Origin of the sequence: Aeromonas sp. Y318-1, from assembly GCF_027706125.1 — a bacterium.
Classification (GTDB): Bacteria; Pseudomonadota; Gammaproteobacteria; order Enterobacterales; family Aeromonadaceae; genus Aeromonas; species Aeromonas hydrophila.
Genome location: NZ_JAPDCM010000005.1, coordinates 112,826 through 170,496 on the forward strand (window position 1 = coordinate 112,826; position 57,671 = coordinate 170,496).

Here is a 57,671-nt window from a genome sequence, read left to right on the forward strand (position 1 = left end):
GCGCTAATCGAACCGACGATATTGCGTCAGCCTGGATGTGCTGTCAGAGGAGCCCAGATGTTTAGTCAAGACGATTACCAATGGATGAGCCGGGCCCTCGAACTGGCCCGCCGCGGCCGTTATACCACGGCCCCCAACCCTTGCGTCGGCGCCGTGCTGGTGAAGGCCGGCGTGGTGGTGGGAGAGGGCTGGCACCAGCGCACGGGCGAGCCCCATGCCGAGGTGTACGCCCTGCATGCCGCCGGTGACAACGCCCGTGGCGCCACCGCCTACGTGACCCTCGAACCCTGCTCCCATCACGGCCGCACCCCGCCCTGCGCCGAGGCGCTGATCAAGGCCGGGGTGACCCGGGTGGTCGCCGCCATGGTGGATCCCAACCCTCAGGTGGGCGGGCGCGGCCTGCGCATGCTCTCCGAGGCCGGCATCAAGACCGATTTCGGCCTGTTGGCCGCCGAGGCCGAGGCGCTCAACCCGGGCTTTTTCAAGCGGATGCGTACCGCGTTTCCGCAGGTGACGGTCAAGCTCGGCGCCAGCCTGGATGGCCGCACCGCCATGGCGAGCGGCGAGAGCCAGTGGATCACCTCCCCGGAGGCGCGTCGCGACGTGCAGCGGCTGCGGGCTCGCCACGATGCGGTGCTCTCCAGCGCCGAAACCGTGCTGGCGGATAACGCCTCCCTCACCGTGCGCTGGGACGAGCTGCCGGCCTCGGTCAAAGCCGCCTATCCCAAAGAGACCCTGCGCCAGCCGCTGCGGGTCATCGTCGATTCGCAAAACCGGCTCACCCCGGATCTGCCGCTGTTCCAGAGCGAGGGCCCGGTACTGCTGGCTCGCCACAAGGCATCCGGTGAGTGGCCCGCCTGGGTGCAGCAGCTGGAAGTGCCACTGCTGGATGGCAAGCTGGATCTGGTCAGCCTGTTCATGCTGCTGGCCAAGCAGAACGTCAACTCGGTGCTGGTGGAGGCGGGACCGCGGCTGTGCGGCGCCCTGCTGGACAAGGGGCTGGTGGATGAGCTGGTACTCTATCAGGCGCCCAAACTGATGGGGGATGAGGGGCGCGGCCTGTTCCACCTGCCGGGGCTGACCCGGCTGTTCCAGGCGCCCAAGCTCAACATCAAGGATGTGCGCATGGTGGGGCCGGATATCCGCATTACGGCCAGACTGGCCTGACTTATCAATGTTAAAGGGGGCGGTGCCGCCCCCGTCATCAGCAAGGTGATCTGCATGTTTACCGGAATTATCGAAGCGGTGGGAACCCTGGCCGAGCTGCGCCGCCAGGGTGAGGACATGGCCCTCACCGTGCACGCACCGACCCTGGACTTTGGCGACGTCAAGCTGGGCGACTCCATCGCCACCAACGGCGTCTGCCTCACCGTGATCGCGCTCGGCGACAAGAGCTATACCGCCGACGTGTCGCTGGAAACCCTCTCCCGCACCGGTTTCGCCACCGCCAGGGTGGGCGATCGGGTCAACCTCGAGAAGGCGTTGATGCCCACTTCCCGCCTCGGCGGCCACCTGGTCTCCGGTCATGTGGACGGCATCGGCGAGGTGAAGAGCAAGTCCGCCAGCGGCCGCGCCATCGAGTACTGGATCAAGGCGCCGGGCGAGCTCTCCCGCTACATCGCCGAGAAGGGCTCGATCGCGGTGGACGGCATCAGCCTCACCGTCAATGCGGTGCAGGGGGATCTGTTCCGGCTGACCATAGTGCCCCACACCGCCCAGGAGACCACCATCGCCCAGTGGAAACCTGGCTACAGGGTCAATCTCGAGGTGGATCAGATTGCCCGCTATCTGGAGCGGCTGATGACGGGCAAGCGTGAGGAGAGCAGCGCCTCCACCCTGACCCTGGAAAAGCTGGCCCAGTCCGGTTTCCTGTGATGGCCCCTCGGCGGGAAAAACGCTTTTCTGTGATCCCGCGCCGATTGAAATGGGGCCTCCTGTGCCCCATCTAGAGCACAATAGGCAGTATCAAGCCGAGCCGACTGGCTCAATCCCCGCAGCATGTTGATGGAGTAGCCCATGGCGCTAAGCACGACCCAGGAAATCATTGCCGATATCAAGGCTGGCAAGATGGTGATCCTGATGGATGACGAAGACAGGGAGAACGAAGGGGACCTCATCATGGCCGCCTCCTGTGTCCGCCCGGAAGATATCAACTTCATGGCCCGTTACGGCCGGGGGCTCATCTGTCTGACCCTGACCCGGGATCGCTGCAAGCAGCTGGCGCTGCCGCTGATGGTCGATCGCAACAATGCCCAGTTTTCCACCGCCTTTACCGTGACCATCGAAGCGGCCGAAGGGGTGACCACCGGCATCTCCGCCGCCGACCGCGCCGTCACCGTGCAGGCAGCTGTCGCACCGAACGCCAAGGCCGCCGATCTGGTGCAGCCCGGCCACATCTTCCCGCTGATGGCGCAGGACGGTGGCGTGTTGACCCGCGCCGGCCACACCGAGGCCGGTTGCGATCTGGCCCGGCTGGCGGGTTACGAGCCGGCGTCCGTCATCGTCGAGATCCTCAACGAAGACGGCACCATGGCGCGCCGCCCTGATCTGGAGCTGTTCGCCGAGCAGCACGGCATCAAGCTCGGTACCATCGCCGACCTCATCGAATACCGCAATCAGCACGAGACCACGGTAGAGAAGGTGGCCGAGTGCAAGCTGCCCACCGAGTTTGGCGAGTTCGACCTCATCACCTTCCGCGACACCATCGACAACCAGGTGCACTTCGCCCTGAAAAAGGGTGAGGTACAGGCCGAGCAGCCGACCCTGGTGCGGGTCCATCTGCACGACGTGCTGAGCGATCTGCTGCTGACCGATCGCCATAGCGCCCGCAGCTGGCCGCTGCCCAAATCCATGGCCCGCATCGCCGATGAAGGCGGGGTGCTGGTGATCCTGGGAGCGGAAGCTCACGGCGCCGAGCTGCTGGCCCGGGTCAAGGGGTTCGAGGCGGCGGACAAGGGGCTGGCACCGGAAGGGGCCAAGTGGCAGGGCACCTCGCGCCGGGTCGGGGTCGGTTCCCAGATCCTCAAGGCGCTGGGTGTGGGCAAGATGCGCCTGTTGAGCTCGCCGAAGAAGTACCATGCCCTCGGCGGTTTCGGCCTGGAAGTGGTGGAGTACATCGGCGAATAAGCCTGATGTGATGAAATGAATATGAAGCAAGGGATGACCTCGGTCATCCCTTGCTGTTTTGCCTTAGCGGCGCCGGCGCAACCAGGCCAGCGGCAGCAGCAACAGGGCTGCGAAACCGGTGGCGCCACCACCGCCACTGCTTGAAGTGGTCGTCGTTGTGGTGGTCGTGGTGGTATCCGGAGTCTTGGTGGGCTCGCTGGTGAGACTGATCAAGGCCCCTTCAAGGCGCTGGCTCGCCCCCTGTTCATTGGTGGCGGTGAGTTCAACGCCCTGCACGCGCAAGGTACCGACTGTATTGTTGCCATCGGCGCGAAGCCGCAGGGTGCAGGTTTGACCCGCTTCCAGACGGGCGGCGCAGCCGTTGCTCATGGCGGGAGCATCGCTGTAGAAGCCGCTCAGGGTGACCGCCTGGTTGCTGCGGTTGGCCAGCAGGTAGTCGGCCCAGCCACTGGTGCCTGAAGGCAGGATCAGGCCGCGGACCGTGGTCAGGGTGACGCCTTGCTGCTGCTCGGCGATCCAGTCACTGAAGGCGGGGGCGTAGACATAGCCACCGGCGCTGCCGGTGGCGCAGGGGAAGGCCCCGTAGCTGGTCACGCCGACCAGTTGTCCATCATAAGTGAGCGGACCACCGCTGTCCCCTTTGCAGGTGTCCTGACCGGCCAGCTTGCCGGCGAAGATATGGGTCGTGGTCGGGTCACCGTACCAGAAGTCCCGGTCTCCCCGATAGGCGAGATCCACCGCCAGCAGCTGCGGGCTGGCTTTGGTCGCGCTGGGGTCGATGCCACCGTACCCCAGGGCATGCAGCATGGTCGTGTTCTGCTGCCAGGTATCCTTGATGACGGGGTCGGCGATGGCGATCGGTGCCTGGGTAACGGGCGTGGCAAGGTGCAGCAGGGCCACGTCCGAGGCGTTCGGGGTGTCGCGATAACCCAGATTGGTCAGCAGGTTGACGTAATACTCCGGGTGCATCAGCACCTGGTCTACCTTGCTGCGAAGGTGAGGGCGGCTGAGATCACTCACTCCGATGGCCACTTCCATGGGGCCGGACTGGGCCTCGGCGACGCAGTGCGCTGCGGTGAGTACCCACTGCTTGTCGATGAGGGTGCCGCCGCAGAAATTGCTCCAATTGCCGTTGACGACTTCGCCGACGGCCACCATCCAGCTGGGGGCTGTCACGGCGCTGCCGCCGATGATGCGCGGGCTGCCAGCATCGGCCTGAGCAGCCAGCGGCAGCAGGCAGGCGAGTGCGACGCCGCTGCGTTTGAAATCCAACATACTGAACTCCTTGGTGTTATTATTTTAACCCGTAGTAGGGTGACGTATTATTATCAGGTCGGATCAGTTAAGCAAAAAGTCAATTGCGCTCTCGTTGCCAGAATTGTGATGCATGTTTTTGTCCGATTCCCCTTTGTGCTAGAATGTGCGCACTTTTGACTCCGGCCCCTTTTGATTGCACAGAGACAGGATTTCCCATGAAGGTTATCGAAGGAAATATCGCCGCTCCTGAGGCGCGCGTTGCTATTGTCGTTGCCCGTTTCAACAGCTTCATCAACGAAAGCCTGGTGGACGGTGCGGTAGACGTACTGAAGCGTCAAGGTCAAGTCCAGGACAGCAACCTGACCCTGGTGCGAGTGCCGGGCGCAGTCGAAATCCCCCTGGCCATCAAGAAGCTGGCCAAGAGTGGTCAATATGACGCCATCGTGGCGCTGGGCACCGTCATCCGTGGCGGCACCTATCACTTCGATCTGGTGGCAAACGAGAACAGCAAGGGTATGGCCCAGGTAATGATGGAATATGAAATTCCGGTTGCCTTCGGCGTACTGACCACTGAAAACATTGAACAAGCCATCGAGCGTGCCGGTACCAAGGCGGGTAACAAGGGTGCAGAGGCAGCATTGAGCGCGCTCGAAATGATCAACGTCCTGAAACAGCTGGACGTGTAACGAGGAGAAATGCATTGAAACCGTCCGAGCGCCGCAAGGCCCGCCATTGTGCCACCCAGGCCATCTACCAGTGGCAGATGACCAAGGCCAACGTGGGCGACATCGAAGAGCAGTTCAAGATCGATCAGGACACCAAGGGTGTGGACCTGAACTACTTCCGCGATCTGCTGTTCGGAGTAGCCCTCCACTGCAACGAGCTGGACAAGGTCTTCGCACCTTTCCTCTCCCGTCCGCTGGAAGAAGTGGACATGGTGGACAAGGCGATCCTGCGTCTGGCGACCTATGAGCTGACCCGTCGTGATGATGTGCCGCCGCGCGTGGCCATCAACGAAGCGATCGAGCTGGCCAAATCCTTTGCTGCCGATGACAGCCACAAGTTTGTCAACGGTGTACTGGACAAGGTGATCAAGTCGCTGAACAAGCGTTGATCCTGCTGTCCGTCAACAGCATCTAAGAGAGGAGCCAGCTTATTGCTGGCTTTTTACTGTATGGGTGAATTCGAGCTGATTGATAAGTACTTCAAGGTCCCCCACGCCCGCAAGGACGTGGTGATGGGTCCTGGAGATGATTGTGCCCTGCTGACCCTGCCCCCCGACACCCAGCTGGCGGTGAGCACGGATACCCTGGTGAGCGGCGTCCACTTCTTTCCCGACATGGATCCGGTGGATCTGGGCTACAAGGCGCTGGCGGTCAATCTCTCCGATCTGGCTGCCATGGGTGCCGAGCCGCGCTGGGTCTCACTGGCGCTGACCCTGCCCACCATCAACGAGGCCTGGGTAGCCGGTTTTGCCGAAGGGTTCCTGGAGCTTGCCGAATACTACAATGTGGCGCTGGTGGGCGGCGACATGACCCGCGGCCCGCTCTCCATCACGGTATCGGTGAAAGGGTCTGTGCCGGCTGGCCGTGCCCTGCTGCGCAGCGGCGCCAAGGCAGGGGACGGAGTCTATGTGACCGGCACCCTGGGCGATGCCGCCCTGGCGCTCTCCCATCTGCTGGCCAAGCGAACCCTCAACGAGAACCAGCTGGCGGCCGTGCTGCCGCGCCTCGACCATCCCCATCCCCGCATTCTGGCCGGACAGGCCCTGCGCGGGCTGGCTGGCAGCGCGCTGGATCTCTCCGACGGGTTGGCCTCGGATCTCGGCCATATCCTCAAGGCCTCCGGCGTGCGGGCCCAGATCGATCTCGATCTGCTGCCGCTCTCGCCGGTGCTGCAGGATGCGGTGAGCGAACAGGATGGCTGGCAGCTGGCACTGGCCGGTGGCGATGACTACGAGCTCTGTTTCACCGTGCCGGAGGAGCATCGCGGCGCGCTGGACACGGCGCTGGCCAACTGCGGCGTCAAGTTTACCCGCATCGGCCGCATCGTTGCCGGCGAACCGGGTATCGACTATCTGCGGGGCGAACAAACGGTGGCGCTGGAACTGAAAGGGTGGGACCACTTCGCATGAGTCTGTTGATGATAAAGCCCGAGCTGAAGCGGCTGAACCTGAAGCATCCGCTGCACTTTCTGGCGGTGGGCTTTGGCTCCGGTCTCTCGCCCAAGGCGCCGGGCACCATGGGGACGCTCGCCGCCATCCCCCTTTACCTGCTGGTGAGCGGTCTGTCGACGCCCTGGTTCATCGGGCTGCTGATAGTGGGCTTCGTGGCGGGCATCCGGATCTGCCAGAGCGCCACCGATGCCATCGGCATGCCGGATCACGGCGCCATCGTCTGGGACGAGGTGATCGGTTTTGGGGTCACCATGATAGCGGCCCCGACCGGCTGGGAGTGGGTGCTGGCCGGCTTCGTGCTGTTCCGGTTGTTCGACATCCTCAAGCCCTGGCCCATCTCCTGGTTCGACCGCCGTATCCATGGCGGCCTCGGCATCATGCTGGACGATCTCATCGCCGGCCTGTTCGCCCTGTTTTGTATGCAATCGCTGGCATACTGGCTGGGTTGAGGGTGACAGCAAGGGGGAGCGCCATGCTGGCATCCCCCTATATATCTCTGTTTAGTTTTCATTCATCGGCATATGCTGCCGTTAAAAAATCATTTCACATAAATATTCACTACTCATTCGAAGCTTAAGACTATTGTGTCAATAGTGAATATTCCCGCCTGTTACGCCATTGTTGAAAGTAAAAGCACTAGTAATGCATTTTATCGGTCATATAGTCTGTATATGTGATGCTTGTCATGATTTATGACTACTGGCTTGGCTGCTAACTGAGCAAAGTATTGCGAAATTGTATAACCCGATCATTTACACTCGCCGCCAAACCGTCTAAGTTACTCGCGGGTTATTCCAAAAAAATGCAAAAAACCCGCCCGGATCGCTGGTTTCGTTGTCTCATGGATTGAGCGTTTTGCAGTCATATCAAGCACTCAAGATCACCCCAAGGCACGACCGGCATCTGCGGCCGATTGACGGACGAATTATTTGGGACGGATGTCCCCCGCAGAGGTAAACATGTCCTTGCTCGAAGTGAAAAACTTGCGGATCGAGTACCCCTCCCGCTACGGGGTGCTGGCCGCAGTGAAGGATCTCTCTTTTTCCGTTGAAAAGGGGGAGATAGTCGGTGTGGTAGGCGAATCCGGTGCCGGCAAGTCCACCATAGGCAACGCCGTCATCGACCTGCTGAGCCCCCCTGGCCGTATCGCCCGTGGCGACATCTATCTCAATGGCGAACTCATCTCCGGCAAGAGCCAGAACGAGATGCGGGCCATTCGAGGGTCGCGCATCGGCTTCATCTTCCAGGACCCCATGACCTCCCTCAACCCGCTGTTCACCGTCGAACGGCAGCTGGTTGAAACCATTCTGGCCAATACCGACCTCACCCGTGAGGCGGCCTTTGCCAAGGCGCTTTCCCTGATGGCTGCGGTGGGCATCCCGCAGCCTGAGCTGCGCATCAAGCAGTATCCCCATCAGTTCTCCGGCGGCATGCGCCAGCGGGTGGTCATTGCCATCGCCCTCTCCGGCGACCCCGAGCTCATCATCGCCGACGAGCCGACCACGGCGCTGGACGTCTCCATTCAGGATCAGATCCTTCAGCTCATCCGCAACCTCTGTAAAGAGCGGCAGGTGGGCTGCATGCTGGTGACTCACGATATGGGTGTGGTGTCCAACGTCACCGACAAGGTGGCGGTCATGTATCGCGGCGATCTGGTGGAGTTCGGTACCACCGAACAGGTGCTGGGTCGCCCCAACCACCCCTATACCCGAAGCCTCATCTCGGCGGTGCCCCGCTCGGATGTGAAGCTGGTGCGCTTCCCGCTGGTCTCCTATATCGAGGACGCCGGTGCGGCGGATACCAGCATCGATCTCAAGACCCACTGGCTCGGCCAGAGTCAGGACGAGCGCGCCTATGAAGGGGCGCTGCTGCGGGTGGAGAACGTGGATCTGAAGTTCGTCACCAAGGATTCCCTGTTCCCGAGCCGCCGCCAGTACGTGCGGGCCTGCAACAACATCAGCTTCGAGATCTTCGAGGGTGAAACCTTCGGCCTGGTGGGGGAGTCTGGCTCCGGCAAGTCGACCATCGCCCGTGCCATCACCGGCCTCTACCCGCCCGATACCGGCAAGATCTTCTTCGAGGGGATCGATCTGACCGCGCTCAAGGGCGAGCATGAGCGCCGCCCGCTGCGCCGCCAGATGCAGATGGTGTTCCAGAACCCCTACTCCTCGATGAACCCGCGCATGAAGGTGCGCGACATCATCGCAGAGCCGATCAGCTTTCATAAGCTGGCGGGCAGCGAGAGCCAGATCGAGGGGATCGTCGGGGATCTGCTGGATCACGTCGGCCTCGGCCGCGGTGCCGGGGTCAAGTATCCCCACGAATTCTCTGGCGGCCAGCGTCAGCGCATCTCCATTGCCCGCGCCCTGGCGACCCGGCCACGCTTCCTCATCTGCGACGAGCCCACCTCGGCGCTGGATGTCTCGGTGCAGGCCCAGATCCTCAACCTGCTCAAGGATCTGCAGCAGGAGCTTGGCCTCACCATGCTGTTCATCAGTCACGATCTGCCGGTCATCCGCCAGATGTGCGATCGCATCGGGGTGATGCAGCACGGTCATCTGGTGGAAGTGGCGGAGACCGAGAAACTCTTTACCAATGCCGAGCATGAGTACAGCCGCAAGCTGATCTCCCTCATGCCGGAGTTCAAGGGAATGTCCCGCGAGGGGCTGGAAATCGCAAGCTAGGAAAGGGGCGGCCCGCCGCTCTGCTTGTCAAAAAAAGTGTCAATAAAAAGCCAAAAGCATGGAGAAAGACATGAAGAAAGGATTATCCAAGATTGCCCTGGCGCTGTTTGCCGCCGGTTTCGCTTTTAATGTTTCCGCCGTCGACATCAAGGTCGCCGTCGCCTCCGACGCCACCTCGCTGGATCCGCAGGAGCAGCTCTCCGGTCAGACCCTGGAGATGTCCCACCTGGTGTTCGATCCGCTGATGCGTTACACCCAGGACCTGAAATTCGAGCCGCGTCTGGCCGAGAAGTATGAGCGTATCGACGACAAGACCGTGCGCTTCTTCCTGCGCAAGGGCGTCAAGTTCCACTCCGGCAACGACTTCACCGCCGATGACGTGGTGTGGACCGTCAACCGTCTGAAGTCCTCCGTCGACTTCAAGGCCATCTTCGATCCCATCGCCGAAGTGAAGAAGGTCGATGAGTACACCGTCGATCTCGTCACCGCCAAGCCGTTCCCGCTGGTGCTGCAGACCGTCACCTATATCTTCCCGATGGACTCCAAGTTCTATACCGGCAAGACCGAGGCGGGCAAAGACAAGGCCGAGATCGTCAAGAACGGCGACTCCTATGCCTCTACCCACGTCTCCGGTACCGGCCCGTTCAGCGTCAAGTTCCGCGAGCAGGGCGTGAAGCTGGAGTACACCCGCAACGCCAACTACTGGGACAAGGCCTCCAAGGGCAACGTCGACAACCTGACCGTGGTGCCCATCAAGGAAGACGCCACCCGCGTGGCGGCCCTGCTGGGTGGCGACGTGGACATGATCTACCCGGTTGCGCCGAACGATCTGGAGCGCGTGAAGAACGGCAAGGACACCCAGCTGGTGACCCTGTCCGGTACCCGCGCCATCATCATCGAGCTGAACCAGAACACCAACCCGGCGCTGAAAGACAAGCGCGTGCGTCAGGCGATCAACTACGCCATCAACCAGGTGGGCATCGTCGAGAAGATCAACAAAGGCTTCGGTACCCCTGCCGGCCAGCTGAGCCCGAAAGGCTATGCCGGTCACAACGAGGCGCTCAAGCCCCAGTATGATCTGGCCAAGGCCAAGCAGCTGATGAAGGAAGCCGGCTATGAGCAGGGCTTCAAGATGAGCTTCATCTCCCCGGCTGCCCGCTACGTCAACGACGTCAAGATTGCCCAGGCCGTCTCCGCCATGTTGGCCAAGATCAACATCAAAGTGGATCTGAAGACCATGCCGGTGGCCCAGTACTGGCCTGAGTTTGACAAATGCGCCGCGGACATGCAGCTGATCGGCTGGCACTCCGACACCGAAGACAGTGCGAACTTCTTCGAGTTCCTGACCTTCACCAAGGATGCCAAGACCGGCATGGGTCAGTACAACTGCGCCGGTTATGCCAACGCCGAGGCTGACAAGCTGGTCGAGCAGGCCAACGCCGAGACCGATCCGGCCAAGCGTGCCGAGATGCTGAAGAAGGTCGAAGCCATGCTGATCGACGACGCTGCCTATGTGCCGCTGCACTGGGAAGATCTGGCCTACGGCGCCAAGAAAAACGCCGACATCAAGCCGGTGGTCAACGTGATGAACTTCCCTTACCTGGGTGACCTGGTGGTCGGCAAGTAAGCGAAGGTTGCAAGGAAGGACGGGGCGGGGTGGTCAGCCGGCCACCCCGCCTGCTAACAGAAGCCTGTGCCATGACACAGGCCACGTAGAAGGACAAGCATGTTTACATTCCTGCTGAAACGGTTCTATCAGGCCGTGATAGTGATGTTCGTCATCAGCCTGGTCGCCTTCTCCATCCAGGACAACCTGGGGGATCCGTTGCGCGAGCTGGTGGGACAATCCGTCTCCGAAGCCCAGCGCCACGAATTGCGCGAGAAGATGGGCCTCAACGATCCTTTCCTCGTCAAATACAGCCGCTTCTTGAAGAACGCGGTACACGGGGACCTGGGTACTTCCTACTTCTTCAAGCGACCCGCCCTCGAGGTTATCCTCGACAAGCTGGTGGCTACTCTTGAGCTGGTGTTTGGCGCTGCGCTGATCATCGTGGTGGTCTCCATTCCGCTTGGGGTCTACTCGGCGATCCGCCCGCACAGCATACCGACCAAGATCATCATGGCGGGGAGCAGCATCGGCATCTCGATCCCGGTGTTCCTGACCGCCATCATGCTGATGTATCTGTTCTCCATCCAGCTGGGCTGGCTGCCGGCCTATGGCCGCGGCGAGACCTACAACCTGCTGGGCTGGGAGTCGGGCTTCTTCACCTGGGACGGCATCAAGCATTTGATCCTGCCCTGCGTGGCACTCTCCTCCATCATGCTGCCGCTGTTCATCCGGCTGGTGCGCTCCGAGATGCTGGAACAGCTCTCTTCCGAGTACGTCAAGTTCGCCCGTGCCAAGGGGCTGGACAACAACAAGGTCTACTATCAGCACGCTCTGAAGAACACCATGCTGCCGGTCATTACCGTCGGTGGTGTGCAGATCGGTACCATGGTGGCCTACACCATCCTGACCGAGAGCGTGTTCCAGTGGCCGGGGACCGGCTTCCTGTTCCTCGAGGCGATCCACCGGGTCGATACGCCCCTCATCACCGCCTACGTCATCTTCGTCGGGCTCATTTTCGTGGTGACCAATACCCTGGTCGACCTGCTCTACGGGTTGATCAACCCGACCGTCAACCTGACCGCCAAGGGGTAACAGATGACAAATGCTGTAACTGCAAGCCCAAGCCGTTGGGCACGTTTTAAAAATTCCGACATCGTCTACTACTTCCTGCGGGACAAGGTAGCCATGTTCAGCTTTGCGGTGTTCGTGGTGTTCGTACTGGCGGCGCTGCTGGCACCCTGGCTGGCCCCGTACAACGTCTACGACCAGACCAGCTTCGATCTGATGGATGCCGAATTGCCGCCCTCCTGGCTGGAAGGGGGCGAAGAACGCTTCTGGCTTGGTACCGACAACCAGGGGCGCGACATCTGGAGCACCATCCTCTATGGTGCCCGCATCTCTCTGACCATAGGTCTGTTCGCGGTGGCGCTGCAGCTGGTGCTCGGCATCGTCATCGGGCTGATCGCCGGTTACTTCGGTGGCCGCATCGACAGCCTGCTGATGCGCTTTGCCGACGTGCAGCTGTCGTTCTCCACCATGATGGTGGCGATCATCATCTCCGCCATCTTCCAGGCGACGTTTGGTTCCGAGTTCTACTCGAAGTTCGCCATTCTGATGCTGGTGGTGATCATCGGTATCGCCGAGTGGCCGCAGTACGCCCGCACCGTGCGCGCCTCGGTGCTGGCGGAGAAGAAGAAGGAGTATGTGGAAGCGGCCAAGGTGATGGGCTTTCGCGCCCCGCGCATCATGTTCCGCCACATTCTGCCCAACTGCCTGTCGCCGATCCTAGTCATCTCCACGGTGCAGGTGGCCAACGCCATCATGAGCGAGGCTGCCCTCTCCTTCCTCGGTCTGGGGATGCCGGTGGATCAGCCGTCGCTGGGCTCGCTCATCAGCGTGGGCTTCAACTACATCTTCTCCGGTTCCTGGTGGATCACCGCCTTCCCGGGCATCTGCCTGGTGGTGCTGGTGCTGGTCATCAACCTGTTGGGCGACTGGCTGCGGGATGTGTTCAATCCCAAGCTCTACAAGGGTTGATGGTCACAGATAAACCAACGAGACAGACAAACAAAAAGGGCGCCATAACGGCGCCCTTTTGCTGTGTGTGCTGAGGGGGTCAAGCCTGCAGCCACTGCTCGATGCTGCGCTGGATGCCGGCGCCATCGAGCCCCAGCAGAGCGTAGATCTCCTCCTGGCTACCCTGTTCGACGAAGCGATCCGGCAGGCCGAGGTTGAGCACCGGCTTGCACTGTTTGCTGCGCATCAGCAGCTCGTTCACCGCAGAGCCCGCGCCGCCCATGATGGCGTTGTCCTCGAGGGTGACGAACTGATCGTGAGTCGCGGCCAGGGAGAGCACCAGGGCCTCGTCCATCGGTTTGACGAAGCGCATGTCCACCAGGGTGGCATCGAGCGCCTCGGCTGCCGCTTTGGCCTGTTGCAGCAGGGTGCCGAACGCCAGGATGGCGGTGCCCTTGCCCTGACGCACGATCCGGCCCTTGCCGAGCGCCAGCGCCTGCATCTCGCTTTCGACCTGGATGCCGGTGCCGCTGCCGCGGGGGTAGCGTACCGCCGCCGGCCCGTTGCACTGGTAGCCGGTGTAGAGCATCTGACGGCATTCGTTCTCGTCGGACGGGGTCATGATCACCATGTTGGGCACGGTGCGCAGGAAGCTGATGTCGAACGCCCCCTGATGGGTGGGGCCGTCGGCCCCCACCAGACCGGCCCGGTCGATGGCGAACAGCACCGGTAGCTCTTGCAGCGCCACGTCGTGGATCAGCTGGTCGTAGGCCCGCTGCAGGAAGCTCGAGTAGATGGCGACCACCGGCTTCTGGTCGGCGATGGCGAGACCGGCGGCGAAGGTGACCGCGTGCTGTTCGGCGATGGCCACGTCGAAGTAGCGATCCGGATACTGCTGGCTGAACTTCACCAGGCCGGAGCCTTCGCGCATGGCCGGGGTGATGCCGACCAGCCGCTCATCCTTGGCCGCCATGTCGCACAGCCACTGGCCGAAGATGGCGGAGAAGCTCGGCTTGCCGCCGCTCGCCTTGGGCAGGGTGCACTCGTCCGGGTTGAACTTGGGCACGCCGTGATAACCGATGGGGTCCTTCTCGGCAGGCTCGTAACCCTTGCCCTTCTTGGTCTTGACGTGCAGCAGCTGCGGCCCCTTGAGGTTGCGCATGTTGCGCAGGGTCTCGACCAGGGCGTTGATGTCGTGGCCGTCGATGGGGCCTATGTAGTTGAAGCCAAACTCCTCGAACAGAGTGCCGGGTACCACCATTCCCTTGAGGTGCTCCTCGGCCCGCTTGGCCAGCTCCTTGACCGGCGGCAGGCCGGCCAGCACCTTCTTGCCACCCTCGCGGATGGTGGTGTAGAGCTTGCCAGACATGATGCGGGCCAGGTGGTTGTTCAGTGCCCCGACATTTTCTGAGATGGACATCTCGTTGTCGTTGAGCACCACCAGCATGTCCTTGTGGACATCGCCGGCGTGATTGAGGGCCTCGAACGCCATGCCGGCGGTGATGGCACCGTCGCCGATCACCGCTACCACCTTGCGCCCCAGCCCTTCGCTTTCGGCAGCAACTGCCATGCCGAGCGCCGCACCGATGGAGGTGCTGGAGTGGCCGACCGAAAGCACGTCATATTCGCTCTCGCCGCGCCAGGGGAAGGGGTGCAGACCGTCTTTCTGGCGGATGCTCTGCATCCGATCACGGCGACCGGTGAGGATCTTGTGGGGATAAGCCTGGTGGCCCACGTCCCACACCAGCCGATCGAACGGGGTGTTGTAGACGTAGTGCAGCGCCACCGTCAGTTCAACGGTGCCGAGCCCGGAGGCAAGATGGCCACTGGAGCGACTCACCGAACGCAGCAGATATTCACGCAGTTCGTTGCACAGTACGGGCAGTCGCTCGAAGGGCAGGGATCGCAACTCGACCGGCGTATCCGCGAGGGCCAGGTTGGGGAAATTACTTATATCAACGCTCATATTGTTACTGTTATCCAGCGTTTAGTGGGTTCGCTCGATGATGTAATCGGCAAACGCTTCCAGAATGTCGGTATTGTAGGGCAAAGATTGCAAGGCTGTTAAGGCTTTACCATGCAGTTCGCGAGCCAGCTCACGGGCATTGTCGAGCCCCAGCAGCGCCGGATAGGTACTCTTTTCCAGCGCCAGATCGGAACCTTGCCGCTTGCCGAGGGTGGCGGTATCGCCCGTGATGTCGAGGATGTCATCCTGCACCTGGAAGGCGAGACCGATGGCGGCGGCATAGGTTTGCAGCGCGCTCAGGGTGGTTTCATCCACGTCCGCCTTGCACAGGGCGCCAAGCGCCACGGCGCACTCGATGAGAGCCCCGGTCTTGTGGCGGTGTACCTGTTCCAGCTCGGCGAGGGAAATCTGGCGCCCTTCCGCCAGCAGATCCAGCGCCTGACCGCCGCACATGCCGAGATAACCCGAGGCGCGGGCCAGTCGGCTCAGCATCCGTACCCTGTTGGCCAGCAGCGAATCCGGCATCGGGTGATCGGCCAGAATGGTGAAGGCCAGGGTCTGCAGGGCGTCGCCGGCCAAAATGGCGGTGCCTTCATCGAATGCCTTGTGCACTGTCGGCTGGCCGCGACGCAGATCGTCGTTGTCCATGGCGGGCAGGTCGTCGTGCAGCAGGGAGTAGGCGTGGATGCACTCTACCGCGGCGGCCGGGCCATCCAGCAGTTCGTTCTTTATGCCCAGCATCTCGCCGACGGCGTAGACCAGGAAGGGGCGCACCCGTTTGCCGCCCAGCAGCAGGCCGTAGCGCATGGCATCGCGCAGGCGGGGGGCCATGGCGGGCAAGGATTCAAGTTGTGCAGACAGACAGTCGTCAATACGTTGCCGGTGCAGGCGGGAAAAATCGTCCAGCGTCACTCACTCCTCTCCTTGCTCTGGCTGGAAGGGGACGGCTTGCTCGCTGCCATCGGCCTGAGTCAGCAGGATCTGGATCTTCTGCTCGGCCTGCTCCAGCTTCTGCTGACCGCCCCGCACCAGATGAATGCCCTGCTCAAACTGCTTGAGGGCCTCTTCCAGCGGCAGGGAGCCCTGTTCCAGTTGATGAACTATGGTTTCCAGCTCTTCCAGAGTGGCATCAAAACTCAGGCGGTCGATTTTTTTACTGGCCATGTCCATCCTCGGGGATTGAAAAAAACGGCTTATCTTAACATCGACGACGGGCAGGGGGGAGGCAGAAAAATGCCGTCGGCTTAAACTCTCGGAAAAGTGGCCGATAATAAGCCATCTTCCGAACGTGGAAAATTGTGGCAACCCTTGCCGCTGATGAGCCAATAGCAGAAAATTCAACAAACTGCAGATACAACAAATTTCAGCTGACAGGAGTAGGGATGTGGATTTAGGCAGTCTGATAGGCATAGTGCTGGGGTTCGGAGTGGTGGTGTACGGCATGCTGCTGGGTGGCCCCATGAGCATGTATGTGGATATGCCCTCGGTCTATATCACCATTTTGGGTTCTCTGTTCATCTGCATGATGAAGTTCAACCTCGGCCAGTTTTTGATGGCGTTCAAGGTGGCCGGCAAGGCATTCATGTACAAGGGGGACAAGCTCGATGACCTGATTGCCAAGGCGGTGGAGCTGGCGGACGCGGCCCGCAAGGGGGGCTTCCTGGCCTTGGAGGCGGCGGAGATCCCCAATACCTTCATGAAGAAGGGTATCGACATGCTGGTGGACGGCCATGACGCCGACGTGGTGCGGGCGGTGATGGAGAAGGACATTGAGTTGACCTCGGAGCGCCACGTCATCGCCGTCAAGGTGTTCCGCTCCTTGGGGGATCTCGGCCCAGCCATGGGGATGATAGGTACCCTGGTGGGCCTGGTGGCCATGCTGGCCAACATGAGCGATCCCAAGTCCATCGGCCCGGCCATGGCGGTGGCCTTGCTCACCACCCTGTACGGGGCGATCGAGGCCAACATGATCGCCATCCCCATTGCCGACAAGCTGGAGCTGCGCAGCGGTGAGGAGCAGCTGAGCCGTACCCTGATCCTCGACGCCATCATGGGCATTCAGGATGGCCAGAACCCGAGAGTGATCCAGGCCATGCTGCAGAACTACCTGAACCAGTCCAAACGCAGCAACGGGACCGAATAGGAGCGCGCATGGCAAAGTGCAAATGCCCACCTCCCGGTCTGCCCGGCTATATGGGAACCTTCGCCGACCTGATGTCGCTGTTGATGTGCTTCTTCGTGCTGCTGCTCTCGTTTGCCGAGATGGACGTGCAGAAGTTCAAACAGATTGCCGGCTCCATGGAGAAGGCGTTCGGGGTGCAGAATATTCTCGAGGTGAAGGACATCCCCAAGGGAACCTCCGTCATCGCCCAGGAGTTCAGGCCGGGCCGCCCGGAGCCTACCCCCATCGATACCATCATGCAGCAGACCATGGACATGACCCAGACCGAGCTGGATTTCCAGCCCGGCGATGCCGATCAGGCTGGCGGTCATGACAAGAGCGAAGAGAAGCTGGTGGGGGGCGACACCCAACAGGAGGCGCAGAAACAACAGCAGCAGGAGCAGTCCAACGCACTGGCCAAGGCGCTGGCGGATCAGATGAAGGCACAGATCCAGGATGGCGCCATCGAAGTGGAGGCGCTGGGCCAGCAGATCATCATCCGGATCCGGGAAAAAGCGGCCTTCCCGGCGGGATCCGCCTTCCTGCAGCCCCAGTTCTGGCCAGTGGTACGCAAGGTGGCTGCCCTGCTCAAGGATGTGCCCGGCGAGATCACCGTCTCGGGTCACACCGATGATGCCGCCACCGAGGATGAGCTGTTCCAGTCCAATTGGGAGCTCTCTTCCCAGCGGGCGGTGGCGGTAGCCCACCAGATGATCAAGGTGCCGGGCTTCGATGGCGGCCGGCTGGTGGTACAGGGCATGGCCGATTCCCAGCCGCTGGTGCCCAACACCAGCCCGGAAAACCGGCGCATGAACCGGCGGGTGGAGATCTCCATCATGCAGGGCAAACCGACGGTGTCAGCCCCGATCAGCGCGCAGGAGCAGAAATAGTTCCGGCAAATTCTGATGAGAAAGCGCGATCCCGCTCGCAGGGACTGACATGGATTTTGTGCCGGCTTCATATTAAGATGCCTCATCCGAACCGACAGCTGCGGCTCTCTCTGATAGCCGCAGCTTCTCTTTTCAAGCAACCCAGGTTTCGACTATGAATCATACTCCGATGACTGTTCGCGGCGCTGAAAAGCTGCGTGAAGAGCTCGAATATCTCAAGACCGAGCTGCGTCCGCAGATTATCGAAGCGATTGCAGATGCCCGTGAACATGGTGATCTGAAAGAAAACGCCGAATACCATGCTGCCCGCGAGCAGCAAGGCTTCTGTGAAGGCCGTATCCAGGAAATCGAGAGCAAGCTCTCCAACGCCCAGGTGATCGACATCACCAAGATGACCAACAATGGTCGCGTCATCTTCGGGGCTACCGTGACTCTGCTCAAGAGCGAGACGGAAGAAGAGGTGGTCTACCGTATCGTGGGCGACGACGAGGCGGACATCAAACAGAACATGATCTCCGTGAATTCCCCCATCGCCCGAGCTCTGATCGGCAAGGAAGTGGACGATGTGGCCATCGTCAAGACGCCGGCAGGCGATGTGGAGTACGAGATCCTGGAAGTTGCCTACCTCTGAGGTAGGTTGATGCCAGAACAGGGGAGCCCCGGCTCCCCTGTTTGTATTCAGCGGGGCTGGTAAGCCTGGGTGAAGGCGTCCTGGTGACGCTGGAACATCCAGTTGCGCAGCAGTTCAAGGTCCGGTTTGGCCATCTGGAAATGCAGTGCCCAGCCCTGGATGCCGTTGCGGCGATGAATGTGCCTGACCAGCTCAGCGCTGAGCGGCAGGGGGGCGAGATCCTCAATGAGCAGGCTGCCCGTCAAGGTTGCGCCGACGGCCAGTCCGGGCGGCAGGCCCTCGACGACCAGACCATCGAGCGACAGGCTGTGCACTAGATAGTCATGCTCACCCATCCTGAAGCTGGCCTGCTCGTCCAGCCGCCAGGTGCGCGGATGGGGATAACCCAGCTCCTTGATGACGGGGGCGGCGATGCGTGGCTCGACGAAGCCATCATCCCCTTGAGTGAAGCGCAGCGGAAAACGGAGCTGATGCCCGGCAAAACGGGCTTCCAGCACCAGCTGGTCGGCACGTTGCAGCAGGCCTAGCAGGGGAGTGGCGAGATAACCGCTCAGGGATTGACCGGCGGTCGTCTCCTGATCGCTTCCCAAGTCCCGTAGCATGGCCAGTTCATCTTCGGTGAGAATCTGATGGTGATCCATAGCGGGTATCCACGAGTATTCATCGCAGGTTAAGGGCCTGGCGACTACTTTGGCAAGCGACTTGGGAAGAGGGGAAATGAAGGAAAGAGCGATGCTCTTTCCTGTTACTTGCGGGGCAGTTGGATTTTCGGCTCGTTGGCTTGACGATAGATGGTCAGCACGTGGCCGATGCTCTGTACTTTCACCGCGCCGGTTTCACGGACGATGGCATCCATAACCAGCTGTTTCATCTCACGATCTTCAGACGCAACCTTAACCTTGATCAGCTCGTGGTGGTTGAGCGCCAGATCGATCTCGGCCAGCACACCTTCGGTCAGACCGTGTTGTCCCAGCAGGACGACCGGCTTCAGACTGTGGGCAAGGCCCTTGAGGTATTGTTTCTGTTTATTGTTGAGAATCATGGCAATTTCTTCATAAGTCAGGGTTGAAAGGGGCGTATTCTACCCCCACTTAGCCCTTAATACTAATAACCCTTGTGGTTTTTTAAAGTCGACGATCATGACCCAGAAAAAACATTCCCCCAGTTCAACCCGCTGGTTAAAAGAGCATTTTGACGATCAATACGTCAAAAAAGCCCAGAAGTTGGGACTGAGATCCCGTGCCGTGTTCAAGATCGACGAGATCCAGGGCAAGGACAAACTGCTCAAGCCGGGCATGACGGTGGTGGATCTGGGGGCGGCCCCCGGTGGCTGGTCCCAGTTTGCCATCGACCAGGTCGGTGACAAGGGTCGAGTGATCGCCTGCGATATTCTGCCGATGGATTCCATCGCCGGTGTCGATTTCCTTCAGGGTGACTTTCGGGAGGAAACTGTGCTGGGTGCCCTGCTTGAACGGGTAGGTCCGGACAAGGTTGACGTCGTCATGTCCGACATGGCACCCAACATGAGCGGTACCCAGCAGGTGGATCAGGCCCGTTCCATGTATCTGGTCGAACTGGCGCTGGACATGTGCAATCAGGTCCTGCGGGCCAACGGCAGCTTCGTGGTCAAGGTGTTCCAGGGGGAGGGGTTTGATATCTATCTCAATGAAATCCGTAAACTTTTCACTGCTGTCAAGATTCGTAAACCAGACTCGTCTCGTGCCCGTTCACGAGAAGTCTACATTGTGGCTACCGGTTTTAAACTGTAGTACCCTAACCTTCATCGTTAACTGTCAGTCTGCGAGGTTACTGATTTGAGTGACATGGCGAAAAACCTAATCCTGTGGCTGGTCATCGCCGTCGTGTTGATGTCGGTGTTCAATAGCTTCAGCCCCAGCGATACCACCAGTCGCCAGCTGGACTATTCCAGCTTCGTTAAAGAAGTGACCCAAGAGCAGATCCGTGAAGTGCGGATGGATGGCAAGGTCATTAATGGCGTCAAGCGCACCGGTGAACGCTTCACCACCATCATCCCGGCGCCGGATCCCCAGCTGCTCAACGACATGCTCAATCACAATGTCAAAGTGATGGGCGAGAAGCCGGAAGAGCCGTCTCTGCTGACGTCCATCTTCATATCCTGGTTCCCGATGCTGTTGCTGATCGGTGTCTGGGTCTTCTTCATGCGTCAAATGCAGGGCGGTGGTGGCAAGGGGGCCATGTCGTTCGGCAAGAGCAAGGCTCGCCTGATGAGTGAAGATCAGATCAAGACCACCTTTGCCGACGTGGCTGGCTGTGACGAGGCCAAGGAAGAGGTGAAGGAGCTGGTCGACTATCTGCGCGATCCGAGCAAGTTCCAGAAACTGGGCGGCAAGATCCCGACCGGCGTGCTGCTGGTTGGTCCTCCCGGTACCGGTAAGACCCTGCTGGCCAAAGCCATTGCGGGCGAGGCCAAGGTACCCTTCTTTACCATTTCGGGTTCAGATTTCGTCGAGATGTTCGTGGGTGTCGGTGCCTCCCGGGTTCGCGACATGTTCGAGCAGGCTAAGAAGTCTTCTCCCTGCATCATCTTCATTGACGAGATCGATGCGGTCGGCCGCCAGCGTGGCGCCGGTCTGGGCGGTGGTCATGACGAGCGTGAGCAGACCCTGAACCAGATGCTGGTCGAAATGGATGGCTTTGAAGGCAATGAAGGCATCATCGTCATCGCCGCCACCAACCGTCCTGACGTACTGGACCCGGCCTTGCTGCGTCCGGGTCGTTTCGACCGCCAGGTCGTGGTCGGTCTGCCGGATGTCCGTGGTCGCGAACAGATCCTGAAAGTGCACATGCGCAAGGTGCCGTTGGCGGATGACGTCAATCCGGCGTTGATTGCCCGCGGTACGCCCGGTTTCTCCGGTGCTGACCTGGCCAACCTGGTCAACGAAGCCGCCCTGTTCTCGGCCCGCGAGAGCCGTCGTGTGGTCTCCATGGCCGAGTTTGAAAAGGCCAAGGACAAGATCATGATGGGCGCGGAACGTCGCTCCATGGTGATGAAAGAGTCCGAGAAAGAGATGACTGCCTATCACGAAGCCGGTCACGCCATCATTGGTCGTCTGGTGCCGGATCATGACCCCGTCTACAAGGTCTCCATCATTCCGCGCGGTCGTGCGCTGGGTGTGACCATGTACCTGCCGGAGCAGGATCGCTGGAGCCACTCCAAGCAGCATCTGGAGTCCATGATCTCCAGCCTGTACGGTGGCCGTCTGGCGGAAGAGCTGATCTACGGTGCCGAGAAGGTATCGACCGGTGCGTCCAACGACATCGAGCGTGCCACCGACATCGCCCGCAAGATGGTGACCCAGTGGGGCATGTCCGAGCGTCTCGGCCCCATGCTCTACGCGGAAGAAGATGGCGAGGTGTTCCTCGGTCGCAGCATGGCCAAGGCCAAGCATATGTCCGATGATACTGCGCGCGTCATCGATGCCGAGGTCAAGCAGGTCATCGATCGCAACTACGCCCGCTCCAAGCAGATCCTGCTGGACAACATGGACGTGCTGCACAGCATGAAAGATGCGCTGATGAAGTACGAGACCATCGATGCCAAGCAGATCGACGATCTGATGGCTCGCCGCGAAGTGCGTGCCCCCAGCAACTGGCATGATGAGCACGGTGATACCCCGCAAGGCGGTGCCACGGTTGCAGCAGAAGCCAAGCCGGCGGTAGCCGAGACCGAGCCGGTGGCCGATGTCGATATCGACAAGGCCAACGATCTGCCGGCTAAATAAATCGTGATGATACAAACCCCGGGCTGGCCCCGGGGTTTTTCTTTATGTCAACGGAAGTAACGATGCAGCTAACCAGCAAGGGGCTCAGCCTCTCCCTCGAACGTCCCCACGTCATGGGGATCCTCAATGTGACACCGGACTCCTTCTCCGACGGTGGTCATTTCAATCAGCTGGAGCGGGCGATGACCCATGCGCGCCAGATGGTGGCGGAGGGGGCGACCCTCATCGACATCGGTGGCGAGTCGACCCGCCCCGGTGCTCCCGATGTGAGCGAGCAGGAGGAGCTGGACAGAGTCATTCCCGTGGTGGAGCGCATGGTCGCCGAGCTGGAGGTGATGATCTCCCTGGATACCTCCAAGGCAGCGGTGATGCGGGAAGGCTGTGCGGCGGGTGCCCATCTTATCAACGACGTACGAGCTCTGCTCGAGCAGGGGGCCCTAGCCGCGGCCGCCGTTGCCGACGTTCCGGTGTGCCTGATGCACATGCAGGGGCAGCCGAGAACCATGCAGGCAGAGCCGCACTATGACGATCTGCTGGGGGAGGTGAGGGCTTTCTTCGACGAGCGGATCGCCGCCTGTCTGGCAGCGGGAATACGGAGGGAGCAGTTGTTGCTGGACCCCGGTTACGGTTTTGGCAAGACGCTCGCGCACAACTATCAGTTGCTTGCCCAGCAGGAGAAGTTGCTTGATTACCGGCTTCCGCTCTTGGTCGGTATGTCGCGAAAGTCTATGATAGGCAACCTGCTTGGCAGCCCGGTTGATGAACGGCTGGCCGGCAGTCTGGCCTGTGCGCTCATCGGGATGCAGCACGGTGCCCGGATCATTCGGGTGCACGATGTGCGAGCGACCATGGATGCCTTGCGTACCGGCTGGATGGTCATGACGGGACAAGATTTCATATCCAAATAAAAAAACGAGAACAGACAATGGCAAGAAAGTATTTTGGCACCGACGGTGTACGCGGCAAGGTGGGTGAATACCCGATCACCCCGGATTTCGTGATGAAACTGGGCTGGGCTGCGGGCAAGGTGCTCTCCAAGAAGGGTACTCGCAAGGTGCTGATCGGCAAGGATACCCGCATCTCCGGCTACATGCTGGAGTCCGCACTGGAGGCGGGCCTGTCCGCCGCGGGTCTCAAGGCCATTCTGATGGGCCCCATGCCCACCCCGGCCGTCGCCTACCTGACCCGCACCTTCCGGGCCGAAGCCGGCATCGTCATCAGCGCTTCCCACAACCCCTATTACGACAACGGCATCAAGTTCTTCTCCGCCGACGGTACCAAGCTGCCTGACGAAGTCGAGATGGCCATCGAAGCCGAGCTGGACCACGAACTCAAGTGTGTGGAGTCTGCCGAGCTGGGCAAGGCACTGCGCATCGACGATGCCGCCGGTCGTTACATCGAATTCTGCAAGAGCACTTTCCCCTCCAATCTGAGCCTGGAAGGGCTGAAGATGGTGGTGGACTGTGGTCATGGTGCGACCTACCACATTGCGCCTTCCGTATTCCGCGAGCTGGGGGCAGAAGTGATCGCCATCGGCTGCAGCCCGGATGGTCTCAACATCAACGACGGTGTCGGTTCGACCGCCCCCGAAGCCCTGGCGGCCAAGGTGCTGGAGTGCAAGGCAGATCTGGGGGTGGCCTTCGATGGTGATGGCGACCGTCTGGTGATGGTGGACAACACCGGCTATATCATCGACGGCGATGAAATCCTCTACATCATCGCCCGCGATGCACTGCGCAACGGTCGCCTCAAGGGCGGTGTAGTGGGCACCCTGATGGCCAACATGGGTCTGGAACTGGCGCTGCAGACCCTCGGCATCCCGTTCGCCCGTGCCAAGGTAGGTGACCGCTACGTGCTGGAGATGATGAACGAGAAGGGCTGGCGCATCGGTGGCGAGAACTCCGGTCACATCATCTGCTTGGATCAGACCACTACCGGGGATGGCATCGTCGCCGCCCTGCAGGTACTGACCGCCATCTGCACCGCCGAGATGCCGCTGGCCAAGCTGCGTTCCGGCATGAACAAGTTCCCGCAGGTGCTGGTCAATGTGCGCTTTGCAGAAGGCAAGGATCCGCTGGCAGCCGACGCCGTGCAGCAGGAAGTGGCCAAGGTGGAACAGGAGCTGGCCGGCCGTGGCCGTGTGCTGCTGCGCAAATCCGGCACCGAACCCCTGATCCGCGTGATGGTGGAAGGGGAACATGAACAGCAGGTGCGTGATATGGCCCAACGCATTGCACAACAGGTCGAATCGGCGTTTTAATGAACAAAAAGGGCGGCTTTTAAGCCGCTCTGGTTGTATCTTGTTCAAACGATTCGAAAATTTGAAAATAGCGCTTGTCAGCTGACAATCCTCTGGATATTATCAGCCCCGCTTTCGCAAGGGAGTTGCCGATGGGACATCGCAAGCCGTTTGTAGCCGCCAACTGGAAGTTACGCGGTAGTAGGTCGCAGTTAGAGCAGTTTACCGGTCAATGTCTGAAGGGCATTGATGAACGAGTAGACGTGGTCTTGTGTCCATCCCATGTGCATCTCGACTTTACGGCCGCATTGCTCGGTGAGCAGCGGACAATGAAGTTGGGGGCTCAGAATGTGAGCCAGCACAGACAGGGCGCTTACACGGGGGAAATCTCGTGTCAGATGCTGGTCGAGGCAGGGTGTCGATACGTACTGGTAGGGCACTCCGAGCGTAGGCGTCTCTTTGGTGAGACCAGTTTTATCGTCGCAGAGAAGTTTGCGGCAGCCAGAGCGGCAGGTCTGATTCCCATCCTCTGTTTGGGTGAATCAGGGGCAGCGAGGCAGGCGAGAAGAACCTTCGAGGTGATCGCCGAAGAGCTGGACATCGTCATAGAGAAAAATGGCGCGATGGCTTTCGATAATGCTATCATCGCCTACGAGCCGATTTGGGCTGTAGGTACAGGTAAATGCGCCACACCCGAGCAGGCACAAGAGGTTCATTCCTTTATACGTGGTCGCTTGGCGGAGGATACTCCGGTCATAGGTGAGAAAGTCAGAATCATCTATGGTGGGAGCGTGACGCCGGCCAATGCGAGAGAGTTGTTTGCCCAGCCCGACGTTGACGGCGGCCTGATTGGGGGAGCAAGTCTCGATGACCAGACGTTTTTAGGAATTGTTGAAGCGGCAAAGGGTGCAAGTTAAATGTACGAGATTCTTTTGGTCGTTTATCTACTGGTGTCACTGGCTCTGATTGGTCTGGTGATGATTCAGCAAGGTAAAGGGGCTGACATGGGCGCCTCCTTCGGCGCAGGGGCATCGAATACTGTATTCGGCTCCGGTGGTTCAGGCAGCTTCCTGACCCGCACAACAGCGATTTTGGCTACTCTGTTCTTCTTGATTAGCTTGGTGCTTGGCTCTATGTCCAGCAACAAGGTCAAACAGGGTAGTGAATGGGAAAATCTGCAACAAACCCAACAGGTTGAGCAGAGCAAAGCGCCAGTCAAGAAAGACACTGACGTTCCCGAGTAAGAGTTTTGCCGTGGTGGTGGAATTGGTAGACACGCTATCTTGAGGGGGTAGTGCTCTAGGGTGTGCGGGTTCGAGTCCCGCCCACGGCACCAATTAAGCAGTGAGCCCGGGTAACCGGGTGTATTATAGCCAGTCAGTCTTGTGTGACGAGGGTGAAGTGGCTATAATCTCGCACGATTTCGGACGCGGGGTGGAGCAGCATGGTAGCTCGTCGGGCTCATAACCCGAAGGTCGTCGGTTCAAATCCGGCCCCCGCAACCAAATTTCACGCATTTCCTACGCTCAGGAAGGCGGTCGCTGCGAGGCGACAATCAGGGTAAAGCGCCAAGCCCCGATTTGACATCGGGGCTTTTTGTTATGTGCAATTTACTCTGAACCAATTTCTATCTGGGCTTTATGCCCTTTTTTTGTTTTTTCGGAGGGTGACTTTGGCTACGTTGGAACAACGTTTGACCGATCTGCTCGAGGCTCCTGTCGTTGCCTTGGGCTTTGAACTGTGGGGTATTGAGTTTATCCGTGCGGGTAAACACTCCACCTTGCGCGTCTATATCGACGGCGAGCATGGCGTGAGCGTCGAGAACTGTGCTGAGGTCAGCCATCAGGTTGGCGCCATCATGGATGTCGAAGATCCCATCACCGAGGAGTATTACCTCGAGGTGTCTTCCCCGGGTCTGGATCGTCCCCTGTTCAAGGTTGCCCAGTTCGAAAAATACGTTGGCCAAGAGGCGGCGGTAACGCTTCGGATGGCAACAAACAACCGCCGCAAGTTCAAAGGCGTAATCAAAGCCGTGCAGGGCGACATGATCACCCTGACGGTAGATGGTAAGGACGAAGTGTTGGCTTTCACCAATATCCAAAAAGCGAACATAGTGCCGAACTTTGGTTAACGAGGCTATCGGATATGAATAAAGAGATTTTGCTGGTCGTTGACGCAGTTTCCAACGAGAAGGCGGTACCCCGCGAGAAGATTTTCCAGGCTCTGGAAACCGCGTTGGCGACAGCGACCAAGAAAAAATACGAAGGCGAGATTGAAGTTCGGGTCGAGATCGATCGCAAGACCGGTGACTACGACACTTATCGCCGCTGGGTCGTCATTGCAGATCAAGCTGCGATGGAAAACCCCTACGCCGAGATTACCCTGGAAGCTGCCCAGATCGAGCAGCCAGAAATCCAGATCGGTGAATACGTCGAAGATCAGATCGACTCTGTCACCTTCGACCGCATCACCACCCAGACTGCCAAGCAGGTCATCGTGCAGAAAGTGCGCGAAGCCGAGCGTTCCCAGGTCGTTGACCAGTTCAAGGACAAGGAAGGCACCATCATCAGCGGCGTGGTCAAGAAGAGCAACCGCGACAACGTGATCCTGGATCTGGGCAGCAACGCCGAAGCCGTGATCTTCCGCGACGACATGCTGCCGCGCGAGACTTTCCGCCCGGGCGACCGCATCCGTGGTCTGCTTTACGCCGTGCGTCCGGAAGCCCGTGGTTCCCAGCTGTTCGTCAGCCGTTCCAGCCCGGACTTCCTGAAAGAGCTGTTCCGCATCGAAGTACCGGAAATCGGTGAAGAGATGATCGAAATCATGGGTGCAGCCCGTGACCCGGGTTCCCGCGCCAAGATCGCGGTGAAGACCAACGATCGTCGTATCGACCCGATCGGTGCCTGTATCGGCATGCGTGGCGCCCGCGTTCAGGCGGTCTCCGCCGAGCTGAGCGGCGAGCGCGCCGACATCGTGCTGTACGATGACAACCCGGCCCAGTACGTGATCAATGCCATGGCGCCTGCCGATGTGGCCTCCATCATCGTTGATGAAGACAACCACACCATGGATATCGCCGTGGAAGCTGCCAACCTGGCCCAGGCCATCGGTCGCAACGGTCAGAACGTGCGTCTGGCTTCCCAGCTGACCGGTTGGGAACTGAACGTGATGACCGTCGAGGACATGCGTGCCAAGCACCAGGCCGAGAACGACCGCATCCTGACGCTGTTCACCAGCACTCTGGACATCGATGACGATTTCGCCAGCCTGTTGATGGAAGAGGGTTTCTCCACTCTGGAAGAGATCGCCTTCGTGCCGGTCAACGAGCTGCTGGCCATCGATGGCCTGGACGAAGACATGGTGGAAGAGCTGCGCAAACGCGCCAAGGATGCTCTGACCACCAAGGCTTTGGCCAAAGAAGAATCCTTTGAAGGTGTAGAGCCTTCCGAAGAACTGCTCAATCTGAACGGCCTTGGCCGTGAAATGGCGTACGCACTGGCCGCTCGCGGCATCGGTACCCTGGAAGATTTGGCAGAGCAAGGCATCGATGACCTTGCTGATATTGAAGGGCTGACGGCAGAGAAAGCCGGTGAGCTGATTATGGCTGCTCGTAATATCTGTTGGTTCGGAGAAGAGCAGTCTGAGTAAGATCAAACGGAGGAAAATGAATGGCAGAAGTATCAGTCAAACAACTTGCCACTGACATCGACACACCGGTTGATCGTCTTCTCCAGCAGTTTGTCGATGCCGGTATCAGCAAGAGCAAGGCCGACGACATGGTCAGCGAGTCTGAGAAACAGACACTGCTGGCCCATCTGAAGAAACAGCATGGAGGTGACGAGGTCGCCGCACCTGCCCGCATGACCTTGCAGCGCAAGACCAAGAGCACCATCAGTGTTCAGGGGACTGGCGGCAAGAACAAGGAAGTGCAGGTAGAAGTGCGCAAGTCTCGCACCTATGTAAGACGTTCGGCGCTGGAAGATGAACAGCGCCAGGCGGAAGCCGAGGAAACAGCGCGTTTGGAAGCAGAAGAAAAAGCTCGTCGCGAGGCCGAAGAGAAGGCCCGTCTCGACGCTGAAGAGAAGGCTCGCCGTGAGGCTGAGCAGGCTCGTCGTGAAGCTGAGGAAAAGGCGCGGATCGAGGCACAACAAAAGGCTCGACAGGCTCAACAGCCCGCCAAAGCAGCCGGTAGCACAGCTCAGCAAGAGGCAGAAAAGATGGCCAAGCGCGAAGCAGAAGAACTGAAGCGCCAACAAGAACAAGCAGCCTTGACCAAGGCTGAGGAACTCGCCGCGAAGAAAGCCGAAGAGGCTCGTGTCATGGCGGAACAGAACGCAGCCCGCTGGGCTGAAGAAGAAGCCGCTCGCGCCAAAGAGAGCAGCGATTACCATCTGACCACCAACAAGCACGCTCAGGCGGCTGAAGATGAGTTGGATCGTAAGGAAGAGACCAGCCGCCGCACTGCCGCTGCTGCCAAGGGCCCGAAAAAGGCCGGTCGTCGTGAAGACGATCGCGATGCGCGCAACCCGCGTGCTCGCAAGGGCAAGCGTGGCAAGGTTGCCACTCCGAACGCCATGAAGCACGGCTTCAACAAGCCGGCGGCCGCGGTGAACCGCGACGTGGTGATCGGCGAGACCATCACTGTGGCCGACCTGGCCAACAAGATGGCCGTCAAGGGCGTTGAAGTCATCAAGGTGATGATGAAGATGGGGGCCATGGCCACCATCAACCAGGTGATCGACCAGGAGACCGCTCAGCTGGTCGCCGAGGAGATGGGTCACAAGGTGGTGCTGCGCCGCGAGAACGAGCTGGAAGAGGCGGTACTGTCCGATCGTGACGAGACCTCCGAAGCCAAGCCGCGCGCGCCGGTCGTGACCATCATGGGTCACGTCGACCACGGCAAGACCTCGCTGCTGGACTACATCCGCAAGGCCAAGGTCGCCGCGGGCGAAGCCGGTGGTATTACCCAGCATATCGGTGCTTACCACGTCGAAACCGACAGTGGCATGATCACCTTCCTGGATACCCCGGGTCACGCGGCGTTTACCTCCATGCGTGCTCGTGGTGCCAAGGCCACCGATATCGTGGTGCTGGTCGTTGCTGCCGATGATGGCGTGATGCCGCAAACCATCGAAGCCATCCAGCACGCCAAGGCCGCTGAAGTGCCCTTGGTGGTGGCGGTCAACAAGATCGACAAGCCGGAAGCAGATCCGGATCGCGTCAAGACCGAGCTGGCCCGTTACAACGTCATGTCCGAAGACTGGGGTGGCGATTGCCAGTTCGTCCATGTCTCCGCCAAATCCGGCCAGGGCATCGATGACCTGCTGGAAGCCATCCTGATCCAGTCCGAAGTACTGGAGCTGAAAGCCGTGGTTGACGGCATGGCCAACGGCGTCGTGATCGAGTCCTTCCTGGACAAGGGTCGTGGCCCGGTTGCTACCGTGCTGGTACAAGAAGGTACCCTGCGTCAGGGCGACATCGTGCTGTGCGGCCTGGAATATGGTCGTGTCCGTGCCATGCGTGACGAGCTGGGTCGCGAGATCAAGGAAGCGGGTCCGTCCCTGCCGGTGGAAATCCTCGGCCTGTCCGGCGTTCCCTCTGCCGGTGACGAAGCCACTGTCGTGCGTGACGAGAAGAAAGCCCGTGAAGTGGCGCTCTACCGTCAAGGCAAGTTCCGCGAAGTCAAGCTGGCTCGCCAGCAGAAGGCCAAGCTGGAAAACATGTTCGCCAACATGACCGAGGGCGAAGTGTCCGAAGTGAACGTGGTGATCAAGGCCGACGTACAGGGTTCCGTGGAAGCGATCTGCGATGCCCTGGTCAAGCTCTCCACCGACGAAGTGAAGGTGAAGATCGTGGGTTCCGGCGTGGGTGGTATCACCGAGACCGACGCTACCCTGGCTGCCGCGTCCAGCGCCATCCTGGTGGGCTTCAACGTCCGTGCCGATGCCTCTGCACGCAAGGTCATCGAGGCCGAGAGTCTGGATCTGCGTTACTACTCCGTCATCTATGACCTGATCGACGAAGTGAAGCAGGCCATGAGCGGCATGCTGGCCCCCGAGTACCGTCAGGAAATCATCGGTCTGGCCGAAGTGCGCAGCGTGTTCAAGTCACCGAAGTTTGGTGCCGTGGCCGGCTGTATGGTCACCGAAGGTGTGGTCAAGCGTTCCAACCGCATTCGCGTTCTGCGTGACAACGTGGTTATCTATGAAGGCGAGCTGGAATCCCTGCGTCGCTTCAAGGATGACGTCAACGAAGTCAAGAACGGCTACGAGTGTGGTATCGCGGTCAAGAACTACAACGACGTACGCGAAGGCGACCAGATCGAAGTTTACGAGACCGTTGAAATTCAACGGACTCTGTAAGGCTGGAGTCAGATTAAATAGGGGGCCGCGGCCCCCTTTTATCGCAGGATAGAATATGGCCAGAGAATTTAGCCGGACCCGTCGGGTCGGACAGCAGATCCAGCGTGAAATCGCGCTCATTCTGCAGCGCGAGGTCAAGGATCCGCGCATCGGCATGGTGACCGTTTCCGATGTGGAAGTGTCCCGTGACCTCAATTACGCCAAGGTGTATGTCACCTTCTTGCAGCTGGAAAATGATGCCGAACGCATCAAGGAAGGGCTCAAGGCGCTGACGGAAGCCGCTGGCTACATCCGCAGCCTGCTGGGCAGCGCCATGCGCCTGCGCGTGGTGCCCGAGCTGCGTTTCTTCTACGACCAGACCCTGGTCGAGGGGATGCGTCTCTCCAACCTGGTGACCAACACCATCCGTGAAGACAAGCGTCGCATGGCCGAATCAGGTCGTGAAGAAGACGATGCCGCGCCGGATGAAACTACTGAGGATAACGCCTGAGATGTCTCGTAGACGTCGTTTCAAGGGCCGTGACGTGCACGGTATCCTGCTGCTGGACAAGCCGACCGGGCTGACCTCCAACGATGTGTTGCAGAAGGTCAAGCGGATCTACAACGCCGCCAAGGCTGGCCACACCGGTGCCCTGGACCCGCTGGCAACCGGCATGCTGCCGATCTGCCTCGGCGAAGCCACCAAGTTCTCCCAGTATCTGCTGGAAGCGGACAAGCGCTACGAAGTGACCGCCAAGCTGGGCGAGCGCACCAATACCAGCGACTCCGATGGCGAGGTGGTCTCCACCCGGCCGGTGAACGTGGCCGTGGGTACTCTGATCGAGTCGCTGGACCAGTTCCGCGGCCCCATCATGCAGGTGCCGTCCATGTACTCCGCCCTCAAGCACAACGGTCGCCCGCTCTACGAGTACGCCCGCGAAGGCATCGAGATCGAGCGGGAAGCCCGCCCCATCACGGTGTTCGAGCTCAAGCTCATCAGCTTTGAAGGGGACGAGGTCAAGCTGGAGGTGCACTGCAGCAAGGGCACCTACATCCGCTCCCTGGTGGACGATCTGGGGGAGGTGCTGGGCTGCGGCGCGCACGTCACCCAGTTGCGCCGTACTCAGGTGGCCAGCTATCCCTATGAGCGGATGCTGACCCTGGAACAGCTCGAGTGCATCTTCGAGCAGGCCAAGGCCGAAAGCATTCCGCCGCGCGAGCAGCTGGATCCGCTGCTGCTGCCGATGGACACCGCCGTGGCAAGCCTGCCCGAGGTGAACATGCTGGCCGCCGTGGCTGCCTATGTGAATCAGGGCCAGGCCGTGCAGGTCGCCGGGGCGCCGCAGAGCGGTCAGGTACGCATGACGGTCGGTCCGGAGCGCGAGTTCATCGGCGTAGGCGAGATCGACGATGAGGGGCGCGTGGCGCCCAAGCGTCTGGTGCGTTATCACGACGAACACGACGAGGAGTGATCCTCAGGCGGTATCGATGCGTGTTGGCCGTTGTGGCGCTTTCCCGTTGCGTAAAGTGACGGGGACGATTATGATACCGCCCTCATTTCACGGCTGAATTAGAGATTGGCTGTGAACCTTTAAACACTCTACTGGAGTAATACCATGTCTCTAAATGCTGAGATCAAAGCTCAAATCGTTGCTGACAACGCTCGTTGCGCCAACGACACTGGTTCCCCCGAAGTGCAAGTTGCCCTGCTGACTGCCCAGATCAACCATCTGCAAGGTCACTTCAAGGAGCACTCCAAGGATCACCACGGTCGTCGCGGTCTGCTGCGCATGGTTTCCCAGCGTCGTAAGCTGCTGGACTACCTGAAGCGTAAAGACGTTCAGCGTTACGCTGCTCTGATCGCCAAGCTGGGTCTGCGTCGTTAATCGACCATCAGATTTCGCGAAAAAGGGGAACCTCCGGGTTCCCCTTTTTTATTGCGCGTCAGGCTGTTGCCGCCCTCACAGAATTTGTGTCGCTGCTTACCTTTTGCATCGAATCAAGTATACTTGCACGCGAATTTAAAGCGCCAAATTGTAAAAAGGAAATTCACGTGAATCCTATTGTAAAGTCATTCCAGTACGGTCAACACACCGTCACTCTGGAAACCGGAGTGATGGCCCGTCAAGCCACTGCGGCCGTCATGGTCAGCATGGACGATACCTGCGTATTTGTGACCGTAGTTGGCAAGAAAGAGGCCGATCACGGCCGTGATTTCTTCCCGCTGACCGTCAACTACCAGGAGCGTACCTATGCTGCTGGTCGTATCCCGGGTGGTTTCTTCCGTCGTGAAGGCCGTCCGAGCGAAGGCGAGACCCTGATCTCCCGTCTGATCGACCGTCCTATTCGTCCGCTGTTCCCGGAAGGCTTCCTCAATGAGGTTCAGGTGGTTGCCACCGTCATGTCCGTGAACCCGGCCGTTTCTCCCGACATCGTTGCCATGATCGGTGCCTCCGCGGCGCTGGCCATCTCCGGCATCCCGTTCGGTGGCCCGATCGGTGCAGCCCGCGTAGGTTACATGAACGGCCAGTACGTGCTGAACCCGACCACTACCGAACTGCCGCAGAGCGATCTGGACCTGGTAGTTGCCGGTACCGCCAACGCCGTGCTGATGGTTGAATCCGAAGCGGCCATCCTCTCCGAAGAGGTGATGCTGGGTGCCGTGGTGTTCGGTCACGAGCAGATGCAGGCCGTTATCAATGCCATCAACGAATTCGCTGCCGACGTCGGCACCAAGCCGTGGAACTGGACTGCTCCTGCCGTCAACGAAGCGCTGAAAGCCAAGGTTGCCGAGCTGGCGACAGCTGAGCTGGGTGAAGCCTACCGCATCACCGAGAAAGCCGTGCGTTACGAAACCATCGGTGCCATCAAGGCTCGTGTGGTGGAGCAAGTGATCGCTTCCGGCGTGGAAGAAGATGCCAAGAAGATCGGCGAAGAGTTCCACAGCCTGGAAAGCCGCATCGTCCGTGGTCGCGTCGTCCGTGGCGAGCCGCGCATCGATGGTCGTGATCCGGAGATGATCCGCGCCCTGTCCGTCGCCACCGGTGTACTGCCGCGTGCCCACGGCTCCGCCCTGTTCACCCGTGGTGAAACTCAGGCCATGGTCGTTGCCACCCTGGGCACCGAGCGTGACGCCCAGAACATCGACGAGCTGACCGGCAACCGCGCCGATCGCTTCATGCTGCACTATAACTTCCCGCCATACTGCGTCGGTGAGACCGGCATGATGGGTAGCCCGAAACGTCGTGAAATCGGTCACGGTCGTCTGGCCAAGCGCGGCGTTGCTGCCGTGATGCCGAGCGCCGACGAGTTCCCGTACGTGGTACGTGTGGTATCTGAAATCACCGAATCCAACGGCTCCTCCTCCATGGCCTCCGTCTGTGGTTCCTCCCTGGCGCTGATGGACGCTGGTGTGCCGATCAAGGCCTCCGTTGCCGGTATCGCCATGGGTCTGGTGAAGGAAGAAGAAGGTTTCGTCGTGCTGTCCGACATCCTGGGTGACGAAGATCACCTGGGCGACATGGACTTCAAGGTTGCCGGTACCACCGAAGGTGTGACCGCGCTGCAGATGGACATCAAGATCGAAGGCATCACTAAAGAGATCATGGAGATTGCCCTGAAGCAAGCTCGTGGTGCTCGCCTGCACATCCTGAAAGTGATGGACGAAGCCATCCAGGCGCCGCGTGCCGAGATCTCCGATTTCGCCCCGCGCATCCACACCATTAAGATCAACCCGGAGAAGATCAAGGACGTGATCGGTAAAGGTGGCTCCGTGATCCGTGCCCTGACCGAAGAGACCGGCACCAACATCGAGCTGGATGATGACGGTACCGTCCGCATCGCCGCCGTTGACGGTGATGCCGCCAAGGAAGCGATCCGCCGTATCGAGGCCATCACCGCCGAGATCGAAGTGAACCGCATCTACGAAGGCAAGGTTGTCCGTCTGGCCGACTTCGGTGCTTTCGTCAACATCCTGCCGGGCAAGGACGGTCTGGTGCACATCTCCCAGATCACCGATGCACGCGTGCAGAACGTGGCCGACTATCTGAAGATCGGTGACGTAGTGAAGGTGAAGGTTCTGGAAGTGGACCGTCAGGGCCGCGTGCGTCTCTCCATCAAGGAAGCGAACGCCCCGACCGAAGCCGCCGCTGAGCCGGCTGTTGCCGCCGTCGAAGAGCCGGCTGCCGAATAAGCCGCCGAGCCGTGAAAAAGCCGACCTCAGGGTCGGCTTTTTTTATATTTGTGACTTGATGTTGTCTCCTTTGAGACCTCTTGTTATAACGATATGCTTCCCGTGCGACGGGCAACAAGGAGCAGTGTGATGTCGTGGGCCCTCCTCAGGCAGTTTCCTCCCCTGGTCTGGACCGTGATCCTGGGCACCTTCATGGTGCGCACCAGCTATTACATGGTTTGGCCGTTTCTCTCCATCTTGCTCTATCGGGAGTATGGTCTCTCGGCGACTGCCATCGGCGCCATGCTGGGGGCGACTGCCGCCATCTCCACCCTGGTCAGCTTCTATGGCGGCTGGCTGTCCGACAAGCTGGGGCGGCGCAACATCCTGCTGGCGGGTTGTCTGGTCTCCGTGCTCTGCTACGGCCTGCTCGGCTTCTCCCATTCGGTGTTCTGGCTCGGACTCGGGGTACTCGGCAGCGGCCTCTCCTCCGGGCTCATCGATGCGCCCGGCAAGGCGCTGATGGCCGACAGCCTGGCCTCGGCCAAGGCCCGCGAGCTGGCGCTGCACCTGCGTTACTTCCTGCTCAACCTGGGGGCGGCTCTCGGTCCCCTGCTGGGGGTGACCCTCGGCATCAGTGCCCAGCAGCAGACCTTCCTGCTGCTGAGTAGCAGCTACCTGCTGTTGGGGGCTGCCTTCCTCTGGGGATTTGCGCAAAGCAGGGTAGTGGCGACCCACGGCAGCGAGCTGGGCTTGCGTGCGGCCATCAAGGTGCTGTGGCTGGACCGGGGCTTCTTGCTGCTGGTGCTGGCCAACCTGCTGATGAACCTGGTCTATTCCCAGTTCCACTCACCGCTGGTGCAGTATCTGACTAGGGCCGGGACGCCAGAGGTGGCGAGCCTCATCGCCCTTCTGGTGGCCACCAACGCCCTGACCGTGGTGCTGCTGCAGTTTCCCCTGCTGCATCTCCTGGCCCGCTGGCCGGGCAAGGTGCGCCTGCAGGTCGGCATCACCCTGTTTCTGGGGGCTCAGGTGCTGTTTGCGCTGGGGGATCCGCAGCAGTGGTCGCACTGGGTCGGGGCAGTACTGATGCTGAGCGTGGGGGAGACCATACTGTTTCCGCTGCTCAACGTGCTGATCGATCAGATGTCGCCCCCGCACCTGAAGGGGAGCTACTTCGGTGCCGGTGCGCTGGCCGGGCTGGGTGGTGCCCTCGGTGCTTTGCTGGGGGGCTGGATCCTTGCCGAGTGGGGCGGTCAGGCGCTCTACGTGCTGATGGCGGTGCTCTGCCTGTTTACCTTCCTGCTCTATGAGTGGGGCGCCCGCATTGCGCGCCCGGAACGGATTCAAGTCAGGCAGGATTGAACCTCAGTGGGTACTGTTCTGGTTGACCTGCTTCATCGCCTTCTTGGCGGCATACATGCGCTCGTCGGCCAGCCGGATCAGGCTGTTGCCCTCGTCGAACTGGACCGGCCCGGTCTGTACCAGACCGATGCTGAGGGTGACGTCACTGATCTGCTCGGCCAGCGCATTGGTCAGCCGCTGCAGGTAGACGTCTCTGGCCTGCTCCTCGTTGCAGTTGGGCAGGATCAGGCAGAACTCGTCCCCGCCGTAACGGAAACAGCAATCCTCCGCCCGTGAGACCTTGCGAATGCAGTCGCCGACGATGCGCAGGATCTCGTCTCCGCGTTGATGGCCCTGGCTGTCGTTGATCTGCTTGAAGTCGTCGATGTCGAGATAGGCGATGACCACCGGCTCTGAGCGGCGCTGGCAGGTACGCAGGGTGCGGGTCAGGTTCTCCTGCAGGTGGCGCACGCTGAGCAGGCCGGTGAGGGCATCGGTCCGGCTCATCTCCTCCAGCTGCTGGGTGCGCTCGCGCACCTTCTCCTCCAGCGACTTGGCGTAGATCTCCGATTTCTCCTTGGAGGACTCGATCTCCGACACCAGGCTGCGGATATAGGTCTCAAACACCAGGGTGATGTCGAACAGGAACAGCTTGTCGAGGGCGGTCAGCATGGTGATGCGGTCCGGCTCATGGTCTATCTGGGTAAATATATCCTCGATGAGCAGCCCCTTGAGGGTGTTGATGGCGGCCAGATAGAGCTTGGGCTCCACCCCAATCCGCTTGTGCACCAGCCCGATCCGCAGCCGGTTGTTGACGTATTCCAGGTCGTACAGGCCGCTGAACAGGTCGAGAATGTAGCGGCGCTGGGCGGCCCGCAGCCGAGTGAGGGTGTCGGCGTCACCGATCAGCAGGGCAATTTCGGTGATCCCGGTCTGCAGGGTGTAAAACTTGTCGACCAGGGCGTCGATGTGGGGCTCGATTTTGGGACGGTAGCTGGCGAGCAGGGCGAAATCCCGTTCATCCAGCAGCAACAGCTCCTTGCGATGAGCGATTTCGAACTCGGTGATCCGCATTTGTTCCAGCAGAGTCTGTTCGGTTGGATTCATGGCAGTTCCCTGAACGAAAATGAAAGCGCGCACGTTGTTATCTAACTGACAGTGTAGACATTAACAGCTGTGAACAGGTTTTCAAATGGCGCAGGATTGTTGCAGATCAATGCCTGCGCCCGGTTCTGGCACCGCTAGAAGGTCAACACCTTGTCGGCCGCCAGTGTCCACTGGGCCAGCAGCGGCAGGGTGCCGACCTCGATCCCCTCGATGAGCGGCAGCGCCGTGATGCCACGGGCATCGGTACAGGTCTTGCAAAGGCGGATGCTGATCCCCTGAGCCAGCAGGATCTCCAGCATCTGGCGCAGGTTGTAGCCCTCGGCCGGAGCCTGGCCTGCCAGTGCGGCGCTGACCGCATCGGACATCAGAAACAGTTTCAGGTTGGCACCTCCCTGTTCGCGCAGGGCGATGGCCAGGCGCAGGGCATTGAACAGGGATTCGCTGCCATAGGGGGCGCCGTTGGCGATGATGACAATCTCTTGATTCATAACAGACTCCTTGATGAAAGTAGCCATTGTAGGCCCATCGACACCCCGTTGGCGTGATGTTGCACAAACTCTGTCGTTGCGGTTTGCCCGCGCCTTGACCCGGCCGGCCGAGTACGGTCTGATAGGCGGCCATCAAACATGACAGGGGAACGAGGTCGTTATGTGGAAGGTTATCGGAATGAGCATGCTGCTGTTGGCCGGCCAGGCCTATGGCAGTGAGGCCGTTGGCTGCAAGGCGCGCCAGCAGGCCGTCAAGGATCAGCTGGTGTTTGCCAAGGCGCACGGCAATGCGGATCAGGTCGCCGGGCTGGAGCGGGCTCTGCGCAATATCGAGACTCACTGTACCGACGCCGGCTTGTTCAAGGAGCAGCAGCAGCGGGTGGCCGAGCTCAAGGAGCAGGTCAACGAACGGTTGGTCGAGCTGCAAAACGCCAGGGTGACGGGCAAGCCCGACAAGATCGCCAAGAAACAGGCCAAGCTGGAAGAGGCCCAGACCAAGCTGCTGGCCGCCCAGCGCGAGCTGGATGCCCTGAGCAAGCTTGCCAAACCCTGACTCATTGATGAAAAAAGAAGCCGGCGCAGTCCGGCTTCTTTTTTATCTCGAGTTTCCCTTCGGGCTGGCTCAGCCGCCGCGCCGACCCACCATGTCGGCCGGCACCACCCAGGCATCGAATTGCTGCGCCGTCAGGTGGCCGGAGGCGATGGCCGCCTCCCGCAGGCTGAGCCCCTCATGGTGGGCCCGCTTGGCGATCTCTGCCGCCTTGTCATAGCCGATATGGGGGTTGAGCGCCGTCACCAGCATCAGGGAGCGGGCCAGCAGCTCGTCGATGCGGGGCTGGTTCGGGGTGATGCCGACGGCGCAGTGGTCGTGGAAGCTCTGCATGCCGTCCGCCAGCAGTCGCAAGCTCTGCAGGAAGTTGTGGGCGATCATCGGCCTGAACACGTTGAGCTCGAAGTTGCCGCTGGCGCCGCCGATGTTGATGGCGACGTCGTTGCCCATCACTTGAGCGCATAGCATGGTGAGCGCCTCGCACTGGGTCGGGTTGACCTTGCCGGGCATGATGGAGGAGCCTGGCTCGTTTTCCGGGATGAGCAGCTCTCCCAGCCCGCTGCGGGGGCCGCTCGCTAGCCAGCGCACGTCGTTGGCGATCTTCATGAGGGAGGCGGCCAGCGTCTTGAGGGCGCCGTGGCCATGGACCAGGGCATCGCTGGCGGCCAGCGCCTCGAACTTGTTGGGGGCGCTTATCAGCGGCAGGCTGGTCTGCTCGGCCAAGGTGGCGGCCACCGCGTCGGCGAAGCCGGGCGGGGTGTTGAGGCCGGTGCCGACGGCGGTGCCCCCCAGCGCCAACTCGCACAGATGGGGCAGGGCGGCCCGGATATGGCGCTCCCCCTGCTCGAGCTGGGCGACCCAGCCGGAGAACTCCTGCCCCAGGGTGAGCGGGGTGGCATCCTGCAGATGGGTGCGGCCGATCTTGACGATGTCGTCGAAGGCCGCCGCCTTGCCGGCCAGGGTGGTGCGCAGGGTCGCCAGGGCGGGCAGCAGGTGCTGGGTGATGGCCGTGACGGCCGCCAGGTTCATGGCGCTCGGGAAGACGTCGTTGCTCGACTGGCTCTTGTTCACCTCGTCGTTGGGGTGCACCAGCCGCCCCTCGCCACGGGTGCCGCCGAGCAGCTCGCTGGCCCGGTTGGCCAGCACCTCGTTGAGGTTCATGTTGGTCTGGGTGCCGGAGCCGGTCTGCCATACCCGCAGCGGGAACTCCTCATCATGCTGGCCGCACAGGATCTCGTCGGCGGCACTCATGATGGCCTGGGCCGTGCGGGCGGGCAGCAGTCCGTTGGCGTGGTTGACCCGGGCACAGGCCGACTTGATGCGGGCCAGGGCGTGGATCAGCGCCATCGGCTGGCGCTCGCCGGAGATGTCGAAGTGCTGCAGGGAGCGCTGGGTCTGGGCCCCCCACAGCCGATCGGCCGGCACGGCGATCGCGCCGAAGCTGTCGTGTTCAGTCCTGCTCTTCATCTCATCCTCCCTTCATTGCGAAAACAGGGGCGACATCCTGCGCCCCCTGTGGGTTTTCAGCCGGTCAGCGCCATTCAGCTGCGCGGGCGAAACGGCGTCAGCTCGGCCAGCGGCGCGGCCGTGCTGAACTCCTGAGTGGTCTCGGCGTGTTTGAAGATCTTGAAGCCTTCGCCGCGGGCGCTCCAGTATTCGATATGCTCGCCACTGACCTGGAGCAGGCTGGCCTCGCGCAGGGCCACCACGTGTTCGCTCGGGTTGATGGCGCAGAACTCGGCCAGGCGCTCGTCGCGGGTCTCCCCCATGTGGCCGCTGATGCTGGCATCCAGATAGTGGGGGTTGATCTGCAGCGGGAACAGCCCCAGCGCAGGCAGCACGGCGGCGCTACAGACCGGCATGTCGTTGGTGGTGCGGATGCTCGGGGTTGCCACGTTGCAACCGGCGCTCCAGCCCACATAGGGCACGCCCCGCTCGCGCACGGCACGCTGGATGGGCACCACCAGGCCGTTTTCGTGCAGCAGCTGGTTGAGGCGCCAGGTGTTGCCGCCGCTGATGAAGATGGCGTCGGCATGGTTGATCGCGTCCACCGGGTCATCGAACTGATGGATGCTGATGGCCTCCACCCCCAGGCTCTCGCTGAGCTCCAGGGCGCGGGCATCCCAGTCACTGCGGATCACCGCGTAGGGGATGAGCAGGATGCGCTTGACCTGTTTGCGGGCGAGCAGGGTCTGCACCCGATCCCGGGCCCAGCCGAGCAGGCCCGGGCATTCGGTGGCTTTGCCGTTGCTGAGAAGAAGCAGTTCCATGAAGCGTGTCCTCGATAAGTGAAAGCGCGAAGAGGTCACCGGCTCAGGCCGGGTGACGGAAGCCCCCATTCTAGCCCGATCGCTGCTCGGGTTCTGTGATCGATGGCGCCATGTATCCTGATGAGGCCGTTTTTTGACCGCCAGATGCAACAAACCCCGGCATGCCGGGGTTTGTGGTTGCAGCGGATGGGTCAGCTGGCGCTGGCCGGAGCAATCCGGAACTCGGGTTGCTGGCGCAGTTTCCACAGCTCAATCCACTTGCGGATGGCTGACACCAGGATGACGGCGCCCAGCCCCAGCATCAGCAGCGAGATACCGCCGTTAAGCAGGTTGTAGCCCTTGGCTTCGGGGTTGAAGTAGACGTGGCTGACCATCCAGTAACCGGCGTAGTTGACGGTGACGAACAGGTAGGCCAGCGGGATCAGGCAGGTCAGCATGTAGCGGCGCTTGCTGGCCAGTCGCAGGATGATGGTGGCACCTATGATGAGGCCCACCGAGGCCATCAGCTGGTTCGAGACCCCGAACAGCGCCCACACCGAGCCGATATCGCCGGACATCAGCAGATACCCCCACATCACGCAGGCGAGCACGCTGGCCCCGATGGCGCCCGGCATCCAGTCGATGCGCTTGAGGGGCGGGTAGAACTCGCCGAAGAAGTCCTGAATCAGGTAGCGGGAGACCCGGGTGCCGGAGTCAACGGCCGTCAGGATAAAGACCGCTTCAAACATCACCACGAACTGGAAGAAGTAGGAGGCGAGATTGCTGAACCAGGGCACCTTGGTGAAGATGTAGGACATGCCCACCGCCAGGGTGACGGCGCCGCCAGTGCGGCCGTTCAGGTCCATGCCGATCTCCTGGGAGAGGAACGGCAAGTCCACCACCTGCATCCCCAGCTTGGCGAAGGCCTCCGGAGTGGCGTTGATGGCGAAGTAGTCGGCCGGGTGCAGGGCGGTGGCGGCGATCAGCGCCATCACGCCCACCACGCACTCGGCCAGCATGGCACCGAAGGCGACCGGCAGAATGTCGCTCCACTTGTCCACCAGTTTCGGGGTGGTGCCGGAGCCGATGAAGGCGTGGAAGCCGGAGATGGCGCCACAGGCGATGGTGATTGAGATAAAGGGCCAGACCGGGCCGCCCAGTACCGGGCCGCCGCCGTGGACGAACTGGGTCATGGCGGGGAACTGGATCTCGGGGTTGATGCAGATGACGCCGATGACCAAGGCGCCGAACACGCCGATCTTCATGAAGCTGGAGATGTAGCCGCGCGGGGTGAGCAGCAGCCAGACTGGCAGCGCGGTGGCGAAGAAGGCGTAGACCGGTAGCGCCAGACTGATGGTCTCGGCGCGCAGGGTCAGCCAGGCACCGAAGGCGCTCTCTTGCACGTAGGGGCCAAAGAAGACGCAGGCCAGCACGGCGATGAAGCCCACCCAGGAGGCGGCTTGCAGGTTGCCGGTCAGCTTGTGCCAGATCCCCACCACCATGGAGATGGGGATGGTCATGAACACCGCGAACACGCCCCAGGCGTTACGCTCCAGCGCGTGTACCACCACCATGGAGAGACCCGCCATGGTGATGGTGATGATGAACAGCATCGCAAGGCCGGTACACCAGCCGGCGATGGGGCCGAGCTCGGCCTTGGCCACCTCGGAGAGGGACTTGCCCTGATGCTTCATGGAGGCGAACAGCACGACTGTGTCGTGCACCGCGCCGCCGATGACGCAGCCGATCAGCAGCCAGAGAAAGCTCGGCAGGTAGCCGTACTGGGCCGCCAGGACCGGGCCCACCAGCGGGCCGGCGGCGGCGATGGCCGCGAAGTGCTGGCCGAAGTTGACCCACTTGTTGGTCGGTACATAGTTTTTGCCATCTTCCAGCTGGTGGGAGGGGGTGACCAGCTTGTCGTCGGCCATCAGCACCTTGCGCACAAAGAACACGCCGTAGAGGCGATAGGCGATGGCGAGGATGCAGAGGGCCGCAATGACGAAGGTGATTGCGTGTTGCATGACGGAGTTTCCTTTTCCTGCGGCCAATCTGGCCGGGCTCAGGCTGCACTCTACGCAGGCGGTGGGGAAAGGGGAGCGCAGAAAAGGTCAGTGGCAGAGGGCCGCCCGCGAGCGGCAGAAAAGCGGCCCCGAGCGGTTTGAGGGATGAGCCGGCGGGCTCGGCAAGCGGGTGAGTGGTAACGGGCAGAGCAGGAGCGGGGAGAGTGGCCCGCTCCTCAGGGGATCTCCAGCAGCTCCTTGAGGGGCTTGAGGTAGCGGCGGCTCACCGGCACCTTGTGGCCGCCCTGGGTCACCACCTCTGCCAGCCCGCCGTCGAGCAGCAGGATCTCGCGGATCTGGCCGGGATTGAGCAGGTACTGGCGGTGACAGCGCACGAAGCCAGTCTTCTCCTCCAGGGTGCGCAGGGTCAGCTCAGTGGTGCCCTGCTGCTGGGCGCTCACCACCTTGTTGCCGGCCAGATCGCTGTGGACGAACTCCACCTCGCCAAGGGGCAGCAGCAGGATGCGGTTGTGGCCGCTGCAGGGGATGCTGCGCAGGGGCTGGGCGATGCGGGTCGGATCCGGCAGCGGCTGGCCCGCCAGCTCCCCCTTTGGCGAAAGCAGCCGCTGGATGCGCTCCAGCGCCTTGTTCATCCGCTCTGCCGTGACCGGTTTGAGCAGGTAGTCGAGGGCGTTCTCCTCGAACGCGCGCAGGGCAAACTCGTCGTAGGCGGTGATGAAGACGATGTGGGGACGCAAGTCCGGGTCCAGCATGCTCACCAGCTCCAGCCCGCTGATGCGCGGCATCTGGATGTCGAGAAACAGCAGGTCGGGTTTGAGGCGATGGATGGCGGGCAGCGCCTCCATGGCATGGGCACACTCCCCCAGCAGGCGGATGTTGCCCGCCTGCTCCAGCAGCAGCCGCAGCTCCTCGCGGGCGAGGGGTTCATCGTCGACGATCAGGGCGGTCAGCATGGGCTCTCCTGCAGGGGAAGGGTGATCCTCACCCGGGTGGATTGATGGGGCTCGCAGTGAATGGTGACCCCGTACTCGGCGCCGTAACGGGCCTTGATGCGCCGGTCCACTATGTTCATGCCAAGGCCGCTCTCCTCCCGGCTGGTCTGATAGAGGCCGGCGTTGTCACAGACCTCCAGCACCAGCTGCTCGCCCTCCTGCCGCGCCGTCAGGGTGAGCCGGCCGGGCTCGAACATCTGGGAGATGCCGTGCTTGATGGCGTTCTCGACGATGGGCTGCAGGGAGAAGGTGGGCAGCCGGTACTCCAGCAGCGGATCGGGGATGTCGATCTGCACGCTCAGGTGCTCGGCGAAGCGGGCCTGCTCGATGTGCAGGTAGGCGTTCACGTGCTCCAGCTCGTCGGCCAGGGTCACCTCGTCCCCTTGGCGCTTGAGGTTCTTGCGAAAGAAGGTGGAGAGGTGATGCACCAGGGTGCGGGCATCCTCGGGGTCGCGCCGGATCACCGCCGCCAGGGTGTTGAGGGCGTTGAACAGGAAGTGCGGGTTGATCTGGGCCTGCAACAGCTTGATCTCCGACTGGGCCAGCAGCCGCTTCTGCTCGTTGTACTTGCTGGCCAGGATCTGGCCGGAGAGCAGCCGGGCGATCCCTTCCCCCAGGGTGCGGTTGATGGAGGAGAAGAACTTGCGCTTGGGCTCGTAGAGCTTGATGGTGCCCACCACCGAGCCCTCTTCCCCCCGCAGCGGAATGACCAGCGAGGAGCCGAGCCGACACTGGGGATGCAGGTTGCAGCTGTAGGGGATGAGATTGCCGTCGGCATAGACCACCTCGTTGTGCTGGATCGCCTTGAAGGTGTGGGCCGAGTTGATGGCGGTGCCCGGCAGGTGGTGATCCTCGCCGATGCCGATGAAGGCGAGCAGTTTCTCCCGATCGGTGATGGCCACCGCGCCCACCCCTGTCTCCTCGTAGAGGATGCGCACCATCTGCTGGCACGCCTCCTGGGTGAAGCCCTTGTCCAGCACCCGCATCGCCCGCTCGGCGATCTTGAGGGCGCGGGCGGAGAAGGCGACCGAGTACTTCTCCAGCATGGCGCGGTGATCGAGGATCATCCGCATGAACATGGCGGCCCCCAGGGTATTGGCCACCAGCATAGGGGCTATGATGTTCTCGATGAGGTGGACGGCGTCGTCAAACGGACGGGCCACCAGCAATATGATCCCCATCTGCATCAGCTCGGCGATGAGGGCCACAGATCCCACTACCCAGGGGCTGAACAGCAGGTCGAGCCGGTGGCGGGCGACGAAGTGGCGATGCACCAAGCCGCCGAGCAGCCCCTCGGCGATGGTGGAGAAGGTGCAGGCGAGCGCGGTAAAGCCCCCCAGCGAGTAGCGATGGATGCCGCCGGTGAGCCCTACCAGCAGCCCCACCACCGGGCCGCCGACGATGCCGCCGAGCACGGCGCCGATGGCGCGGGTGTTGGCGATGGAGTCCTCGACTCTCAGGCCAAAGTAGGTGCCCATCACGCAGAAGCCGGAGAAGATGAGGTAGCAGAGGATCTTGTGGGGCCAGCTCAGGGTCACCTGGGTCAGCGGCATGAACAGCGGCGTCTTGGAGAGCAGCCAGGCGATCACCAGATAGACGCAGAGCTGCTGGAAGAGAGATATCACGAGCGCGAATTGTTCGAAAGCCACGGCACACTATCTCGAAAGGGGATGCTCATCCAATGGACGCGGAGTATTAGCAAACCCCGATTTGCGCTGCAAGTTGCGGGCGCCGGAATAGCGCGCCTGCGCACAGATTTGCCGGCACCCTGAGCCAAAGGCATCCCCTGTGCGGCCGATGGGGGATGGGCATAGGCCCGGCAAGTGGGTCACTCTCCCGGCCCGGCTCAGGGGCCTGGATTAGTGGCTTGGCTCAGGGGGCTGAATGGACGTTTGCATAGAGCAGCATCAGCTCGGCCAGGGAATCGACCTCGAGGCGCCGCATCAGGCTGGCGCGGCACACCTCGACAGTGCGCACCGAGATGCAGAGATCCTGCGCTATCTGCTGGTTCTTGTGGCCCCGGGCGATGAGCTGCAGCAGCTGGTGCTCGCGCGGGGTGAGCCGCCGGTAGGCAGTCAGCTGGGCGAAACGGGTGGCCGCACTCAGCGTCGCCTGCTCGGCCCGTGCGATGGCGGCGAGCAGGGGGGCCAGCTGCACCGGCTTTTGCAAGAAATCCACTGCCCCCAGCTTGAGGGACTCCACCGCCAGCGGCACCTCGCCGTGGCCGGTGAGAAACAGGATGGCGATGGGGCTCTGGGCCGCCTTCAGCCGCTGCTGCACCTCGGGGCCCGACAGCCCCGGCATGCGGCAGTCGAGGATGAGGCAGGCGGGCTGGTACAGGTCGACCTCGGCCAGAAAGCGCTCGCCATCGGCAAAGCTGAGCAGCTGCCGCTCGTCGCAGCTCTCCAGCATGAAGCGCAGGGAGTCGAGCACGGCCTCGTCGTCGTCAACCAGATAGAGCGGGGGGCGGGCAGGGGGCGGCATCTCAGTTCCTCGGCATGTCGGTGGATGAAGGGAGGGTTTCGGGTGGCGGCACGGGCACAATGACCCGGGCCAGACAGCCGTGGGGGCTCAGGTTCTCCAGACTGAACTGGCCGCGATGGCTCTCGACCACCTCCCGGCAGATGGCCAGCCCCAGCCCCATGCCATCCGGCTTGTCGCTGTAAAACGCCTGCTGCAGTTCGGTCGCGGGGACCTTCAGGCCGGCGCCGTTGTCGCGGATCTCCAGCAGCAGGCTCTGTGACTCGAAGGCGATCAGCAGCTCGACCCGGGCAGGCGCCTGCGCCGGTGCTTGCGTAGGGGGGTGAGTAGGGGAGTGAACAGCGGCGCGCGCCCTCTTCGCTACCCTCTGCGCCGCACTCTCGGCGCCATTCTTGATGAGGTTGACCAGCAACTGCTCTATCCCGGTGCCGTCCAGAGGGAGCCGGCGCGGCTGGCCCCGCCAGTGCAGGGTGAAGGCGACGTCGAGCGGCGCCAGCATCTGCTCCAGCAGGGGGCGCAACTCCGCCACCAGGGTGGGCAGGTCGTAAGGCGCGACGCGGGGAGAGCGCTTTTGCAGCCTGGCTCTGAGCCGGTTGACGGTCTGGGTGATGCGCTGGACCTGGAGCCCTATCTGCTCCAGGGCCTGACGCAGGGAGGCCTGGGCGGCAGCCTGGGCCGGATCCTGTGCCAATCTGTCCAGTCGCAACAAGGCCCCCTGGCTGTAGTTGGCGATGGCGCTTAGGGGCTGATTGATCTCGTGAGCCACGTTGGCGCCCAGCTCGCCCAGTTCGGCGAGCCGTCTGGCCTGTGCCAGCTGGCGTCCCTTCTGCTCGAGCTGGTGACGGGCTTTGAGCAGCCGGCGCTGGCTGCGGTTGAACAGGTATTGCAGCAGCAGGTGGTGGCCCCCCAGTAGCAGAACCAGCGCCAGGGCGCCCCAGCCCCACTGTTGATGCTGGCGCAGCCAGTGCCAGGCCGCTTGCCACCAGGGGCCCTGTAGCGGGTGGCGATACAGCGCCTTGAGCAGGCGGTCGATGGCAAGCTCGCTGGTGGGCACGGTCCAGCCCGCCGAATCGGCGGCGATGGCCGCCTCGCTATCAGCGGGCAGATCGAACAGCGCACGGGTCACCGTCAGCGCCAGGGCGGGGGAGGCCCGCTCTGTCTTGGCGAAGGACCAGTTGGGGTAGAGCCGGGTCGAGCTCTGGCAGCCAAAGCCGGCCGGCGCCTGATCGTCCAGCACCCGATATGCCCCCTTGGCGACCTTGCCTTCCCGCTCCATGCGCTCGAGCTGGCACACCGGCACGATGGCGGCGGCCACCTCCCCTGCCGCCAGCCGCTCGACGAGCCGGTCCAATGGAAAGCCGGTGAACTGAACTGTGGAGAAGAAGTGCTCCAGCCTGACCCCCTGTTCGCCCGCCTCGAAGCGATAGGCGAGGTAGCCGCCGAAGGCGTTCTCAGAGACGGCGGCGACCGCTTGCCCCTCTAGGTCACACCAGTGTCGGTAGGGGGCCTGGGCGGGCACCACCAGCGCCGCGCCGATGGCGAGGTTGTCCCCCCCGGCCGGGCTCTTGAGGGTGGCGAGCCAGGCCAGCGGATACTGGCGCGCCAGGCTCACCGACTGGCCCGGGTTGGTGATGACGAAATCGAGGTGCTCGCGGGCGACGGCCTCGGCCAGTTCATCGAGCCCTAGCGGATGCAGCACGAAGCGCTGGCCGGGCACGTGCTGTGCCAGCCAGCGCAGCAGCGGTTGCCACTGGGCTCTGGCCAGGGCCGGGCCGCGGGTCGCCAGCACGCCGATGCGTATCGGCTCGGCCAAGGTCTGCACCGGCGTGGCCTGGGATGGTGCGGATTCCTGTCGGGCCGGCGCTGGCGAAGAGGGGGTCGGGGCGGCCTGCACCCGCAGCGGCAGGGCTGACAGGGCGAGCCAAAGCAGCAGGCTGAGCAGGGGCAAGGGAACTGGGGCGTGCAGGGGGCTCTCCTCTCGGTGCAAAGGGGGCAGTCTATCACCGGGGCGCGCGCTTGCACGCGAACGGGGCCGGGAGGGGCGGCAAACGCCGCCCCGGTCACAGTTCAGCAGGGCTGGGGCATTTTTTATTGCGCTGGATCAACCCGGCTCCCGGTATGTGGAAAACCACAATAGAGACGACTTCCTGCGTTGAGGACAATCGGCCCAACCCCTTTCAAGCCAGCTCAGCAGAAGGAAAGACGCCATGGAGCCCAGCAAGCGCCGATTGTTATCCGGGATCGCCGCCCTCACCGCAGGGGCGGCCCTGATCCCCGTCACCCAGGTTCAGGCGCAGTCCGTTCCCGCTCCCCGCAACGGGCGGGCGGCCATCAGCCGGGGGGACGGGCGCAAGCGTTACGGCATGCTGATCGACCTGCGCCGCTGCGTCGGCTGTCAGGCCTGCACAGTGGCCTGCACCATCGAAAACCAGCCTCCCCTCGGCCAGTTTCGCACCACGGTGAGCCAGTACGAGGTGAGCGACGTGGCCGCCCTCGAGGCTCCCGCCTCTCTCTTGATGTTGCCGAGGCTGTGCAACCACTGCGCCGAGCCCGCCTGCCTCGATGTCTGCCCCACTGGCGCCACCTTCCAGCACGATGACGGCATCGTTGTGGTCAACAACGATTGGTGCGTCGGCTGCGGTTACTGCGTGCAGGCCTGCCCCTACGATGCCCGCTTCATCAACCACGAGACCAACACCGCCGACAAGTGCACCTTCTGCGCCCATCGGCTGGAGGCGGGGCTCTTGCCCGCCTGCGTCGAGAGCTGTGTCGGCGAGGCGCGCATCATAGGCGATTTGAACGACCCCGCGAGCCGGATAAGCCGCTTGCTGCGCCAACACGAGCCGGCGCTCAAGGTGCTCAAGCCCGAGGCCAATACCCAGCCGCGGGTCTTCTATCTCGGCATGGACGAGGCCTTCGTCAGCAAGGTCGACGGCAACCCGGCCCTGCGCACCCTGCTCACCGACGATGGCAAGGAGATAGCCCATGGTCATTAACGAACTGCTGGCCCCGGCTCAGCCCATCACCTGGCTGCCCTGGGCGGTGCAATATTTCTTTCTCATCGGCCTCGCCTACGGGGCCCTCTGGCTCGGCGCGTTTGAGCTGTGGCGCAAGGCGCCGGACCCGCGGCTGCAGACCCTGGCGGCGGTGCTGATGGTAGGGGCTGGTCTGGTGGCTCCCATCGCCCTGACCGCGGATCTGCACCAGCCGGCCCGGGCCTGGCACTTCTACGCCCAGACGCGTTTTGGCTCCGTCATGTGGTATGGCGCCTATCTGCTGCCGCTGTTCAGCCTGCTCTCCATGCTGCTCGGCTGGCTGCTGCTAAGGCCTGCCCTGGCCCGGCGCGGCGCAGAAGGGGACAAGATAGCCCGCCTTGCCCGGCTGCTCTGCCTGGGAAGCTGGTCGGGGCACGTTTGGCTGCGGCCCCTCTCTTTGCTGGCCGCCCTGAGCGGGCTCAGCATCGCCCTCTACACCGGGCTTGAGACCATGGCGGTGGCGGCGCGCCCGCTCTGGCATACCCCCTGGTTGCCCTGGCTGTTGACCCTGAGCGCCGTGCTGGGGGCCCAGAGTGCCCTGCTGCTGCTCAATCGCTTGCTGGCGGGCTGGCGTGCCCAGACCGAGTCGACCCTGCTGCGCCAGAGCGGCTGGACGTTAGGCCTGCTGGCGCTCTCCCTGCTGGGCTGGGCCCTGTTTGGCGGCGCTTCGGCAACAGAGGCCGCAGCCCTCTATCGGCTCGATCCGAGCTGGCGGCTGGCGGCCCACTGGCTGTTGCTGACCCTAGGGCTGGCCAGCCTGCTGATGCTGCTGCGGCGAAGGATCTCTGCCAGCCTGGCACTCTGGGGGCTGGCGCTGCTGGGGCTGCACCTGGTGTGGGGCCTGCGCTGGCTGGTGCTGATCCAGGGGCAGCTCGCGCCCAAGTACGGGGCTGGCGTCTATCTCTATGAAATCGCCTGGGGGCCGGCCGGTGTGCTCGGCATTCTCGGCACCTTCGGTCTGCTGCTGGCCCTGCTGGTGGCCCTCTCGGAGCTGGTGCGCCCCTCTGTTTCCCCCGCCATCAAGGCATCCACTCCTTTTGCACGCGAGGCACTCTGATGGATCACAGCAAACGCAAGTTTCTCAAGGGCGCCGCCATCGCCAGCGGCACCGGATTGTTCGTCGCCGGTTACAGCGACACCCTCAAGCAGGTGGCGAGCGGCCTCATCACCGGCAGCTCGGGCAAGCCGACCCGGGATCCCATCCATGGCAACTCGCTGGCCGTGGAGTACCGGGTTGACGAGCGGGGGGAGTTGCACCCCAACCCGGCCCAGCGGGTTGCCAACACCATGTGCCTCGGCTGCTGGACTCTGTGCGGAGTGCGGGCTCGCATCGACAACGAGCGCGACCAGATAGTGCGGATCCTGGGCAACCCCTATCACCCCCTCTCCGCCCGCCATCACATCGACTTCAAGACCCCGGTCAAGCAGGCGCTGCTCACTACCAGCGGCTACCAGGAAGGGGGGCTGGACGGGCGCTCCACCGCCTGCGCCCGGGGCAACGCCATGCTGGAGCAGCTCGACAGCCCGCAGCGAGTCACCCGCTGTCTCAAGCGGGTGGGACCCCGTGGCAGCGGCCGCTGGCAGAGCATCCCCTTCGAGCAGCTGGTGGCCGAGGTGGTGGAGGGGGGCGATCTGTTTGGCGAGGGCCAAGTTGAGGGGCTGCGGGCCATTCGCAACCTCGCCGATCCGCTCGACCCGGCCAACCCGGAGTACGGCCCCAGGGCCAACCAGTTGCTGGTGAGCAACGCCTCGGACGAGGGGCGGGATCACTTCATCAAGCGCTTTACCTTCAACAGCTTTGGCACCCGCAACTTCGCCAACCACGGCGCTTACTGCGGCCTGTCGTTCCGGGTCGGCGCCGGCGCCCTGCTGGACGATCTGGAGAAGAACGCCCACCTCAAGCCGGACTGGGACGAGAGCGACTTCCTGCTGTTCATGGGCACCTCGCCCCAGCAATCGGGCAACCCCTTCAAGCGCCAGTCCCGCCAGCTGGCGGCAAACCGGGCGCGACCGGGCAAACCGTTCTCCTACGTGGTGGTGGCCCCCAGCCTGCCCAACACGGTGAACATGCCGTCCGCCCCCGCCAACCGCTGGCTGCCCATCCGCCCCGCCACCGACTCGGCGCTGGCCATGGCCATGCTGCGCTGGATCATCGACCACCAACGCTACGCCGAGTCTTTCCTGACGGCACCCAATGCCGCTGCCGCCGAGCGGGCCGGCTATCGCGGTTTTTGCAACGCCAGCCACCTGGTACTCTGCGACGAGTCCCACCCACGCTTTGGCCAGATGCTGCGGGCCAGCGATCTTGGCTTGCCCTTTGAGGGGGAAGCCTATGGAGAGGGGGACGCCATGCTGGTAGAGGAGGCGAGCAGCGGCGAGCCGAGACCCGCCGACCAGTGCGAGCGGGCCAACCTCTGGGTGGATCGCCCCATTGAGGGCCCAAAGGGGGAGTTGATGGTGAAGAGCAGCTTCCAGCTGCTGGCCGAGGCGTGCCGCGAGCACTCCCTCGCGCAATACAGCGCCGAGTGCGCCGTGCCGGTGAGCGATATCGAGGCGCTGGCGCGGGAGTTCACCAGCCACGGCACCCGGGCGGCGGTGGTCTCCCATGGCGGCACCATGAGCGCCAACGGCTTCTACTCGGCCTGGGCCATCATGATGCTCAACGTCATGATCGGGAACTTGAACGCAAGGGGCGGCGCCGTGGCGAGCGGCGGCAAGTTCGATCCCTTCGGGGCGGGGCCGCGCTACGATCTGGCGAGCTTCCCCGGCATGGTCAAGCCCGCCGGGGTCTTCCTGTCGCGCTCCAAGTTCCCCTACGAGAAGACTTCTGAGTATCGGCGCAAGCGCGAGGCGGGCCAGAATCCCTATCCGGCGCAAGAGCCCTGGTTCCCGATCTCGGGCCCCTTGCTCGGCGAACACCTGACCGCGGCGGTGAACGGCTACCCCTACCGGCTCAAGGCCTGGATCAACCACATGGGCAACCCCCTCTACGGCCAGGCCGGGCTCAGCAAGGCCATAGGCGAGCAGTTGAAAGACCCCAAGGTGCTGCCGCTCTTTATCAGCATCGACAGCTTCATCAACGAGTCGTCGGCGCTGTCGGACTACCTAGTGCCGGATACCCTGACCTACGAGTCCTGGGGCTGGGCCACCGCCTGGCACGGGGTGATGACCAAGGTTTCCACCGGCCGCTGGCCCATCGTGGAGCCCCGTGTCGCCAAGACCGCCGAGGGAGATCCGGTCTGCATGGAGTCCTTCTTTATCGCGGTGGCCAAACGGCTGGGGTTGCCGGGCTTTGGCGAGGGGGCGCTCAAAGGGGTGGACGGCAAGGTGCATGCCCTGCACAAGGCGGCGGACTTCTCCCTCTACGGGGCGGCCAACGTTGCCTATCTCGGCGAGCCGGTGCCCGCCATAGGTCTCGAGGATCTCGCCTGGTCCGGAGTGGAACGGATCCTGCCGGTGTTGAATGCCACCCTGAGCGCGGAGGAGGCGGGTCGCGCCGCCTATCTCTTCGCCCGCGGTGGGCGCTTCGAGCCGGCGGCCCAGGGGCGCGATGACGCGGGTCAACCGAGCAAGCGCTGGCCCAAGCCGCTGATGGTGTGGAACCCCGAGGTGGGCAGCCGCCGTCACAGCCAGAGCGGGCAATACTTGAGCGGTACCCCGCGCTTCTTCCGCCCCCAGCTGGCGGACGGCACGCCGCTCAATGAGGCGTTCAAGCCGGCCCAGTGGCCGCTGCTGCTCACCAGCTACAAGTCCCACACCATGAGCTCCATGAGCATCGGCTCGGATCGTCTGCGCCAGGTGAACCCCAGCAACCGGGTGCGGCTCAATGCGCAGACGGCGGCGCAGCTGGGGATCGAGAGCGGGGACCGGGTACGGGTCAGCACCCCGGATGGCAGCGTGATCGGGGTGGCCGAGTGCGTGGCCGGGGTGCAGGCCGATGCCATCGCCATCGAGCACGGCTTCGGCCACAAGGAGCTGGGGGCGCGGGAGCACTGGATAGACGGCCAGAAAGTGGTTGCCAACCCGCTGCGCGGAGCCGGGGTCAACCTCAACGATCTGGCGGTATTGGATCCCAGCCGCCATGGCCGCTACCCCCTGGTGGACTGGGCCATCGGCTCGTCGGCCCGCCAGGGGCTGCCGGCCCGGGTGGAGAAGCTGGTATGACGATCCAATGAAAACGGGGCCTGTGGGCCCCGTTGCTTATCTGCTCTGCGTCACTGTCACAGTTTGAAGTCGACCCATACCAGGCGGTGATCCGAGCTGACTCCCTTGGCGATGCCGAGCTTAGCGTCATACACCAGATGGTAGCCCGGCTCGAAGCTGGCCGGCCAGAACACGCCGGAGGCGACCGCGTTCAGGTTGGCGGAGGGCAGCACGTGGTCGAGCTGCAGACCGCTGCTGCTGGTGATGCGCTCCGGGGTGGGGCGGTTGTTGTTGCGCTTGCACTGATCCGGCTGGCTGGCGAGGCACTCGGGGCCGCCCTGGCTGACCGGGATCAGGGCGCCGTTGGTGACGGCCTGGTTGACCAGTACATGGTTGTGCAGATCCTGAATGGCGGTGAGATCCCCATCGCCAATCTGGGGATCGGCGTTGAGATCGCCGGCGATGACGAACTTGGCGCCCGCGGGCAGGCCACCGGCCTTGCCGGCGTCATCCACCATGTAGCTGGCGGTCTCCACGTAATCCTGCCAGAAGGCGACTTCGGCCCGGTTGTGCTTGACGTTGTGGCGCGCCGCGTTGCCGAAGATGGGCGGAGTCGGGTGGGAGATGAGGAAGTGGACCACCTCCTCCTTGTTGCCGCGCTTGATGCGCACCGGCACGTCGGCGTGGTTCTTGGACGAGAGCGGGAAGGCCTGCCAGGCTGCGTCGTCATACCAGGCATCGCCGCACTGGCGGCCGGCCGGGATCGGCGCCTTGGCATTGTTGCAGTCGTCGATGACCGGGTTCACTTCGCCCGGCATGTCCTTCCACTTGAATTTCTGGAAGGTGCGGATCTGCTTGGTATCGATGGGGTACTGGGACATCACGGCGAAGGCATACTGGCCGTGGTAGTTGCCAAAGCCCCAGGCGTCGTCCGGCCCGTTGTTGATCTTGCCGTCCAGGTTGAGGTCATGGCCGCTCATCAGACCGGTGTTGGTGGCGAAGTTCTGCAGCACCGGGTAGCTGATGGCCTTCACCTCGTCGTGCTGGGCATGGGCCAGGTAGTTGTCGTTGAAGGCCTTGAGGTCCGTGGTGTCGCTGCCCTGGCCGTCATTGTCGAATTCGTTGAGCAGGAACACGTCCGGCCGGGTGCGCTGGATGATTTCGGCGATGTTGCGGATCTGCTGCACGTCGAGGGCCTTGGTCTTCTCGGCGCCGCTCAAGGTGCCATCGGCGAGGCGGGCCAGCAGGGCATCCTGCTCGGTGCGGCTCAGGGCCAGTTCACCGGCGAGCATGCCGGCGGCGGTGCGATCGAAGGAGAGGTTGAAGGTAGCGAAGCGAACCATGGGGGTCGGGGTCTCGGAGTCATTTTGGCTGTTACAGCCTGCCATCAATCCGAGGGAAATGGCAGCGGCCAGTAGGGATTTGCTGATATTTTTCATTGTAATATTCCGTAGCATCAATAAGTTATACCTTGCTCATGGGGAGCGAAGGCGTGCCCATTATAGGGATCCCGGCCGGCAGCCGGGCTCTGAATGGGCCAAAGTGTGAGACCATTCACAGAGCAAAACGGGGAGGCAAGATGAGTCGGCGACAGACGGCCCTGGTGGTCGAGGGGGGCGCCATGCGCGGCATTTTCGCCGCCGGGGTGCTGGATGCGTTTCTGGCCAAGGGCCGCACGGCGTTTGATCACTGCATCGGCGTGTCGGCCGGGGCGGTCAATCTGGCGGCCTTTCTGGCCGGTCAGCAGGGGCGCAACCACAACGTCATCACCGACTATTCCTGCCGTCCTGAGTTCATCAACCTGGCCAAGTTCTTGCGCGGCGGCCACTGGCTCGATCTCGACTGGCTGTGGGCGATCACCATCCGCGAGTGCCGGCTCGATCTGGCGCGCTTTGCCGCCAACCCGGTGCCGCTGACCGTGGTGGCCACCCGGGTAGCGGACGGCCAGGCCGCCTACCTCAAGGCCAACGCCGCCGAGCTGGAGCAGCAGATCAAGGCCTCCTGCTCGGTGCCGCTGGTCTACCGGGACTTCGTGCGCATCGACGGGGAGGCCATGACGGATGGCGGGGTGGCCGACTCTATTCCGGTGCGCCACGCCTATGAGCAGGGGGCGCGCGACATCACAGTGGTGCTCTCCCGCCCGCTGGGCTATCGCAAGCGGGCACCGCGCCTGCCCGCCCTGCATCGCTACCTGTTGCGCGAGACGCCGGCCCTGGCTCGCGCCAGCCTGTCGCGTCATCAAAGCTACAACGATGCCATCGACTTCATCCGCCAGCCGCCGGCCGATTGCCGCATCCGGGTCATAGTGCCGCCGGCGGGTTTTCGGGTCGGCCGGATGACCACCGACCGGGGGCGGCTGGAGCAGGGTTACCAGATGGGCTGGCAGGCGGCCCTCGACTACCTAGGGAGCGCTTAGGCGCTCTTTGCACACCATTGCGGCCCCGGTCGGGGCCGCCACCATGAAAGCGTATGGCGATGGCGCAGCAGATCTGCGACGCGTCATTTCGCCCGGTCATTCCCCCTCTTGCGCGGCGGTGGCTGCACTCTGTTCGCCTGCTTAATATGTAGCTGGATAATTATTTGCGATATTTACAGCGAAATGGTCAGGATTGCCGCCATGAAAAAATATCACTATTAAGTTGTGCTAAATAATCCACGAGTCAATTTGTGACTGAATAATAAAGCGGTTGGGGAACTTTTCTGATTGGTGATATTTGATACGCATCAATTTAAATAAAATCTGTTTTTATTCATATGTATAGTTCAACTTAGCTTATGCGAAATAGATTATTCGCTGCGGGTTGAATCTGTTTACATCAATGGCGAATTGATAGCCTGACTTCATCTCGGCTACTGTCCCCTCTCGATTCGTTTGGGTAGCAAACGGATACAAAAATAATAACGACAGAGACTGGACGCATTGATAAAGAGTCATCTTTATTGATTTTAATCCTGCCAAAGGAGCCGGAATAATGAGTGGTTTATCTTCCCGTCATATTGCCCAAAATATATTTGCCGAGCTGTTGCCTTATCGCCGCCGCTTCCCCGATCCCATTCTGGATCGGCAGCAGGAGGAAGCAGAGGTGGCCGCCATCCAGATCCCCCGTCTGCAGGCCTTCATCGAGCGGGGCGAGACCATCACCTGCGTGCTGCCCGCCTTCCCCACCAAGTCGCCCAATCCGAACAAGGTGCTGGGCACCCTGCCGGACATGGCGGAGCGGCTCTCCCTCAGCTTTCTCAACCACCTCTGCCAGCGCATCCAGCTGCACTACGCGCCCGGCATGCGGATCCTCATCTGCTCGGACGGCCACGTGTTCGGTGACCTCATCCGGGTGGCAGACCCGGCCATCGACGCCTATCAGGCCCACATCGAGCAGCTGATCCTGGAGCTGGGGGCGACTCACCTCGGGGTCTTCCACTTAGGGATGGTGGCGGGCATGGCCGAGTTTTGCGCCAGCCGCGACTTCGACACCCTGCGCGAACAGCTGGTGGAGCGTTATGCCGAGCCGCTGGCACAGATCACGGAAGAGGTGAGAAGCACCGAGGAGGGCATTCGCCTCTATCGGGCCATGACCCGCTTCCTCTATGAAGACAGCCAGCTGCCGGATACTCCGCTCTCCAACACGGCGCTGCAGCGGGATGCCAAGGCGCGCACCCATGCGGTGATCCAGCGCAGCCGCGCCTGGGGCAACCTGCTGGCTGAGCGCTTCCCCGAGGCGATCCGTCTCTCCATCCACCCCCAGGCCAGCCACAGCCTGAAGATGGGCATCCACATGCTGCCGACCCGGGATGACTGGCTCACCCCCTGGCACGGGGTGGCGGCCAACCTGGATGGCCAGTTCGTGCTGATGAAGCGGCGCGACGTGCTGGCGATGGAGCATGAGCTGGTCCATATCCACGGCCGTCCGAGCCACTACCTGATCAATGGCAAGCAGGCCGCCGCCTGAGGAGTTTCCCATGACTGCATCCATCGTTACCCTCGGCGGCGAGCGCTGCCGCATCCTGCCACAGGCCCCGTTCGGCCTGCTGATTGAACCGGCCCGCAACGCCCAGCCGGTGCAGAGCCTGGCTATCGAGGCGCTGCGCGAGCTGGCCCGCCGCCACGGCGTGCTGATCCTGCGCGGGTTCGAGTCCGGCTTCACCGATCCCGAGCGGCTGACCCGCTACGGCGAGGAGTGGGGCGAGATCATGATGTGGCCGTTCGGCGCCGTGCTGGATGTGAAAGAGCAC

At 62.0% G+C, this 57,671-nt stretch carries 51 protein-coding genes and 2 tRNA genes (1 of these 53 cut by a window edge); 37 read left to right on the top strand and 16 right to left on the bottom strand.

From position 1 onward, the window contains the following. The first annotated feature begins 57 nt into the window (after positions 1-57). The 3 genes from ribD (at position 58) to ribBA (ending at position 3,126) form a co-directional block, all read left to right on the top strand. Entirely contained in the window at positions 58-1,167 is a 1,110-nt protein-coding gene (ribD, locus tag OKB87_RS09340) for a bifunctional diaminohydroxyphosphoribosylaminopyrimidine deaminase/5-amino-6-(5-phosphoribosylamino)uracil reductase RibD (protein ID WP_270827223.1), read from the top strand. Positions 1,168-1,221: 54 nt separating this feature from the next. After that, positions 1,222-1,875 carry a riboflavin synthase gene (locus OKB87_RS09345; RefSeq protein WP_106553201.1) on the top strand — a complete coding sequence of 218 codons (654 nt, stop codon included), beginning with the start codon at positions 1,222-1,224 and terminating at the stop codon, positions 1,873-1,875. Between the two features lie 141 nt (positions 1,876-2,016). After that, the gene (gene ribBA / locus OKB87_RS09350; protein ID WP_065479063.1) at positions 2,017-3,126 is read left to right on the top strand and encodes a bifunctional 3,4-dihydroxy-2-butanone-4-phosphate synthase/GTP cyclohydrolase II; all 1,110 of its coding nucleotides are present in this window, start codon (positions 2,017-2,019) and stop codon (positions 3,124-3,126) included. 63 nt (positions 3,127-3,189) lie between these two features. On the opposite strand, the gene OKB87_RS09355 is transcribed toward ribBA, so the two are convergent. Then, a complete protein-coding gene (locus OKB87_RS09355; protein WP_270827224.1) occupies positions 3,190-4,401 on the bottom strand; it encodes a S1 family peptidase in 1,212 nt (403 codons plus the stop codon). Positions 4,402-4,598: 197 nt separating this feature from the next. Between OKB87_RS09355 and ribH the strand changes: the two genes are divergently transcribed. The 8 genes from ribH to OKB87_RS09395 all read left to right on the top strand — a co-directional run bounded on the left by ribH (position 4,599) and on the right by OKB87_RS09395 (position 12,889). Then, a complete protein-coding gene (gene ribH, locus OKB87_RS09360; RefSeq protein ID WP_016351731.1) occupies positions 4,599-5,069 on the top strand; it encodes a 6,7-dimethyl-8-ribityllumazine synthase in 471 nt (156 codons plus the stop codon). A gap of 14 nt (positions 5,070-5,083) precedes the next feature. Further along, entirely contained in the window at positions 5,084-5,497 is a 414-nt protein-coding gene (gene nusB / locus OKB87_RS09365; RefSeq protein WP_011707095.1) for a transcription antitermination factor NusB, read from the top strand. A gap of 60 nt (positions 5,498-5,557) precedes the next feature. Then, entirely contained in the window at positions 5,558-6,517 is a 960-nt protein-coding gene (thiL, locus tag OKB87_RS09370) for a thiamine-phosphate kinase (RefSeq protein WP_011707094.1), read from the top strand. Next, positions 6,514-7,008, top strand: a complete 495-nt coding sequence (locus tag OKB87_RS09375) for a phosphatidylglycerophosphatase A family protein (RefSeq protein WP_077095623.1) — start codon at positions 6,514-6,516, stop codon at positions 7,006-7,008. Before thiL ends, OKB87_RS09375 begins: the two co-directional genes overlap by 4 nt. 510 nt (positions 7,009-7,518) lie before the next feature. Continuing rightward, positions 7,519-9,243 carry a dipeptide ABC transporter ATP-binding protein gene (locus OKB87_RS09380; RefSeq protein ID WP_270827225.1) on the top strand — a complete coding sequence of 575 codons (1,725 nt, stop codon included), beginning with the start codon at positions 7,519-7,521 and terminating at the stop codon, positions 9,241-9,243. A 70-nt stretch (positions 9,244-9,313) separates the two neighbouring features. After that, positions 9,314-10,870 (top strand): ABC transporter substrate-binding protein, encoded by a 1,557-nt coding sequence (locus tag OKB87_RS09385; protein ID WP_253627273.1) that lies wholly within the window; start codon positions 9,314-9,316, stop codon positions 10,868-10,870. 99 nt (positions 10,871-10,969) lie between these two features. Then, a complete protein-coding gene (locus OKB87_RS09390) occupies positions 10,970-11,944 on the top strand; it encodes an ABC transporter permease (protein ID WP_010633104.1) in 975 nt (324 codons plus the stop codon). A 3-nt stretch (positions 11,945-11,947) separates the two neighbouring features. After that, entirely contained in the window at positions 11,948-12,889 is a 942-nt protein-coding gene (locus tag OKB87_RS09395) for an ABC transporter permease (RefSeq protein WP_016351728.1), read from the top strand. Between the two features lie 79 nt (positions 12,890-12,968). On the opposite strand, the gene dxs is transcribed toward OKB87_RS09395, so the two are convergent. From dxs to xseB, 3 genes are read right to left on the bottom strand one after another with little or no spacing between them, the layout of a single operon-like run. Further along, positions 12,969-14,834 (bottom strand): 1-deoxy-D-xylulose-5-phosphate synthase, encoded by a 1,866-nt coding sequence (gene dxs, locus OKB87_RS09400; protein WP_270827227.1) that lies wholly within the window; start codon positions 14,832-14,834, stop codon positions 12,969-12,971. Positions 14,835-14,855: 21 nt separating this feature from the next. Then, positions 14,856-15,746: a (2E,6E)-farnesyl diphosphate synthase gene (gene ispA, locus OKB87_RS09405; protein WP_270827228.1), complete on the bottom strand. Its 891-nt coding sequence runs from the start codon at positions 15,744-15,746 to the stop codon at positions 14,856-14,858. After that, positions 15,747-15,998, bottom strand: coding sequence for an exodeoxyribonuclease VII small subunit (gene xseB, locus OKB87_RS09410; RefSeq protein WP_270827229.1), 252 nt, complete (start codon positions 15,996-15,998; stop codon positions 15,747-15,749). Positions 15,999-16,218: 220 nt separating this feature from the next. Here xseB and pomA point away from each other — a divergent pair, with 220 nt between their 5' ends. From pomA to greA, 3 genes are all read left to right on the top strand, one after another. Beyond that, positions 16,219-16,977 (top strand): flagellar motor protein PomA, encoded by a 759-nt coding sequence (gene pomA / locus OKB87_RS09415; RefSeq protein ID WP_135319129.1) that lies wholly within the window; start codon positions 16,219-16,221, stop codon positions 16,975-16,977. A gap of 8 nt (positions 16,978-16,985) precedes the next feature. Then, on the top strand, positions 16,986-17,885 hold the full coding sequence (locus OKB87_RS09420) for a flagellar motor protein MotB (protein ID WP_017409291.1): 900 nt from the start codon (positions 16,986-16,988) through the stop codon (positions 17,883-17,885). Between the two features lie 154 nt (positions 17,886-18,039). Continuing rightward, positions 18,040-18,516, top strand: coding sequence for a transcription elongation factor GreA (greA, locus tag OKB87_RS09425; RefSeq protein WP_011707083.1), 477 nt, complete (start codon positions 18,040-18,042; stop codon positions 18,514-18,516). Between the two features lie 47 nt (positions 18,517-18,563). Here the strand turns inward: greA and OKB87_RS09430 are convergent, their stop codons facing one another. Both OKB87_RS09430 and yhbY read right to left on the bottom strand, forming a co-directional pair. Then, positions 18,564-19,157: a PilZ domain-containing protein gene (locus OKB87_RS09430; protein WP_270827231.1), complete on the bottom strand. Its 594-nt coding sequence runs from the start codon at positions 19,155-19,157 to the stop codon at positions 18,564-18,566. A 104-nt stretch (positions 19,158-19,261) separates the two neighbouring features. Continuing rightward, entirely contained in the window at positions 19,262-19,558 is a 297-nt protein-coding gene (yhbY, locus tag OKB87_RS09435) for a ribosome assembly RNA-binding protein YhbY (protein ID WP_005298134.1), read from the bottom strand. A gap of 97 nt (positions 19,559-19,655) precedes the next feature. Here yhbY and rlmE point away from each other — a divergent pair, with 97 nt between their 5' ends. From rlmE to OKB87_RS09515, 16 genes are all read left to right on the top strand, one after another. Beyond that, entirely contained in the window at positions 19,656-20,285 is a 630-nt protein-coding gene (gene rlmE, locus OKB87_RS09440; RefSeq protein ID WP_011707081.1) for a 23S rRNA (uridine(2552)-2'-O)-methyltransferase RlmE, read from the top strand. Positions 20,286-20,330: 45 nt separating this feature from the next. Next, positions 20,331-22,280, top strand: a complete 1,950-nt coding sequence (gene ftsH / locus OKB87_RS09445; protein ID WP_270827233.1) for an ATP-dependent zinc metalloprotease FtsH — start codon at positions 20,331-20,333, stop codon at positions 22,278-22,280. A 62-nt stretch (positions 22,281-22,342) separates the two neighbouring features. Then, a complete protein-coding gene (gene folP, locus OKB87_RS09450) occupies positions 22,343-23,188 on the top strand; it encodes a dihydropteroate synthase (protein WP_270827234.1) in 846 nt (281 codons plus the stop codon). 17 nt (positions 23,189-23,205) lie between these two features. Then, complete coding sequence (glmM, locus tag OKB87_RS09455; protein WP_016351721.1) at positions 23,206-24,540, top strand: phosphoglucosamine mutase; 1,335 nt, start codon at positions 23,206-23,208, stop codon at positions 24,538-24,540. 131 nt (positions 24,541-24,671) lie between these two features. Further along, positions 24,672-25,436: a triose-phosphate isomerase gene (gene tpiA, locus OKB87_RS09460; RefSeq protein ID WP_270827235.1), complete on the top strand. Its 765-nt coding sequence runs from the start codon at positions 24,672-24,674 to the stop codon at positions 25,434-25,436. Further along, positions 25,437-25,763 carry a preprotein translocase subunit SecG gene (gene secG, locus OKB87_RS09465; RefSeq protein WP_010633113.1) on the top strand — a complete coding sequence of 109 codons (327 nt, stop codon included), beginning with the start codon at positions 25,437-25,439 and terminating at the stop codon, positions 25,761-25,763. A 7-nt stretch (positions 25,764-25,770) separates the two neighbouring features. Beyond that, positions 25,771-25,855, top strand: a tRNA-Leu gene (locus OKB87_RS09470). Positions 25,856-25,947: 92 nt separating this feature from the next. Beyond that, positions 25,948-26,024 (top strand) — tRNA-Met (locus tag OKB87_RS09475). Between the two features lie 167 nt (positions 26,025-26,191). Continuing rightward, on the top strand, positions 26,192-26,650 hold the full coding sequence (gene rimP, locus OKB87_RS09480) for a ribosome maturation factor RimP (protein ID WP_016351719.1): 459 nt from the start codon (positions 26,192-26,194) through the stop codon (positions 26,648-26,650). Between the two features lie 14 nt (positions 26,651-26,664). Further along, positions 26,665-28,167, top strand: coding sequence for a transcription termination factor NusA (nusA, locus tag OKB87_RS09485; RefSeq protein ID WP_011707075.1), 1,503 nt, complete (start codon positions 26,665-26,667; stop codon positions 28,165-28,167). 20 nt (positions 28,168-28,187) lie between these two features. Continuing rightward, positions 28,188-30,881 (top strand): translation initiation factor IF-2, encoded by a 2,694-nt coding sequence (gene infB, locus OKB87_RS09490; protein ID WP_016351718.1) that lies wholly within the window; start codon positions 28,188-28,190, stop codon positions 30,879-30,881. Positions 30,882-30,936: 55 nt separating this feature from the next. Continuing rightward, positions 30,937-31,371: a 30S ribosome-binding factor RbfA gene (gene rbfA / locus OKB87_RS09495; protein ID WP_011707073.1), complete on the top strand. Its 435-nt coding sequence runs from the start codon at positions 30,937-30,939 to the stop codon at positions 31,369-31,371. A gap of 1 nt (position 31,372) precedes the next feature. Further along, positions 31,373-32,332, top strand: coding sequence for a tRNA pseudouridine(55) synthase TruB (gene truB, locus OKB87_RS09500; protein WP_016351717.1), 960 nt, complete (start codon positions 31,373-31,375; stop codon positions 32,330-32,332). Positions 32,333-32,476: 144 nt separating this feature from the next. After that, positions 32,477-32,746, top strand: a complete 270-nt coding sequence (rpsO, locus tag OKB87_RS09505) for a 30S ribosomal protein S15 (RefSeq protein WP_005298162.1) — start codon at positions 32,477-32,479, stop codon at positions 32,744-32,746. A 167-nt stretch (positions 32,747-32,913) separates the two neighbouring features. Then, a complete protein-coding gene (gene pnp / locus OKB87_RS09510; RefSeq protein ID WP_011707071.1) occupies positions 32,914-35,052 on the top strand; it encodes a polyribonucleotide nucleotidyltransferase in 2,139 nt (712 codons plus the stop codon). A gap of 129 nt (positions 35,053-35,181) precedes the next feature. Further along, on the top strand, positions 35,182-36,396 hold the full coding sequence (locus OKB87_RS09515; protein WP_270827236.1) for an MFS transporter: 1,215 nt from the start codon (positions 35,182-35,184) through the stop codon (positions 36,394-36,396). 3 nt (positions 36,397-36,399) lie between these two features. On the opposite strand, the gene OKB87_RS09520 is transcribed toward OKB87_RS09515, so the two are convergent. Both OKB87_RS09520 and OKB87_RS09525 read right to left on the bottom strand, forming a co-directional pair. Next, the gene (locus OKB87_RS09520; RefSeq protein WP_016351715.1) at positions 36,400-37,482 is read right to left on the bottom strand and encodes a protoglobin domain-containing protein; all 1,083 of its coding nucleotides are present in this window, start codon (positions 37,480-37,482) and stop codon (positions 36,400-36,402) included. A 134-nt stretch (positions 37,483-37,616) separates the two neighbouring features. Next, the gene (locus OKB87_RS09525; RefSeq protein WP_049048204.1) at positions 37,617-37,970 is read right to left on the bottom strand and encodes a DsrE/DsrF/TusD sulfur relay family protein; all 354 of its coding nucleotides are present in this window, start codon (positions 37,968-37,970) and stop codon (positions 37,617-37,619) included. 178 nt (positions 37,971-38,148) lie between these two features. Between OKB87_RS09525 and OKB87_RS09530 the strand changes: the two genes are divergently transcribed. Beyond that, entirely contained in the window at positions 38,149-38,523 is a 375-nt protein-coding gene (locus OKB87_RS09530; protein ID WP_045789162.1) for a DUF1090 domain-containing protein, read from the top strand. A 69-nt stretch (positions 38,524-38,592) separates the two neighbouring features. Here OKB87_RS09530 and fumC read toward each other — a convergent pair whose 3' ends face one another. From fumC to OKB87_RS09565, 7 genes are all read right to left on the bottom strand, one after another. Continuing rightward, positions 38,593-39,987, bottom strand: coding sequence for a class II fumarate hydratase (gene fumC / locus OKB87_RS09535; protein ID WP_270827238.1), 1,395 nt, complete (start codon positions 39,985-39,987; stop codon positions 38,593-38,595). A 74-nt stretch (positions 39,988-40,061) separates the two neighbouring features. Beyond that, on the bottom strand, positions 40,062-40,790 hold the full coding sequence (gene pepE / locus OKB87_RS09540; RefSeq protein ID WP_016351712.1) for a dipeptidase PepE: 729 nt from the start codon (positions 40,788-40,790) through the stop codon (positions 40,062-40,064). Positions 40,791-40,981: 191 nt separating this feature from the next. Further along, positions 40,982-42,790, bottom strand: coding sequence for a carbon starvation CstA family protein (locus OKB87_RS09545; protein ID WP_024944260.1), 1,809 nt, complete (start codon positions 42,788-42,790; stop codon positions 40,982-40,984). Positions 42,791-43,005: 215 nt separating this feature from the next. Then, a complete protein-coding gene (gene btsR / locus OKB87_RS09550) occupies positions 43,006-43,743 on the bottom strand; it encodes a two-component system response regulator BtsR (RefSeq protein ID WP_024944259.1) in 738 nt (245 codons plus the stop codon). Continuing rightward, the gene (locus OKB87_RS09555) at positions 43,737-45,431 is read right to left on the bottom strand and encodes a sensor histidine kinase (protein WP_270827239.1); all 1,695 of its coding nucleotides are present in this window, start codon (positions 45,429-45,431) and stop codon (positions 43,737-43,739) included. Before OKB87_RS09555 ends, btsR begins: the two co-directional genes overlap by 7 nt. Positions 45,432-45,654: 223 nt before the next feature. Continuing rightward, on the bottom strand, positions 45,655-46,266 hold the full coding sequence (locus OKB87_RS09560) for a response regulator transcription factor (RefSeq protein ID WP_270827241.1): 612 nt from the start codon (positions 46,264-46,266) through the stop codon (positions 45,655-45,657). Position 46,267: 1 nt separating this feature from the next. Next, the gene (locus OKB87_RS09565) at positions 46,268-48,211 is read right to left on the bottom strand and encodes a sensor histidine kinase (RefSeq protein WP_270827242.1); all 1,944 of its coding nucleotides are present in this window, start codon (positions 48,209-48,211) and stop codon (positions 46,268-46,270) included. 259 nt (positions 48,212-48,470) lie between these two features. On the opposite strand from OKB87_RS09565, the gene dsrO reads away from it, so the two are divergent. From dsrO to OKB87_RS09580, 3 genes are read left to right on the top strand one after another with little or no spacing between them, the layout of a single operon-like run. Then, positions 48,471-49,259 carry a sulfate reduction electron transfer complex DsrMKJOP subunit DsrO gene (gene dsrO, locus OKB87_RS09570; RefSeq protein ID WP_270827243.1) on the top strand — a complete coding sequence of 263 codons (789 nt, stop codon included), beginning with the start codon at positions 48,471-48,473 and terminating at the stop codon, positions 49,257-49,259. After that, positions 49,249-50,355 carry an NrfD/PsrC family molybdoenzyme membrane anchor subunit gene (gene nrfD / locus OKB87_RS09575; RefSeq protein ID WP_270827244.1) on the top strand — a complete coding sequence of 369 codons (1,107 nt, stop codon included), beginning with the start codon at positions 49,249-49,251 and terminating at the stop codon, positions 50,353-50,355. The genes dsrO and nrfD overlap by 11 nt, the downstream gene beginning before the upstream one ends. Continuing rightward, positions 50,355-53,462 carry a tetrathionate reductase subunit A gene (locus tag OKB87_RS09580; RefSeq protein ID WP_270827247.1) on the top strand — a complete coding sequence of 1,036 codons (3,108 nt, stop codon included), beginning with the start codon at positions 50,355-50,357 and terminating at the stop codon, positions 53,460-53,462. Before nrfD ends, OKB87_RS09580 begins: the two co-directional genes overlap by 1 nt. A 56-nt stretch (positions 53,463-53,518) precedes the next feature. Here the strand turns inward: OKB87_RS09580 and OKB87_RS09585 are convergent, their stop codons facing one another. Continuing rightward, complete coding sequence (locus tag OKB87_RS09585; RefSeq protein ID WP_270827248.1) at positions 53,519-54,880, bottom strand: endonuclease/exonuclease/phosphatase family protein; 1,362 nt, start codon at positions 54,878-54,880, stop codon at positions 53,519-53,521. A gap of 140 nt (positions 54,881-55,020) precedes the next feature. Here OKB87_RS09585 and OKB87_RS09590 point away from each other — a divergent pair, with 140 nt between their 5' ends. The 3 genes from OKB87_RS09590 to OKB87_RS09600 all read left to right on the top strand — a co-directional run. Continuing rightward, complete coding sequence (locus OKB87_RS09590; protein ID WP_049048193.1) at positions 55,021-55,857, top strand: patatin-like phospholipase family protein; 837 nt, start codon at positions 55,021-55,023, stop codon at positions 55,855-55,857. A gap of 556 nt (positions 55,858-56,413) precedes the next feature. After that, positions 56,414-57,388 carry an L-tyrosine/L-tryptophan isonitrile synthase family protein gene (locus OKB87_RS09595; protein WP_016351701.1) on the top strand — a complete coding sequence of 325 codons (975 nt, stop codon included), beginning with the start codon at positions 56,414-56,416 and terminating at the stop codon, positions 57,386-57,388. Positions 57,389-57,398: 10 nt separating this feature from the next. Beyond that, positions 57,399-57,671 carry the 5' portion of a TauD/TfdA dioxygenase family protein gene (locus tag OKB87_RS09600; protein ID WP_270827250.1) on the top strand. It continues 603 nt past the right edge of the window, so the window shows 273 of its 876 coding nt (coding positions 1-273); its start codon is at positions 57,399-57,401; its stop codon lies beyond the right edge, outside the window.

Coding starts and splice junctions, on each gene's coding strand:
- ribD (WP_270827223.1), top strand. CDS start 58: ATGTTTAGTCAAGACGATTACCAATGGATGAGCCGGGCCCTCGAACTG.
- OKB87_RS09345 (WP_106553201.1), top strand. CDS start 1,222: ATGTTTACCGGAATTATCGAAGCGGTGGGAACCCTGGCCGAGCTGCGC.
- ribBA (WP_065479063.1), top strand. CDS start 2,017: ATGGCGCTAAGCACGACCCAGGAAATCATTGCCGATATCAAGGCTGGC.
- OKB87_RS09355 (WP_270827224.1), bottom strand. CDS start 4,401: ATGTTGGATTTCAAACGCAGCGGCGTCGCACTCGCCTGCCTGCTGCCG.
- ribH (WP_016351731.1), top strand. CDS start 4,599: ATGAAGGTTATCGAAGGAAATATCGCCGCTCCTGAGGCGCGCGTTGCT.
- thiL (WP_011707094.1), top strand. CDS start 5,558: ATGGGTGAATTCGAGCTGATTGATAAGTACTTCAAGGTCCCCCACGCC.
- OKB87_RS09375 (WP_077095623.1), top strand. CDS start 6,514: ATGAGTCTGTTGATGATAAAGCCCGAGCTGAAGCGGCTGAACCTGAAG.
- OKB87_RS09380 (WP_270827225.1), top strand. CDS start 7,519: ATGTCCTTGCTCGAAGTGAAAAACTTGCGGATCGAGTACCCCTCCCGC.
- OKB87_RS09385 (WP_253627273.1), top strand. CDS start 9,314: ATGAAGAAAGGATTATCCAAGATTGCCCTGGCGCTGTTTGCCGCCGGT.
- OKB87_RS09390 (WP_010633104.1), top strand. CDS start 10,970: ATGTTTACATTCCTGCTGAAACGGTTCTATCAGGCCGTGATAGTGATG.
- OKB87_RS09395 (WP_016351728.1), top strand. CDS start 11,948: ATGACAAATGCTGTAACTGCAAGCCCAAGCCGTTGGGCACGTTTTAAA.
- dxs (WP_270827227.1), bottom strand. CDS start 14,834: ATGAGCGTTGATATAAGTAATTTCCCCAACCTGGCCCTCGCGGATACG.
- xseB (WP_270827229.1), bottom strand. CDS start 15,998: ATGGCCAGTAAAAAAATCGACCGCCTGAGTTTTGATGCCACTCTGGAA.
- OKB87_RS09420 (WP_017409291.1), top strand. CDS start 16,986: ATGGCAAAGTGCAAATGCCCACCTCCCGGTCTGCCCGGCTATATGGGA.
- greA (WP_011707083.1), top strand. CDS start 18,040: ATGAATCATACTCCGATGACTGTTCGCGGCGCTGAAAAGCTGCGTGAA.
- OKB87_RS09430 (WP_270827231.1), bottom strand. CDS start 19,157: ATGGATCACCATCAGATTCTCACCGAAGATGAACTGGCCATGCTACGG.
- yhbY (WP_005298134.1), bottom strand. CDS start 19,558: ATGATTCTCAACAATAAACAGAAACAATACCTCAAGGGCCTTGCCCAC.
- rlmE (WP_011707081.1), top strand. CDS start 19,656: ATGACCCAGAAAAAACATTCCCCCAGTTCAACCCGCTGGTTAAAAGAG.
- folP (WP_270827234.1), top strand. CDS start 22,343: ATGCAGCTAACCAGCAAGGGGCTCAGCCTCTCCCTCGAACGTCCCCAC.
- glmM (WP_016351721.1), top strand. CDS start 23,206: ATGGCAAGAAAGTATTTTGGCACCGACGGTGTACGCGGCAAGGTGGGT.
- tpiA (WP_270827235.1), top strand. CDS start 24,672: ATGGGACATCGCAAGCCGTTTGTAGCCGCCAACTGGAAGTTACGCGGT.
- secG (WP_010633113.1), top strand. CDS start 25,437: ATGTACGAGATTCTTTTGGTCGTTTATCTACTGGTGTCACTGGCTCTG.
- nusA (WP_011707075.1), top strand. CDS start 26,665: ATGAATAAAGAGATTTTGCTGGTCGTTGACGCAGTTTCCAACGAGAAG.
- infB (WP_016351718.1), top strand. CDS start 28,188: ATGGCAGAAGTATCAGTCAAACAACTTGCCACTGACATCGACACACCG.
- rbfA (WP_011707073.1), top strand. CDS start 30,937: ATGGCCAGAGAATTTAGCCGGACCCGTCGGGTCGGACAGCAGATCCAG.
- truB (WP_016351717.1), top strand. CDS start 31,373: ATGTCTCGTAGACGTCGTTTCAAGGGCCGTGACGTGCACGGTATCCTG.
- rpsO (WP_005298162.1), top strand. CDS start 32,477: ATGTCTCTAAATGCTGAGATCAAAGCTCAAATCGTTGCTGACAACGCT.
- OKB87_RS09515 (WP_270827236.1), top strand. CDS start 35,182: ATGTCGTGGGCCCTCCTCAGGCAGTTTCCTCCCCTGGTCTGGACCGTG.
- OKB87_RS09520 (WP_016351715.1), bottom strand. CDS start 37,482: ATGAATCCAACCGAACAGACTCTGCTGGAACAAATGCGGATCACCGAG.
- OKB87_RS09525 (WP_049048204.1), bottom strand. CDS start 37,970: ATGAATCAAGAGATTGTCATCATCGCCAACGGCGCCCCCTATGGCAGC.
- OKB87_RS09530 (WP_045789162.1), top strand. CDS start 38,149: ATGAGCATGCTGCTGTTGGCCGGCCAGGCCTATGGCAGTGAGGCCGTT.
- fumC (WP_270827238.1), bottom strand. CDS start 39,987: ATGAAGAGCAGGACTGAACACGACAGCTTCGGCGCGATCGCCGTGCCG.
- pepE (WP_016351712.1), bottom strand. CDS start 40,790: ATGGAACTGCTTCTTCTCAGCAACGGCAAAGCCACCGAATGCCCGGGC.
- OKB87_RS09545 (WP_024944260.1), bottom strand. CDS start 42,790: ATGCAACACGCAATCACCTTCGTCATTGCGGCCCTCTGCATCCTCGCC.
- btsR (WP_024944259.1), bottom strand. CDS start 43,743: ATGCTGACCGCCCTGATCGTCGACGATGAACCCCTCGCCCGCGAGGAG.
- OKB87_RS09560 (WP_270827241.1), bottom strand. CDS start 46,266: ATGCCGCCCCCTGCCCGCCCCCCGCTCTATCTGGTTGACGACGACGAG.
- dsrO (WP_270827243.1), top strand. CDS start 48,471: ATGGAGCCCAGCAAGCGCCGATTGTTATCCGGGATCGCCGCCCTCACC.
- nrfD (WP_270827244.1), top strand. CDS start 49,249: ATGGTCATTAACGAACTGCTGGCCCCGGCTCAGCCCATCACCTGGCTG.
- OKB87_RS09580 (WP_270827247.1), top strand. CDS start 50,355: ATGGATCACAGCAAACGCAAGTTTCTCAAGGGCGCCGCCATCGCCAGC.
- OKB87_RS09585 (WP_270827248.1), bottom strand. CDS start 54,880: ATGAAAAATATCAGCAAATCCCTACTGGCCGCTGCCATTTCCCTCGGA.
- OKB87_RS09590 (WP_049048193.1), top strand. CDS start 55,021: ATGAGTCGGCGACAGACGGCCCTGGTGGTCGAGGGGGGCGCCATGCGC.
- OKB87_RS09595 (WP_016351701.1), top strand. CDS start 56,414: ATGAGTGGTTTATCTTCCCGTCATATTGCCCAAAATATATTTGCCGAG.